We start from the raw sequence: 57063 nt of genomic DNA on the forward strand, positions 1-57063 counted from the left end.
GCTGTTACAGAAACATGAACGGTGGTAGCTCCGGTTGCGTTCAGCGTTATCGGTGCTGATGCATTGCCGCTCAACACCAGATTGCCCTCAACCCTTATTACCGCGTTTGGATCTGCACTTGCAGCCGTAACACTTATGCTGGATGTTGAGGCCAGTACCGAAGTTTGATAATTTACCGCGCTGCTGCCTGTTATTGCTGTCAGCATAGAAGCTGGACTCAGGCTTAGTGAGCTCAAATTCCCATTGGTAGACAACCCAGCATTCGAACGGTTAACCGTTAGCGTATAGGTGCTGGTGGTACTGCCGTCCTGCGCCGTAACCACTATCGGGATAATGTTGGCGCCCGGAGTTAATGCTACCGTTGATGTGCCGGCAACATTGGTTGGCAAGCCATTAACGGTTATTGTTGCATTTTGGTCTGTAGCGGCCGGGGTTATGGTTAAAGAGTTGACCGACGATCCTACAGGGACGGTATAGGTCAGATTACTGGCATTAAATACCGGGCTTAATGTCCCAGTACTTAAGTTCAAGCTGGCAAGCGTGGCATCCGAAGATGTAGCTGCCCTGGTTATTGTTACACTGTATGTTTGGGTAACAGTTCCGCCAGCGGCATCGCCGGCCGTTACAACTATAGCAAAACTGTTGTCGCCTGCAATTAAAGGCACGGTTGCTGATGCGCCTATTAACGAACCATTAATGGTTATTACGGCGCCTGGATCTATTGCGGTTGGCGTGATTAAAACGCTGCCAACATTACCGCCTACCGAAGCGGTATACGTTGTGGTTGCACTGTTAAAGGCCGGGCTAAGCGTACCACTGCCAAGTGTTAGCGAAGCAAGTGTAGCATCGGGGGCCAAACGGGTTACATTTATGGCATAATTTTGAGTATTTACACCATCTGCGGCGGTTACCGTTACTCTTATACGGTTTGGCAGCCCCACGTTAAGCGGAACACTTGCACTTGGTGCACCGGCGCTAATAGTTGCGGCCCCTACGGTAACTGTTGCATCGACAGCATTGGCAACCGGAGTTACGTTTAAATTGCTAACGCTATAAGGCACCGACGCAGAATAGGTAAGTGTAGTGCCAACAAAAGCAGGGTTCAAGGTGCCGGCATTTAAAACCAATGAGGCGAGGCTGATATCAGCAAACGGCAACCTGTTCATGTGCAGCGTCGTTGTTGTTTGATGAACACCATCCGCTGCGGTTACAACCACATCAAAAGTGTTATCGCCTACATTTAACGGTAACAGATTTGTACTGGCATCATAAGCTAATGCAACGCCGTTAACAGTAGCTGTTGCACCATCGGCAGGGATTACAGGATGAATCCTCACCCCGGTTACTTTATTTGCGACAGTAAGCGGAGTAAGCGCATCAAAAGCAAAATTAAAGTTGTGACTATAGCCGGTAGCCGAAACAGACATTGCAGCTAAAGTAGCATTAGGCGACAGTAGCGGCGGTGGCGTACCTGCGCGTGTAAGCACCAGCGTATACGTTTTTGCAGTGCTGTTATCCTGCGGCGTAACTACTATATTAAAGGTATTTGCGCCGCCATGTAAAGTCATGGTGTAATTGGCAAACCTGGCTACCGCGGTTCCATTTATTTTCATGGTAGCATTCGGATCGTAAGAGTAAGCTGTAAGCGGCAAACCGGTGATGGTCGAATCTGCCAGGTCGGCAGTGTAATTTAATACGGCTGGATCAAACTGTTCATTTATGGTAGTAACGAACGGAATGGAAAGTGTCGACAGGTTATTATCTGACGATAGCGTACGGGTTACTGTTATGGTATAGGTATGTGTTGCAGTACCATCTTCAGATGTAACTACAATATTGTAAGTGTTAACGCCATAGTTAATTGTCGGCGTAACACCTAAATAATTTACAGGGTTACCGTTAAATGTAATAACAGCAGCGTTGTTTGTGCCGACAGGCACAAAGTTAAACTGTGATACATTGTTGGCTACTGTTGCTGTATAGTTATACGTGGTACTGCTAAATGGCTCATTAAACGTTAATACTGTAGTATTAAGCGACGATAAACTGGCATCTGACGATGGTGCCCTGGTTATGGTGATGTTATAATGTTTGATATCGCCGTTTTGAGCCACCCCGTCAACACTGATGGGATTGTCGCCAACGTTTAATGGAAAATGATAAGAGGTGGTTGCTGTTATTTTGATGGGACCTATTTGTGCATTGGCATCAACATCAGCAGCGGTTGCTGTAATATCTGTGCTGGTAACAAGATTACTTACGGCAGCCGTATACGTTGTTGTATTAGGATCAAACGACGGATTAAATGTAACACCACTTGTGATGATGCTACTTAGCAGCGTGTTTGTAGAAAGCGCCCTGTTTACAGTTACCAGGTAACTTTGTGTAGTTGTGCCGTCCTGGGCAGTTACAACCGTGGTAAAGTAATTGTCACCGCCATTTAAAGGCAAAGTAATTGCATAACCTGAGGTAAGCGCCATACCGTTTACAAGCATAGTGGCATTGCCCTGATGAACCACCGCCGTAAAATCAATTGATGTAGTGTTATGATCTACATTTACCGAATATTGATATGTTGCGGCATCAAAAGAGGTGTTTAACGTTCCCTGTGAGACCGATATGTTGGATAAAGCTGCATCAGAAGATAAAACTACTGTTAATGCCGAACCATTTGCGGGCGATTGTACAAAGCTATAATTATTGGCGCTTAAACCCGAGCCGTTAATAGGATAGCTTCCCTGCGGACTTGAGCCTGTTGCTGTTGATGTAAAGCTTAATGTACCGGTTGTGGCCGTAGCTTGTGTATCACCGTTGATAAAACCTGTTACGGTACCGGTAAAGGTTGGATTGGGCGCCAGGTAAGTTTTTGTTGCCGGGGTTGCTACGTAACTTAATAAGGCTTGACCAATGGTTAAGTTGTTCCCTGTATAATTTACTGTATAGTTATTATTTAATGCCAGGCTGCCCTGGTTAATATTATAGCTGCCCGCTGCCTCGCCTGCATCGCGTGTTAACGAGCCGCTAAAGGTTTCACCGTTTAGTAAAGCATCAGCGGTGTAGGTTAAAGCAGGATCTGTATCGCCATAAGTTTTACTTTTTGCAGCTGCCGTTACATTGATAGTTTTTTTGCTGATAGTAAGGTTACTGCCGGTATAATTTAAGGTGTAGTTGTTGCTTAAAGCAAGGCTACCCTGGCTAATAGCATAAATGCCCGATACTTCACCGGCTGCACGGGTTAATGTACCGCTGAAGGTATCGCCGTTGGCCAATGCATCGGCAGTGTAAGTTAAGGTTGGGTCGGTATCGCCGTAGGTTTTGCTTTTCGCATCGGCGCTAACGTTAATTATTTTTTTGCCTATAGTTAAATTTGAGCCTGTAAAATTCAGGTTATAGTTGGTAGTATTTAAAGCAAGCGTGCCCTGGCTAATAGCGTAAGTACCATTACTTTCGCCGGCAACGCGGGTAAGTGCGCCACTGAACGTATCACTAAAACCAAGGGCATCGGCGCTGTAAGTTAAGGCAGGATCAACATCACCAAAGGTTTTACTTTGCGCATTTGCGCTTACATTAACCGTTTTTTTGGTAATGGTAAGATTATCAGATATAATTGATATGGTGTAATACTGATCGGTAAATACTCCAGTTGTTGCATTTACCGGCCTTTTTGTACCAATGGTTAACGCGTAAACGCCAACATCCTCTCCTGCCGGCCTGCCAAATGTACCTGTCATACCTTCGCCAGGCGCAAGTGAGCCTACGGTAAACTGGTAAGGAAATCCGGGATCGGCACTGCCGTAAACTTTGGTAGCAGGTACAGGGTGCAGCGTTATAACTCTTTTGGTGATGGTTAAATATTCTGGTATATAAGTGATAACATAGTTATTGGTCTGATCGACACCGGTTGTGGCATTTACGGGGTGTTTGGTTCCTATGCTTAACGCGTATGTACCTGGGGTTTCGCCCGGATCGCGTACATATGAGCCTGCCATTCCGTCGCCACTTGCTAACGAGCCCACCCTATAATAATAAGGATAGTTGGGATCGACATCACCGTAAGATTTACTTGCAGGTGCAGGCTGAATACTGATGGCCCGCTTATTAACGGTTAAAACACCGGTCGCAAAAGAGAGTGTGTATTTGCTGGTGCTTAAAGCCAGCGTTCCCTGGGTGATATTATAGGTGCCAACATTTGTACCCGCATCGCGCGTTAACGCACCGGTGAAAGTATCACTGCCCACTAATGCACCCGAAGTTATCGCATAAGTTAACGATGGGTCGGCATCGCCATAAATTTTACTTGCAGCATTTGCAGTTACCGTTATTGAAGCTTTATTTACGGTTAAGGCCTGTACTACGCTGGTTGCCGCCAGGTTACTGGCATCGCCCGCTTGCGAGGCTGTAATATTGGCGGTACCTGGTGCAATAATGTGAATCTTACCACTCACTATAGTTGCCACAGCTGCATTATCGCTGCTATAGCTAACAGTTAAACCGCTGCTGGCTGTTGCGCCCGGCGCATAATCGGCATCGCCATATGTTTTTGAGGCTGTTGAAGCAAAAGTAATGGTTTGTGCAGTTTTAGCCCGGTTTACGGTTACTGTATAAGTCTTGGTAGAACCATCTTGCGCGGTTACCACAACCTGTTCGGTATTATCGCCTATATTTAAGTTGAAATTGGCAGATGCCGAGCCTGATGATACAATGGTGAGGTTAACTTTGATAGTAGCGTTGGCCTGGTTGCGTGTTGGTGTAATGGCAATTGTTGTTGTGCCGTTTGGTACCGAGGCTGTATAAGTAGTAGTACCCGAAGCAAATGTTGGGTTTAATGAACCACTACTTAAACTAAGCCCCGAAAGTGTGGCATCATTTGATAGTGTAGCAAAAGAAACCACCGAACCATAAGAAGTTCCGGCACCACTGGTTGCATAAGATCTTACATAATATGTTGTTGAAGCAGTAAGACCGGATATGCTTTGGGAAAAAGTTCCTGTACCTCCTGTACCAATTATTGTTTTAGTAACGCCAGTGCCACCAATAACCGGTGTTGTATTACTGCTGCTGTAAACAACACCATGTTCGGTTACGCTTGCATCACTACGCGTGGCATTACCACCTAACGTAGCAGAAGCAGATGAGAACGTTGAAATTGCGGCAGTGGCAATAATAGGACGCGCCGGAGTAAATAGTGCATAAACCCTAAGATAATTAGGTGTATTTTGTAAATTAGCATGGCTAAGCACCAGGCTTGTTGCACCTGACGTAAGATCAACGCCATATATACCTGTATCATCTAACCTGATGGTGGTAGAAGAACCATAATATCCCTCGTACACAAATGCACGATTGTTACCTGCATCTAATGTCATATACTGAGGGCATTTAACCACCGAAGATTTAATAACAATCTCGCCGCCGGTGCCACCCGGATGTATTTTTCTTAATGCATCGTTAGCAGATACATTTAATGGATCATTGTCGGACGTTATATAATAGATGTAATCCGTAATTGGATCGTAAGCAATGGCGTTTGCTATGTTAGATACAGGGGCATTGCCTGTTACTGTATTAGTCCCTAGGTCGAACGTTAATATTTTACGCGCACTAAAAAGTCCCTCATATATAAAAGCCCTGTTGTTAGGTATATCAAGCGCGAGCCATTGTGGCAGCGTAGCAAATCCAGACGCTAATGTGGTATTTTGAGTACCATCCGGCTTAGACCTATATATAGCATTTAGGGCAGCGGCACCGCCATTGCTATTTGTTACATAATATACCCAATCATTTACGGGATCATATTTAATTGCTGTTACTGACGGGCCGGACACCTGGATACCTGAAGGCAAGCTAATGGTGTTGATAACTGCGCCAGTACCCATATTCACCACGTTTATAATTCGGTTACCTAAAAAGCCATTATAGGTAAATATGCGGTTGTTGGGCGCGTCAACCTCCGCTAAAATAGGGTTAGGTATCGAACTGGTAACAACACCATCATTGCTCCCGCTGTAATCAACTTTCTTCAATACGTTTGCCGCATTAGTTGTATTACCCGTAGTACTATTTATAAGGTAATAAACCTGCGCCTGAGCACTTGAGATTATCCCAGACAATACCAACAATGATACAACAGTTAATAACAACCGGCTGCATCTGGTTATTGCTTTTCTAATGTAAGGTAAAGGTTTTTTCATGATTAGTTGTTAATTGTTCGTTTATATGTACGGGTCTCGTTATAATTTAATACTAAATGTTTGCCCTGTTTTTAAACCATAAAAACCTGCATGCCGGGCCGGGATACAAGTAGCACTTATATTGAAAAAGTTAATGCTTAGCGCTTTGTTATTTAGACAAGCTACATTAAACTTGTTATTAGCTATGGTAATTGTTCCTGGTTTAATATTTGCTGCTGCCAAAGTTATTTCGGCATCTAATATTTTCAGTTCGTACCCGTTTATCAAGGTGCTTGCCCCGTTATTCCACGACGAACAAGCTTTGATAACATTAAGGATTTCACTTGCCTCCATCACATCCCAGTTTATTATTACATCAGCCAGCTGGGGCCTTTTGTAATACCTGGCTTTGGTTTCGTCCTGTGTTTTTTTATCCGGCGTTTGCTTCCTATTTAGCTTAGCGAGTATTTGCGCTACCCCCCTCACCTGCAGCTGGCTAAATGCTTGGTTTATATAATTATAGGTATGGTATTCTTCATTCTTAATACTTTGTTCCCAAATAACTGCGCCGCTGTCCAGTTTATCGATTAGTTGGTGTATGCATAAACCTAATTCCGGTTCGCCATTTTTTAACTGCCAAAAAACCGGCGAAGGCCCCCTGTATTGCGGTAGTTTACCAAAATGTATATTGTATATTCCCTTTGGAACGCCACTTAATTCCCTTACATCAATTTTATGGCCGTACCCTGTTATGAAAATTATATCAGGTTCGTTTAGTTGTTGCCAGTTATAAAGCTCTTTTTTATCATCTTCTGCATAGAAAGATATATAGTTCATCCTGCAAAAACCGGCCATGTCATTTACGCTGATATCAGCATGTGCAGATTTCCCGAAGTATAATATAACCCCTGCTTTGATACTGCTTAGGTACGAAAGCAGGGGTATACATATTTTTGAATTTGATACAATACCAACTTTCATTGGGATGCATTAAATTTCATCAAAATTCCGTTCATTATTATGGTCTTGAAGGCCAGATACCTTGCCAGGCAATAATGAAATTGACAGCTAAATAAGGTGTTACTACATTTACGGGTTGGTTGCCACCCGTTGGCGATACTGTTGCAGGACTTAAGGTTGAATCAGGTGTTGCGTTCGACCAATTGTTTGTGCCTTCGCCGGTTGTAAGATCTACCGGAAGACCTGCAATAGAGTTACCATTAGGTTGTGGCAGGTTTCCAAGGGTTACAGTGTTAATTACGTGCGAGTGCGCCGGCATTTGTTGCGCAGATAAGGTAACGCTTTCGTTGCCTCCCAGTTGGCCGAGTTCATAACGTGATACATTTTTTCCTTGCCCGTTACCGGAGTGTATAGGCGCACGGCCACGAAGATCTGGTATTTGAAAAGTGCTCATACCATCACCACCGTAAGTAGTGCCTAATAAAGAAAAAAATGCACTGTACTGCGAAATTGGCAATGTTGAGCCATCGCAAAAAAACCACCCTTGGGGTGCAAAATTGCCGGCGAACATGCGGATTTCGCCAATGTAAGGTTCCATAGTGTTTGAATTTTAGGTTTTAGTTATAAGTAATTTTAGGTTTAGAATTGGTTAATTCTATTTAATTATCGGTAAATATATATTATTAAAATTTAATAAAAGCTTAATTCGTATTTGATAATCACAATAAAAAAATTATCGAATACCAACTTAAAAATCAATCACTTACAGTAAATTTACTATAAGCTAATTTACCTATCGAATAAAGCACAACATCGGTATTACAAAGCATTATTATTGCATATAAGTTACATTTAACTAAGAGTTTGAATTAACTAAAAAGAACGAACGTAATGTGTTTTGTATTTGCATCACTTCACAAATGTCTATTATAGTTAAAGGACAACATAGGGTATAATCAGCTTTTTTAAAGGTGTTTTTAGGGGTAAAAAAAGGTTTGATATAGATGTTGTGTTTCTACACATAATTAAGCACTTTCGATAAACTCAAATGAACAATATCATGAACCTAAAAATCACCCTAATTACATTTGCTTTTGCCGCTATTGGCTTTAGCGCATGTCAGCAAAAGCAGGCCACTACAACGGCAGCCGATTCCAACATACAGGCTAATCTTGATACCGTAGGGTATAAATTAGCTTTAGCCTATGTAAAAAACTATGAAAAACATGCCGGCAAGGCCGACTCAATTATTAAGCTTGATCAGAAACCCGACACCGTGAAAGTGCCTAATACCCGGGCTATCTGGTTCGATATTAAACGACTGAAAGCTTTAGTTGCAAAAATAGACACCGAACATGGCGATGGCATTCGTTTTTACCTCGCAACTTATCATAATGACTATCCAGGCACTTTTGTTGACGGCCACATTCCGGATAAAATGTATTGGGGTCGTAATACATTAATAATGGTATCAACCACACCGGTAATAAAAGACGGCAAAACGCTGCACTGGGACTACTACAACGGAAAACCGGCACCAGGGCAAAACAGTGGCTCGGGTGGTTTTATAGTAGGTACCCCACCAGAAAACCGCGGCGAGCAATGCCCACCTCCAAGCACCTGCAGCAGCATAGGTGCAACATTGGTACAATAATATTTAACCGCATGATTTTTATCACAATAAATACTGTTGCCGAATTTATTTGCTTCCTGGCCGCCCTTATTTTTCTATCAAACGAAAAAATAGCGGCCTGGAAGCTATTTATAGCTTACCTGCTATTAACCTGCATTGTAGAGTTTACAGGCATTTATATGAACAGGATAGCGCATATCTTCAATCATAATTTATATAATGTGTTCTTGTTATTTGAGTGTGGCATGGTAAGCTACACTTTATATAATTTATACAAACCGTATAAAGACACGCGTAAATGGCTGATTGCCTGGTACAGTATTTTTATGATAATATTTATTGCCGAGCTATTTGCTACCCATTTTAAGAGCTTTGTCTCAAATACGGCAACGGTAATGTCGGTAGTTTTTGTATTTGCATGCCTGTATTATTACTATCTTAAATTAAAAGATGAGCAGTTTGAACAGCTTGCTTTTTCGGCGCCTTTTTGGTGGGTAAGCGGCGCCTTGTTCTTTTACTTTGGCAGTACTACCTGCAATGTTTTTTTTGATTACATGTCAAAATCAAGTACCGTAGTTTATGGGCACTCCATCAGGTACTATATTTTTAATTTACTAAATATTATATTATACGCATTTTGGTCATACGCTTTTTTATGCAGGTATCTTCACAGGAAATCGTATTCCTCATAGGCCTTACTTCCCTCATTTTTTTAATTGCTCCGCTGTTTTTAATCATTTACGTAGTATCGTACAACCGTAAAAAGAAAAAACACCAGGAGGAGAAGCTACTGCTGCAAAAGACTTTTGAGAATGAGTTGCTTAAAACGCAGATGGAAGTACAGGAACAAACCCTTAAAACCATCGCCTATGACCTGCATGACAACATTGGTCAGTTATTAAGCATCACTACCATAACCCTAAGTTCTATCGACCTTAACAATACCAATAAAGCTGCGGAAAAACTGGCTTTTATTGAAGACCTGACAAGCCGCTCCATCAAAGAAGTAAAAGCCTTATCCCGCCTGTTACATGGCGAAGAGCTGGTAAACCGCGGACTGGCCGCTGCCATTGAATTTGAGCTGGAATGGCTGCAACGATCAGAGAAGTTTAAGATCAATTTTGAAAAACAAAACTTTAGCACATTTAATGCCGATAGCGGCAAGGAAACAATCCTTTTCCGCCTGTTCCAGGAGATTATCAATAACATTATACAACATGCCAAAGCAACCGAAATATTTATAACTTTAGAGCAGATTGAAAATTCATTTCAGTTAACAATCCGCGATAACGGGAAAGGTTTTGATGTAGAAGAAACATTGAAACGTAAAAACGGGATGGGCCTGCACAACATCACCAAACGGGCGGCGATGATAAATGGTAGTGCCTCAATCAACTCGGCTCCGGGAAGCGGATCAGAAATTATTATAAATATACCCTACTAAATATTAATGAACGCTGATAAAATAGATATAGTCATTGTTGACGATCATACCCTTTTTCGCCAGGGGCTGGTAAGCCTGCTTAGCGATTCGGGCAAAATAAATGTAATTTTTGATGCTGAGAACGGCCAGGACATGATCCAGAAGCTATCCCGTAACCCTTTGCCGGAAGTGATCCTGATGGATATTACCATGCCGCTGATGGATGGCTATGAAAGCACTAAATGGATTAAAGAAAACCATCCTGAAATAAAAGTACTGGCATTAAGTATGTTTGAAGAAGATAAGCCAATTATAGGCATGCTTAAAAGTGGTGCCGGCGGTTATATGCTCAAACAATCCCGGGCATCCGATTTAATTGATGCTATCACCGGTATTGCTAAACAATCATTTTATATTAATGAATTGGTGAGTGGCAAACTATTACGCAATATTCAAAACAATCAGCCTGTAAAAACCCAACAGGTTGAAGTAAATGCTAACGAATTAAAATTCCTTGAGCTTTGCTGCAGCGACCTCACCTACAAGCAAATAGCAGACATGATGAACCTGAGTCCGCACACTATCGACAATTACCGCGAAGCGTTGTTCCAAAAGTTTGAAACCAAATCACGTACAGGACTGGTAATTGCCGCGCTGAAGCAGGAGTTGATAAAGATATAAGGGGCCTCACCCTGCCCTCTCCCTTCTTGATTTTAAAGCTTCTTTTAAAGTCCTCTCGTTTGGAGAGGATTTAGGTGAGGCTGCTTGTCTCCTACTCAATAAAGCTTCCGTCCCCTCTCCTCTTCATTCGTTGCCCGTGGCGCATAGGCGAGCCTGTCCATTTCTGGAGGTTTAGCTTGGCGCTAAACATGAAATAACGGCTTTGAGCGTTGCTGAGGGTATTGGTTACCGAATTTTCGGTTGTTACCTGGTTGATAAAATTGTTTTGTTTTAAAATATCAAACACCTGGAACGTAAGCGTAAGGTTACGGCGCTTAAAAAACTGCTGTTCAATGTAAGCGTTAATTACCAATGGGTTACGTGTAAGATTTTGCGAAATCCCTTTTACGAAATTTTTGTTGGCGCTGTACCCAAAAGTAGCCGTGCGCCCGGTAAGGAAATAAAATTTGCCATCAATGGCTAAAGCCGTTGTGCTGATATTGGTATTTACCGAATGCGGCAATGTAAAATATGATTTTGCCACATCGTAGGAAACATATGGGTTAATTTCTACCGATTCACTTGGGTTTATTTGGGGGCCTAAGCGCTCATTAAAATGCCAGGTAGTGGTAAAGTTTTGCACGTTATTACTCATGGATATGCCATGCCCGTAATTAATTGTACCATTGAGCGATAAGTTATACTTACGATCGGCCAGTTGTTTTGAGATATTGTAGTTACCGCCAATGTTGTAACTGCCATTTAAGTTTATATAATGTGTTTCATTTTTTAAAGCACCAAGGGTATCAGCTATCTGCACTGTATTGGTAACAATCTGGTTTTTAATAAAGCTCACGTTAGCATTGGCCGATAGATTAAACTTTGAATCAATTATGTAATTATTGTATTGCAGGTTAATAGAGTTCCTGAATGATGGCTTCAAATCGGGGTTACCCACAACCGGGTTTTGCGGATTAGACTCATCGCGCACAGGCTGAATCTGGTTAAATGATGGCTCCTGTGGGCTGCCCGAGTAGTTCACCGAAAAACGCTCCTGCTTTGACCATACATACTGAAAACGCGCTATCGGGATTAAGTTAAAATTAGTGCGATGCGTACTTACTACCCCTCCGGTTATTTTTGTACCGTCTAAAACTGTTGGCACACCGGTAACGCCTAACGAAATATTGTATTTTTTTTGATTGATACGGTAGTTAAGTGCCAGTCGCGTCTCGGTAAACGAATATTTAAAAACATTGCTCAATGAATCAACCAGATTGCGACTGCCCAGCGAATCTATGTTATAGGTATAGGCCTGGTTATCATAACTGCGCGAATTTACCTGCGCATTAAACTCCAGTTGCGACACATCGGTTAGGGGCTCAACATAGGTAAAACTCGTCCTGAAGTTTTTACTCAGGTTACTCCGGCTAATGTGGCGGTTAACCAGTGAATCTTTTAAAACATGATTGGTAGAATCCTGGTAGTAAATAATATTATTATCCTGTTCGTTAACAGTTTCATTATCTGAGCGGTTGTAACTTACCTGAAACGACAGGTTGCGCTTTGGCTTTTTAAATAAATGCTGATAAAACACAATGGCACCCCAACTGGGTACAGTATTATTGCTACCGGTTAAACCTAAAATATCTTGGTGAATAAGGCCGGTTTTAAAACTTTGAGATGTGTTTGTTGAATTTACACCCGAGTAACTGAAACTGGGTGTCACTTTTAGGTAGTTAGCACTATCAATATTATACTCCAGTTCCAGGTTCACATTATGAGTTTTGTTATTATTTTGCGAGTTGGAGTTCCTGATAAAATTAGTGGTACCCAATGTGCTAAACTGTTGGCCATCGCTATGGTTAATAGAATTAACATCCCTGAAATTATAATTATAGCTGGTATTTATCTGAATCTTTTTGGTTAGATAGCTGCGGTAGCTGATATTAGGGCCGCCTGTTTTGGTAGTACCGCCGCTGCCGCCGCCGGTTCCGCCCGAAACGCCATTTACGGTGTTTACAAAACTGCCTATCAACCCTATCTGTTCGTTGCCGTTTATCCGCTGAAAAAACAAACGGTTATCATAACGATCGTCACTACCTGCACCCGCGCTTAACCGACCAACATTGCCTACCGATTTATCGGCCCTTGTAGTAATATTCAACACTTTTTGTGGGTCGCCATCTTTAATCCCTGTCCGGGCCGCCTGATCGCCATAATCATCAACAATCTGGATTTTATCTACAATGTCTGCAGGCAAATTTTTAATCGCTTGCGCTACATCGCCACCTATATAATCTTTACCATTCAGCCTGGCTTTTACTACTGCCTGCCCCTGGTGAGTAACCGTTCCGTCTTTGGCAACTTCTACACCCTCCATTTTCTTAATCAGCTCGTCAACAGTAGCATTCGGGCGAACTTTATAATCACTGGCGCGATACTCAACAGTATCAGTTTTGTAAGTAACACTTGGCTCACCGTTTATCACTACCTCGCCCAACATATGTTGCTGTGGTTTCAAAACAAAGGCATCCAGCTCCAGGCTGCGCGATTCGTCGTTGTTCAGCATCTTCCTTACTATCGTTTGAAATCCTACGCTGGTAACGGTGATGACAAACGTAGCCGATTTAACCTTCCCAAACCTGAACTTACCTGTTGGGCCGGTGCTGGTAACCATACTATCTGTAGCCGATACCAGCTTAATAGTTGCCCCTTCCAATTTTTTATCAGCAGTATCCTTAACTATCCCATAAACTTCCCTAAAAGGCAAAGGACCTTTTTGATCTTTCGTACCGCGTTGCCTTCCGAAGTTACCGGCGCCATTGTTCCCATTACCGTTACCACCTCCCCGGCGGTTTTGGGCATAGCCAATGGCAGCAAACGTCAATATAAATAAACAGAGTAAAGTTTTTTTCATGGTAAGGCAGATGTAGCTGGGTTAAGCCCGGAGTTAAAAAGTCTTAAGCGAGAAAGTTATTCGTTGCAAAACGATTTATAACTTAAGGCTATCGATTTAAACTTGTAAAACTGACAGGAATTAACTTGGCTAAAAATACAAGGCTGCAACGGTTTATTTTAAACTGTTGCAGCCTTGTTACATAACATCCTTGTTACCTGCTTTCTTCAAGCTGCAAAACAACACTTGTTCTGCCGCTGTTAACATCGGGGTTGATGCCTACGGTCATTAAAAAATCGCCTGTTAAAACCAGGTTATTTTCGATGGATGAGTTGGAGCCTGCATAAAGGTTAATTTCTTTAACCAGGTATTTTTTTTGCGGATCGAGACCTTTCAAACGAATAGGCACTTTTGTTCCGGCGTTGTAACGGTTATTAACCAAATAATTAAATACTACCGCTTTTGACTTGCTATCATTAACGTACATAATAGATGCGGCATCGTTATCCCACGGCGATTGCAGGCGATATTGATCGCCGTGCCAAATGGCATCTTTCAGGTATTCGTAATTTTTAAGCGCGTCATGCACATAGGCAAGGTCTTGCTCGCTTAATTTACTTACTACAATATCAAACCCAAGTTTACCCATCATCGCCACATCCGTGCGGAATTTTAAAGGCTGTTTACCCCAATCGGTAACGTGGTTTGAACTGGTCATAGCCGGGTAAAAGTAGGAATACTCCCATTGGATAAACACCCTTTCCAGCGGTTCGGTGTTATCACTTGGCCAAAACTCGGTAAAGTATTTGAGCGCACCATAATCAACACGGCCACCGCCGCCCGAACATAGCATCAAAGGTACTTTGGGATATTTTGCTCTAACACGTTCCAATACTTTGTACAAACCGAAAACATAGTCGGTATACAGATGCGATTGGTCTTTTTTCAGATAAGCCGAGTATGCATTATAGATCACCGCGTTGCAATCCCATTTAATATAGGCCAGGGTTGGATTTTTGGTAAACAGATCATCCACTATGCCAAATACAAAATCCTGAACTTTAGGATTTGCAAGATCGAGCACCAACTGGTTGCGGAAATATTTTTCGGGGCGGTTTGGTTGTTTTATCACCCAATCCGGATGTTTGCTGTAAAGTTCACTTTTCGGGTTAACCATTTCGGGCTCTATCCAGATGCCAAATTTTACGCCATCGGCAGTTGCCTCTTTTACCAACGATCCGATACCGTTAGGCAATTTTAGCTTATTCTCCTGCCAATCGCCCAACCCTGCATGGTCGCCGTTACGTGGAAATTTATTGCCAAACCAGCCATCATCCAGTAAAAACAAATCGACGCCTAATTTTTTGGTATCTTTTAATAAACCAAACAGTTTGCTTTCGTTAAAATCAAAATAGGTCGATTCCCAGTTGTTCAACAAGGTTAGTCTATCTCCTTGCCCGTCAACAATTTTATATTTGCGTGCCCAACGTTGCAGCTTACGGCTGGCATCTCCTTTACCATGATCGGAGTAAGTATACACAAATGCCGGCGTGGTAAATTCCTGCGCAGGTTTAAGGTGGTATTCGGCCGCGGCATTATTAATCCCGGCAATAACCCTTAAATTATTGGATACATCCAGCTCCAGGTCTATTTTAAAATTACCCGACCATTCCAGCGCACCAAGCATTACTTTGCCTTCATCGTCGGTAGCCGGTTTATCCATAGATACCATGAACATAGATGGCTCATACAAATTAGCGCGGGTGCCCAGTTTGCTGTCAATAGTTTTAATGCCGTGGGTTAATTTGGCTTCTTCTGGTTGCATCTCTAATGCCCAGTTACCGTGATACTGTTTTAGCCAAAAGCCGTTACCTTTTAAATTAAGGTTGGCCGATGCATATTTGTTCAAGGTTACTTCACCCTTTTCGTTATGTTTTATTACCGACCATTGTTCGGTAACGTCCTCTTTAAAATAGGTTTTATAATATAGTGTTACTTCAAACGGGTAAACAGGGTCTTTCAGGTTAACAGTCAGCAGGCTCACATCCTCGTCAACTTTTGTAACGGTGTGGCTTACATAAACCAGGTTGAGGGATTTATTACCATCGGTGTGTGTAACAGTTATTGCCGGCTCGGCCAGGCTTTGTGAGCCCGAAGCCATGTATGCTTCAGTTAACACACCTGAATCATCGGCCTGGCGGTACATTTTACTAATTTGTTCGTACTCTTTGGCATTACCCAACTTGCTGCCGAAATAAACCATTTTAAGCGTTTTATCGCCATCGGTTTGCAGCACCAGGGCATTATTTTGTGTTTCCACCGGAATAGTAACAGTTTGAGCGTGGCTTCCCATAGCCATCGCAACCGAACTTACAAGCACCACGCCAAATGGCAGTACTTTGTTTATTAACTTCTTTTTCAATTTTTTATAGGTTATTTATCAGGTACAAATAAGGTTAAATTTATTGACTATTGGTTCTTGAACTCAAATTTATATAATGCGGCATCGGCAGCAGGAAGCTTTACATTCAAATCTATATCAGTACCTTTTAATATTTCGGTAACTTTATATTTTTGCGGAGGGAGGCCCAATCTTTTAAAATCCAACGCAAACTCCTTAGGCTTATCCGAGTAATTAAATACAGCCACATAATACGCGTTTCCAATTTTTTGAACAAATAGCTCAGACGCGTTTTGGCCGGTGTTACCTTCAACAGGTTTAAAAGATTTACCATGTTTTATCACTGCTAATATTTCCGGGTTTTGATACCACTGTATAGCCCTTGCACTCCACTGCCCGTGTACCGAAAAATCGTCGCCGGTAATGAATGTACCCGTAACCACGGCCGAAAGCATCCTGGCGCGATTGGCCCCCTCACTTTCGTTGTTTAACACCACGTGGTCGGCATCAACAAAATTGTACAAATAGGTTTGCCACCAACCGTAGCTTACGCTATTTAAAGTGTACTGGGTATTATCGATACTTTTAAAAGCATCGCAGGCAATACGGCGTGTATGCACGTAGCGGCCCGAGGCCAAACTTGGCGATATGGCAGCGTAAATAAGCATCTGATCGCCCAGTTTGCTCACCAGGTATTCCATCCCTTTACGGTAGGCCTGCATTCCTGTAGTTATAGCAGGATCATAAAAATGGGTAGACTCGGCCGTAGCGTGGCCCAGGAAATCTATTTTAATCATTTTAAAGCCGCATTCTTTCAGCTTGCCAATCACCAAATCAATATGTTTCAGCGTTGCGGGATGTGTAGGGTCAACAGCTCTTGCGCCATCAATATCGTGGTAGCCTTTGCCAACTTTTGTCCAGGTTTCGCCATAGGTATAATTGGTGCCGGCAACTTTTCTGTCGGGACCATCTTTCCAGCCCCAATCGGTAAAGGGCGCCCAGTATACTCCTGGTTGCAGGCCTTTGCTTTTACAATAATTGGCAAACTCCTTCAGCTTGCTGTAATCGCCCTCTAAGCCGCCCTTTAACATAAAATCCCAATAGGAATCCAGATCGATAAAAGCGGTGTTACCTATCCGGAAGGCTGATAAGCTGTCGGCAAAAAAATCGGCAACTTTGGTAGCTTTATCGTAGTTGAGCTTTTCCTGCATTACACCCCAGCTATTCCATCCAACGGGTGTAGGTTTTGTCCAGTTAAAAACAAACGGAGGTTCGGCAATACGGTTAGCTTTGGCATATTCTTCCATCCCGTTACGCCAATCGTTATAGTAACCAATAAATATCTTTGGCGACTGCACTATATCGCCTTTAACATCGCCATGCTCAATATTATCACGGGTTACACTTTCTTCCGTGTAGCCACTCCAAACAACCATTCGGTTACCATCTGTTGGTGTAGCACTGCTACGCACCCCGGCTTTCCAAACCTCGTGCTCAACAGATCCGGCTATATAACCGTTGCGGCTGGTGTTATCATATACAACACCAACTTCAGCGCTGGTATTGCTGAACGGTGCTTTAAACTCTTTAGCATTGTACCGGATAAACGTATCGTTATCAAATGGTACAAAAACGCTGCGGGCGTCGCCCGTAACAGCGGGAATGTTACCCGAAAACGGAATTATGGAATTACTCGAGAGTTTTTTTCCTGTTAATACAACCTGGGTCAGAAAAAATTCCCGGCCCGGATAAACGTAAAATACCTGTTCAATTTTTGGCAGGCCGCTGCCGGTAAGTGTTACTACGTATTTTTCGCCTTTGCCAAAACCATCATTTATGGGTGTTGAGGCATACTTACGATATAAATTATCAGTTGTAGCTACGGCTGCATCTTTTATTTTGAAAGTGGATGTTACATTAGAAAACAAGGTTGTTTTGCCATGATAAACATTATAGATACCGGTTTTAAGATCATAAACAATGCTGTTGCCTTTACCGTATGGAATTGTTACCGTAGTTGTTTGCTTGGCGGATGCAATACTGAACAGGGTTTGTATGACTAACGAAAAGGTAAAAATTATTTTGAAGCTTATTTTCATTGACTAGTATTTTTAATAATAAAGGTCATTGCTTCGTACCTCGCAATGACGGTAGTTTAGCACATTGATTTAATTACACCTTTTGCGCCATCACCTCTTTTATTACCCCGTTAACTTTTATTTTCACTTTACGCGGTGTGGTTGAAGTAACGCGGTAGCTAATAACTTTACCGTCTTTCCATTTAAAATCGACGGTGAAATTACCCCGGGCGCGTAATCCTTTCACATCGCCGGATGCTTTCCAGCTATCAGGAATAGCCGGTATCAGGTTGATGTAGCCTTCATGGCTCTGGATCAGCATTTCGGCAATACCTGCAGTGGTGCCAAAGTTTCCATCAATTTGAAACGGCGGGCCGGCCGATAACAGGTTTGGATAAATACCACCCCCGGCACCATAGTTAATGCCTGTGCTTGTAGTCGGTTTCATGATCTCGGTAAATAGTTTATAGGCCCGGTTACCATCGTGCAGCCTTGCCCAGAATAAGAGTTTGTAGGCAATAGACCAGCTTGGCCCATCGTCACCACGTACATCCAGGGTTTTCTTAGCTGCGGCTGCCAGGTCGGGCGTGCCATCTGCTGTAATTTCGGATGCCGGATAGATGCCATACAGATGCGAAATATGTCTGTGCTGTGGCTCGGTTTCCTTATAATCTTCCAGCCATTCCTGTATGCGGCCGTCTTTACTGATAATACCTGCGGGCGGAATTTCTGTTAACCGTTTTTTCAATTGGGCACGGAAAGCGGCATCAATACCTAAAGTTTCAGAAGCGGTAATTACATTGGCAAACAACTCGCGCATTATCTGGTTATCGATAGTGGCACCGATGCAGATACTGGCGTGATTGCCGCTGCCATCGGGCATCATAAAGCTATTTTCGGGCGATGATGACGGCGCGGTTACCATATAACCGCTTTTAGGGTCTTTTACCAATATGCTGTTGTAAAATTGTGCCGATCCTTTCAAAATGGGATAGATGCTTTTCAGGTAGTTTTTGTCATTTGTAAAAGCATAATGATCCCAGATATTGCTGCATAACCAACCCGAACCAGCTTTGGTTACTCCCCATGAAGCACTTTCGCCGGGCTCAGTCCATCCCCAAACATTGGTAATTACGTGGGCAACCCAGCCATCGGCATTGTAATAGGCTTTGGCTGTACGCTCACCATTTTTTACCAGACCGCGCACCAGTTCAACCAATGGCAGGTTTAACTCAGACAAGTTAGAAACCTCAACGGGGAAGTGATTCATTTGAACGTTTACGTCCAGGTGGTAATCGCCGTTCCATGGGGTATGTACTTCGTTGGCCCAAAGCCCTTGCAGGTTGGGTGGCAACAAGCCTACCCTTGTGCTGCAAATACTTAAATAGCGACCAAACTGATAAAACAATACCGGCAAGCCTTTATCATCGGCGGGCGCTTTATGAAAGCTGATGAGCCGCTGATCGGTAGTCTCTGTCGAGTTATCTTCACCTAATTTGATGCTTACCCGGTTAAACAGTTTCTGAAATTTCCTGGTATGCTCCTGCTTTTCTAAAACGTACGGCTTTAGCATAGCATCAGCTAAATTCTTAGCCATTTTAGCCTTAAAACCGGGGCTCTTAAAGTCGGTAGTTGCCGAAACGTAGATAATAACCTCGGTGGCGTTTTTTATAACCAGGCTATTGTTAATAGCAGTTAGCGTACCACCGGTTAGCCTGGCTTTAACATTGGCTATATATTGCATGCCGTTACCATCGGTACCGTTATCTAACCGACCTTCCATTTGCAGCGTATTACCAACTGTGGTGGTTTTCGAGCGCTCGGGGCGGCTAATGCCAATACTAAAACTCAGCTGACCGGGCTTATCGGCAGTAAGTTTGATAACATCAACATCATTGCCAAAACTGGTAAAATACTCCCGTTTATAGGTAACGCCGTTAATAGTATAGATACTTTTCGCTAAAGCATTATCCAGCGATAATTCCCGCTGATAGTTGGTAAATTTTGAAGCGTCGGCGCCATTGTAGTCAAACTTCAGGTTTAAATCGCCCAGGGTTTGAAAACAGCCCCATTGTTTGCCTCCAGATCCGGGGCCTTTGCACACAAAATCTTTATCAATGAGGGCCTGTGCCTCCACGTTTTTACCAGCCAGCAACAATGCCTTTATTTCGGGCAGTTTTTTGTAGGCTTCATAATTATTGGCATCCTGTACCGATCCCGACCAAAGCGTAATGTCATTAAGTACAATTTTTTCGTCGCTCACTCCCCCATCAGGCATCATGCCTAAACGGCCATTACCCAAAGCAAGGGTCTCTTCCCAGCGCGATGCGGGCTTATCATAATGTAAAGTAAGCTCCTTTTTTTGGGCGATTGAAACCGTCGACAGTAACAAAAGAGCTGCTGCAACGGGTATGTTTTTTTTAAAATTCATCAGTACAGATTATGATTTTATTACAGGGATATCCATGGCGTTCACATCAAGCTCCAGCACAATTACCGAACAGTTTTCATCAGGTAAAGTGGCCGGCAACTCTATCTTATAGCCTTTACTATCCGATCGGATTGCTACCGCGCTGCCATTCAAAAAATACGATTTTAGGATTTTAGCATTGGGCAGCAATGGAATATTCAATGTGCTGTCCTTTTTTTGAAAAACGTTGATGTAAATCTTATTGCCCATGCGCGTTGCACCATATTCGGCAGTTGGTACGTAGGGGCCGCCCTTTGTGCCATAAATTGCTTCACCATTTTGCCGTAACCAGGCTCCCATTTCTTTTAAGCGGGCTACTTGCCGGGCTTCCATGTGGCCATCCATCGCCGGGCCAACGTTAAATAGCAAGTTACCATTACCCGATGCCGATGTTACCAAAGTTTGGATGCATTGCTTTAATGATTTCATCCCATCGTTTGGTTTCCAGGCCCATTGGTTGCAAATGGTAATGCAACTTTCCCACGGCTCATCCATATTAAGTTTGCCTATGGTTTGTTCCGGTGTTAAAAAATCGCCAACCGCATCACCGCCCAATTTTTCGCTTATTTTGCCCAGGCGATTATTGGTAATTACGTTAACATCAACGCTTTTGATATAGTTGTAAATTTCCTGGCCATCGGCAGTTGTCCACGGTGTTTCCCAATAGCCATCAAACCAAAGCATAAAGGGGTGATATTTGGTTATCACTTCTTTAAGCTCGTTTTTCATACGGGTTTTAAAGGCAGTCATATCGCCTTTGCGGGCATTTATTTCGGGATGGTGCGGGTTATCTATAGGGTAGTCCTTATCGTGCCAGTCTAAAACGGTGCAATAAATACAAAAAGTGAGGCCTTGTTTTTTACAGGCTTTTTCCAGTTCGCCAACAATATCTCTTTTAAATGGCGATTTTGAGATATTATAATCCGAGAAGGCACTTGGCCATAACAGGAACCCATCGTGATGCTTGGCTGTAATAACCAGGTATTTCATACCGGCATCTTTTGCAGCTTTCACCCATTCATCAGCATTAAATAATTTAGGGTTAAACTCATGATACAAATTATCGTAATCCTCTTCGGACACCTGGTCGTTACGGCTCCAGCCAATTTCGGTACCGCGTTGGGTTACCGGGCCAAAATGAATAAACATGCCAAAACGCTTAGCCATAAATTGATCCATAACCGCTTTCGGAGTTTTAACCGGAATTGGACTTGCTGCCTGCTGTGCAATAGCTAAACAGGTACTTAATAAAAGGACTCCCAATAGTCCTGCTTTTCTTTTCATAGTATAGTTTAATTAATCAGGTTTCTTTTAGTTAGATTCAGTTGGTTTGGCTAATGAAATTTCATTGAACAGCTTTTTATAATTATTCACTCGTTCAATCTGGTCAACTACTCACTTATTCAACCTAATCAACCACTCATTTATTTATTTACAAAAAAGTTAACAATGCGGCATGCATGGCCTTTACTCAAATTGTTCTTTTTGTCGCTTATTTTAATTTTTAAAGTGTGGCTGCCACCATTCAGGTTGTCGCCCAGCATGTGGTAAACGCCCAGGTGAATCCAGCTATAAAACTCCGTCAACAAGTCCAAGTCTTTATAAGCGCCACCATCAATTGAGTAGGATATAATGCCCGCGTCGGGCCCGGCCACTACTGCAATACCAACAGCTGTGCCTTTAAATGGCAGGGTTAATTCGCTACCCGGTTCTGTAGCCTGTAGCATGGGCACATCAACAAACCCCGGACGGGTTGACAAGCCATCCCCTGGGTTCCATTTAGTATCTATAGCCCAGCCTCTGTCCAGCCTGGCGTTAGTAATGTTATAATAGCTGCCATTATTATAGCTGGCCTTATCAATAGGTTTAGGTAAAACAGCTTTAACAGGCTGCTTGTAATTTGCAGCAACGCTGGCCTGCAACAATGCTTTAATTGTTTCAAAGTAAAGCTCCTGCCCATGGTACCAGGGGTGGATATCTTTAAAATCATCGGCCCAGGTTAGTTCCCTGTTTTTTATTTTATCGTTAACCTCCAGTGCAAGGTTTACATAGGGTAAATTGTAGTGGGTGGCTACTAACTGATGGTTTAGCAGTTCGGGCGATATTTTGCCTTTGGCGTAGTTTTCTATTTTTTGAGGATCGACAAAAGCCATCATAATAACATTCATCATCGGGTTGTTCATTTTTGCATGCCTTACAATGCCTTCTAAAGCCCGAACCTGCGTAGTACTATCGGTGCCCCTGTCGTTCACCGCGGCCTCTACAAACAGCAAGTCGGTTTTACCTGAGTCAAGAATATCCCTTTGCAACCTGAATGCGTGCGGTAAACTGCCTAATGATGGTATGCCGGCAGCTATAAAATGAAAATCCGTTTGGGGATAAGTTTCCCGGAGATATTTGCAAACCTTATCGCGCCAGCCGGGATTAAAAGTGATCGATCCGCCTAAAAAGGAAACGGTAGCTTTTTTATTTACTGTAGCAGCGTAGTAAAAATTATTTAAGCCGCCCGCGGTTTTGATATAATCTGTATACGGCAGTATTTTTTGTACAGGATATGAGTTATTGTAAATAAATTCGGCATAATAACCCGGGCGATCTACCGTAAAATGATGTCCTTGTAACTCGATGGGCCCCTGCGTAACAGGATGGATGCTAATGGGGCCACCTAAAGCAATATAGCGTTTGGCCAGCACATCGCTATTCTCGGCTGGCGGGGCAAGCTTATCGTCGAGCCCTATTGTGTGTAAAATGGGTACCCGGAATGATGCCAGGCCTTCCAGGTTATCAATTGGGTTATCGTTATAGGCAATAGCCTGTTCTTCAGTAAAATGATAAACCTGTTTTAACTCGTTCCAGGCACCCGCATCTCCGGGGCCCTTCAACTTTCCACCCGGCCAGCTTTTTATATCACAAACTGGCGTTTCTGCATAAATACAAGTTACCTTATCGGGATTACGTTTGGCCCAGGCATAAGCATAAAGGCCTCCCCTGCTTACCGCTTCGAGCGCTACCTTTGGTGCAAATGCAAGTTGCTTGGTTAAATAGGTATAAAACACGTCGTAAGAACTCATTGCCGATGGTGCACCATACTGGTTATTTACATTGATAAAGGTTATATAAAACCCTTTTGCAAGCAAAATGCTGTCAATTTCGGTATGCCAGTCGGGAAAAGATGTGCGCCAAACCCAGGGATTGCCAGGCAGCGGGTGCGCTGGTTTAACGTAGTAAGCATCCCGGTCGGCAATTTGTAGTTCTACTTTCTCAAAGCCTTTCCACAAGCTGGCCTTGCTTTGTGCATGGGCACCAATAAAAGTAGTTAGTAACAACAATAATATAACAGCGTGTTTAAATTTCGACATTGGCTTTAACATTTCAATTTCGGGCAAAGGTGTTTGTGAGCCTTGCTATTTTAGTGAATAAAGTATTTTTAAATAGGCCGTATTACGGCAATGTACATGTATTAAAAAATGCAGCATCTACCCGATCTTGTTATTATTGGTTAGGGTAAATGTATCAGCTAATTACTTTTTAAAAAATGGATAAACCTTTTAAAACGATGGACAATCCACTGAAATCATGGAGTTAGATATACGTATTACTCCAAAATCTTCCAACAGCGCTTTATCAACAGGTACGCCATAAAAAACAACTACAAATGACTAAACCTAAAGGCATTTGTATCAATTTTGTTATCCAGACATGGAGAAAACACCTATATGTTTCTACAGTTCTTTATCGGTTATAAATTTTATTATGCAATACCAAYGTATTTGTGCAATCCTGAAATTTTACCAGGCCTGCTTCGGTAACAGGCGCACCGTTAACTTTGAAGCTGTTGTTTACTACCCTGATATTAGCAGCGCTTTTTGCATAAACCGCATCGCCTGAGAGTAAAATAAATTCGTTACCCGTCACCAAAATATTGTTGTGGACTTTTGTTGTGTTATTTTGGGTATTTTCGGGCGAAACCAACACGACGGGCCCGCCACATAAATTAAATTTATTGTTCCTGATAACCAGATTTTTAACCATCCCCGATTCGTACCAACTTGCCGCATCGTCGGCTACGGCTATGGCGCTATTGTTGGTACGTTGAAAAACGTTATTTTCAATTACCACCTTGCCACGCGTGGTAACCAAAACGCCCCTTGTGGGGATGCGTTCGATGGTATTATCACCTATATATACACTGGGCGTCCAGGTAATATTTTCTACTACATCATTTGGCATTATAGTATCGGTCAGGGACATTTTAAGGGTTAACAATATATCTTTATCATTTACCCTTACAACCTTTGATACAATGCTTACCCCATACTGCAAAAGGCTATTTGAATGTACTAAAGCGACACTATCCCCCTTAACAAAAGCTTCGAAACCAAAAGTTTGGTTGTGCATAAACCGGACAAGGAGCTGATTAGGTTGAAGTTGCTGAATTATGCGCAAATAGGTGCCGTGTACGTTAACAGCATCGTCATTGGCCCCCGATAACCAGGAATTAATAACCGATATTTTACCCCCGCAGCCCGAAAAATGCAAGATATCGGCCCAGGCGGCACAAGTACGCCCCGAGTTTGCGGCCGATTTCACAAAAACAGAATCGATGCCAATATTCCGGCAAAACTGGCTTACCACCCCCATGCCGTGCATAAAATTGATGTGAATATTTTTTAGCGACAAATTGTTGCTTCGCACCAAAAAAATCCCCGCACAATCCCGCGTAATATCCCGGCTTTGATAAATAAGGCCAGTTTTAAATCCGGGATTACTTTTAAAATAAACCCGTACGCTATTCAGGCCTGTTGCCGCATACCTCAACCCATCCAAATTAATATCGACGCGTTGCAGATGGCCTGTTGCAGGGTCGAGCACCTGCCACAAGGATATTGGATTATACCTCCAGCCTTCCCCTTCCCAGGTAAGCAGGCTATCTTTAATGCTATATTTTGAATCGGGATGGATCTTCAAATCGACGAAATTATCAGCTATTTTCATCACCTCCAACTCCGATACTGTTGGCCGGTAATAATCATACGTAGCGCCATGTATTTTGATATCATGGCTATGATCGATACAGGTTTCAATCATCTTCCCGCGCATCAGCATTTTTGCGCCTAATGCATCGATATCTACATAACTTGAGCTATCAATATAAATAGCAATGGCTTTGGGCGTGTAAGCATCATCATTAGTATTAGATATAAAGAACTTCCTTTTAAAGCTTGTTTCCGGGTAAAAATTATAGGTACCTTTTTCAAATACCACCTTAACGTGTTTTTTATTGCTGCCACGCGCTACCAGGAACAGCGATTCCCTGAAATCTGCAGGGCCTGTAATCACTATCTTGTCTCCTGCCGAAAAGATTCGCCGGTTAATCTGGTTAAAAGTTTTCCAGGGATGTTTTTTATCAACTCCTGAGTTATCATCATTTCCTTTTTCAGTATCGATATAATACATGGTATAACCCGGCGATACTTTACGACTACTGATATCGGGATATTTGACTACTGCATACGATGGTAGGCCGATATGAATAGCTACAAATGCTAACAAAATAGTAAAACACCGAAAACCGAACCGCTTGCTATTAATTACCCGCATTGAAAATATAGGTTTTACCGGCAACTGAATTAAACTGGTATTTAAAGTCGTTGTTTACTATAGTTCCGGGGATCTTTGTCCCTTCGGCTATTAATTTATTTGGCGACCGGAGGTTACACACTCCGCCAGCTAACGATTTAACAACAATCCGGGTAATTTTACCACCTTTCCATACCATATCTGTTATCTCGAAATCGCCGCGGGTTTTAAGGCCTTGCACACTGCCGTTTAACCATGCTTTTGGTAATGCGGGTAAAAGCTGAATTTCATCGGTTTGGCTTTGGAGCAGCATTTCGGTAACGCCAGCTGTATAGCCAAAATTTCCATCTATCTGGAACGGCGGATGCGCGCATAGCAAATTGGAATAAACGCCGCCGCCGTTATTATAATCAACACCCGATCCCCCAGCCAGGGTAATAAAATTATTCAGAATTTTGTAAGCATGATCGCCATCCTGCAGGCGTGCCCAAAAATTCATTTTCCAGGCCATTGACCATCCGGTTGACACATCGCCACGTGCCAATAAACTTACTTTGGCCGCCTGCGCCAGTTGGGGTGTTTTTATAGTGCTTATTCGTTTTCCCGGGTGCAGGCCAAACAAATTTGATGAGTGACGGTGTGTATCTTTCGGGTCATCACGATCAGTTTCCCATTCCTGTAGCTGCCCCCACTTGCCAATTTTAGGTTTCAACAAATGCTCGCGCATATCGGCAACATGATCGCGATAAGTTTTATCTGCACCTAAAACATCCGCCGCCGATATATAATTTGTAAATAGGTCATATACAATCTCCTGGTCATAAGTTACCCCATCTTCGGTTGGCCCATGCTCGGGCGACCAGCCCAGTGGCGAAACCAGGGTGCCATCCGGGCGGCGTTTTAAATGATCATCCCAAAACTCCACAATCTCTTTCAGTATAGGGTAGGCAAAAGTTTGCAAATAGCTTTTATCTTTAGTAAACGCATAATGTTCCCAAATACCCTGGGCATACCATGCGCTGCCGGGCGTGTTCCACAAAAAGCTGCCGCCACCGTACACACCATTTTCGGTTTTAACTGTCCAGCCGCGTACACCAGGATATTCTTTTTGCGTGCTTACCTTTTTTACCTCACGCATACTGTTGATATAATCAAGATACGGTATATGACATTCCGAAAGATTAGTAGGTTCGGCCAGCCAATAATTCATCTGGATGTTGATATTAGAATGATAATCACTTCGCCATGGCGGATTATTGCTCTCGTTCCAAAGCCCCTGCAGATTTGCAGGCAAGCCACCTTTGCGCGAAGAATTGATTAATAAATATCGTCCGTATTGATAAAGCAACGCTTCCAGTTGCGGGTCGGCCTGTTTTTTATAACCAATCAAACGTTTATAGGTTGGCTCGGCGGCATCCGATGGTGGTGTTGTACCCAAGTTTATTGCAACCCGGCCGAAAAGTGCCGAATATTCAGCTATATGATTGTCCAATAATTGCTGGTAAGTTTTGGCCGATGCCGCATCCAGGCTTTGCTTCACCCTTACACCTGGTGCTTCGCCACGCCAGTGTTGCTCGCGCTTGTTGCTGTAGTTAGTAGCAGCCGAGAGCAAGATTGTAAAACTATCCGCATTGCTGATACTCAGTTGTGAACCGCCTTTTTCGTCATCCAAAACCACAGCAGTTCCACCGATTAGCTTTATATCAATACTCGCGCTATAGGCTAAACCATTATCAAGTTTACCTTCAAACTCCAATGTATTGCCACTGCCGGTTATTTTTGCCCCATGTGCATCTTTGAGGCTGATGATAGCCGAATAAGCCTCCTTTTTATCGGCAGTATAATGCAACACCATCACTTTATCCGGGAAACTGCAAAAATACTCGCGTTTAAACGCTACGCCATTATCAGTATAAGTAACCTGCTGTACCGCTTTGCTGATATCCAATTGCCTGCGATAATTGGCAGGTATAGCCTGTGCAGTGTCTTTATTTTTAAAATTGATGAACATATCGCCAAAAGCCTGGTAGGCACCGGTTTCGTTTTCATCCCCTGTCCATAGGCTAATCTCATTAAACTGGATATGCTCTTGTGCGGGGCCACCAAAAACCATCCCGCCGAAGCGGCCATTTCCCATAGGATAGGCTTCTGTCATCCAGGCTTTCGCGGGTTTGTTGTCCCATATTGCCAGCGGGCTTACGCCATGGCCTGTTTGGTTTTGTGCATTTGCAGCTTTTAAGAATACACTGCCAATGGTTATTACAGCAATATAAATTATCTTTTTGGTCATGTTTGGTTTAAAGTAGGATGAGCTAAATATCCATATAAAACAACCGTTTATAAACATCGATATTAGCAAATGATTGCGTTTTTAGAACATTAACAGTATTGTTACCAGCAGTAAAAATTTGTCAAAAAAGAACCTCCCGAACAGATGTGGCCGGGAGGTTCTTCTTTTATTATATTAAACAAACAATTATTGTTTATTCCAAAAGGTTATTTCGCTCATGTTGCTATAACCAGATCCTGTTACGGTATGCAACACTCTTATGCGTATATACCTGACAGGAGGAGGATTACTTAACAAATCGACTTTCAAAGCCGCCTGCCCGTCATCTGTCCTGGTAACCGATTTAAGTAATATCCATCCTTTGGCAATAGCTTCTGCTTTCCAGCCACTGTTATCGGCCCTTAAAGTTGTGGTAGCTCCGGTTAAACTATTTATCCCCCAAACTTCAAACTGATCTGGGTTGTTACAACAGTTCCTTCCAACTTCTTCCATCTGCCCCAAATTGCTGTATGACTGACCCATATCAAACGTAAGCACATGTGGAATATATGAGCCATCGCTGTGGAAAATATTAGGATAGCCTTGCGGACCGTCGCTGTTATCCCACAGTTTACTGATCGTAGTTTCGCCAGAATAAGTACTAACATCCTGTGGCAGGTGAACTTCCGAAAATTTAGATTTATCGCATTTTACATAAATATAGATTGTAGGAAATGTATCAAATTGCGCGACAGCAAATGTGTCGATTGACGTACGCTCCGGTATGTAGTACGATTTGTACGTAATGGGCGTACCTGCTTTGTAAGTGGGCAGCGTTATTGAATTTACATTTGGAGCAAGCGAAAGCTGCGATGCCACACCGGCCGCGTTGGTGTAATTAATAACAGTTTTAATGTTAATGGTATCGGGAGTAATAAAGTTTAATTTCACCGATCCATCGCCGTTAACAACGTAGGGAGTGGTTGCATCATAGCCTCGGTTTAATAAGTTAGACGCGTACACCGGTCCGTAAGCTTTAGCATTATTTAATTCATATGGAATGGATTTATTTCCTTTTGCATCATAAGAGTAGATGGTAAACGAATAAGTGTACTCTTGCAGGTTTTTAATCACGGTTCTTATTGTATCTACCTTAGTGGTAACATTAACAACCTGCGAATCGGCACCGTTGTTGTAGTATACAATATACTTTACAATGCTCGGGTCAGAACTTGCTTTCCACTTCAGGCCTATCTCTAAGTTACCGGGCTGTATAATTGCCTGTGCTACTGCACCTGTGTATGTTAGTTCATGACCATCGTAGAATTTTTTATAATCGGTTGCAAGGCCATCTTTCTTACAACCGTACCATGCTGCTGCTACAAAACAGGCAAGCAGTATATATATCAGTTTTTTCATGTTTATATTTTTATAAAAATTAACTACTCTGGTTTACCGTATAGCGAAATTTCCATTGCATGCGCAAAGTTACCGCCAGACCATGTTAGGGCAACAGCAAGCCGGATAAAGTGAACCGGCGGCGCAGCCAACGATATGTTAAAGTTTACACCAGCCTTTACAAAAGCATTGTCGGCCGAGTTAACGGCTGTAGGCGGTAAGCCAGAAGGTGGATCCGGATAATGATAGTTGCCAAGATTTGTCCAATCGCCTATAACAGTACCAACTGCGGCTGATACCGGCAACTGCGAATCTTTTGGCGAGGAAACGTTGGAGCCCCACAAAGAGAAAATTCTTGGATTACCATGACCATAAGCATATTGATCTGGCCGTTCCCATAAAATAAACCGGCTTAGTTTGTAGCTTAAACCAACATTAAATGTACAAACAAAGGGAGGATTATGCCCCGGGTTGGTGTGCCAGCCTGAGCTGTTTCCATCCGTTTTGCCATCCCATAAATTGGGGAGCACCCAACCATATCCTATTTCGGTGTCTGAAGTTAAATTGTACGGGCTGAATTTGCTTTTGTCCAGCAATTGCTCAAACAATGGCGAAATAGGTTTTTTAATGGTATCTGATATATTGCCGAATTTGTCGGTTATATAAACGCCAAAATCTCTGTTATCAGTATTAAAACCACGTACCGAGTAATCAATGGTATCGGATTTTGTATAATGCTGATCCTGGATCTCCATGGCGTTAGTTGATTTATCAAAGGCAGTGACGATAACACCAATTTCCTTCTTCAGCGGGTTTAGCGCTTTAACGTTAACACCGCCAAAATCGGCGTCGATACTTGTTGTAGCTTTAATGGAGATATAGGGTGGCGTTTGCGGGTGCACTGTAACCTTAACCGGGTCTGATTGTACATTTGCCCTGCTCACTGTATATAATGTAACATCATAATCAGCCTCTTTAGCAAAACCTTCAACATTCACGGTATCAGTATAGTAACTTGATTTTGTATCTCGTGATACGCCATTCCTTATCTGGTATTTAGCCTGTACATAAAGTATATTATCGGAGTTTGGCAGCGTATAAGTAATATAGGCTCCTCCCGGGTAGTTATCAACCTTCACATTTGTAATTATACCTGGCTTTGATTTATCTGTTGATATTGGCTCCCTGTCCCCGTCATTCCTTTTACACGATGTTATGCCGGCAACCATCAGGCCTACAAAAAGCAGGACTAAATAATTTTTAATATTTTTCATTTTTTTCATATTTAATGATATGATTATTAAACACTTAACTTACCAGTTTAAATTCTGAACCAGGTTATTATTAACAACCAGATCGTCATTCAGTATAGGCCACAAATAATTCCTGACATTAAATATTGGAATAACCATGGTGGCGGGGCGGTAATAATTTGTTGCCGATGATTCGTAAATATTCCAACCTTGCAAAGGTTTGCTTAGGGCCAACGGCAATTCTTTCCAGCGGCGAAGATCCCAGCCCGGTGTACATTCAAACGCAAGTTCGATACGCGATTCCTGGTGAATGATCTGGCGAAGACCAGCCTGTGTGGTATATTTTGAAGGATCTTTTGAGTAGGTTGTCCATGATTCGGTAACACCTTTTAATCCGGCCCTTGCCCTAACTTTGTCAACCCATGGCAACACTTCTGCGGTGGTTTTTCCCTGCTCGTTCAACGCCTCGGCATAAAGCAAATACATGCCTGCCAACCTTATTACAGGCAGGCGATAATCAGCAATGGTATAACCATCGTCATAGACAGTTAAATAGTTCACCAGTTTTTTAGGCCAGTAGCCGGTAATATTTAACCTTACCCTATCTGTTGGCCCTGCCAATGCACCGCTGCCTCGTGCTTGGACGTAGTATTGCGAATTTTGACTCAATTGGCCGTTACCAAACCACGTACCGCCGTCAAAAGCAATGTCGGCATAAAACCTTGGTTCGCGGTCAAAGTGGGCTTTAACTGTAGTATAGCCATTTCCTATATAAAACCTGTTGGCATCATCACCTGTGCGGGTGTCATAACGGTTCAGGTAGTCCCAGGTTTTATCCTCATTAATGGGTACGCCATTGTGGGTATAAAACAGCTCTTGTTCCTGTATTGGCACAGCGAAAGTACCCTGAAACGAAGGGTTAGCCGCGGCTTTTGAGGTAAGTCTTGGCATACAATAGCTCTGATCTGGAAACACAGGATTTAAAGCCCATATTGTCTCGGTATTAAGCTCCCATTTTTCGGTAATTGTTGTTTGCAGGTCTAAAACTGTTTTTAATGAGTCGTTAATGCCGTTAACACTTGCTGTAGCTGTAAACTTGTGTAATGCAGCGCCATTTGCTTCGGCATTGGTAATTGCAGCCAAACAAGCGGCAGCTGCCTTATCCCACTTGGTAACATCATAAGCCGCAGGGAAAAGTGCCTTACCATCCTTATTTTTTATACTGATATAATCCGGGTTACCGTTAAAAAGCGGGCTTGCGGCTGTGGCCAATATTTGTGCTTTAACTGCCAGTGCAATAGGCTGTGTAATACGGCCAAGTTCCTTTGTGGGGTTAAGTATTACAGGCGGCAAATCTACAGCAGCCTGGTCGAGCAACCTTACCATATAATTTACTACCGAATCAACCGGTGCCCTTTTAACCCTCACTTCGTCGGTTGAGCTGTTAATAGGCAGGTTTACATCAACAATCGGAATGGGGCCATATAGCCTGAAAAGCACAAAATGATAATAGGCTTTCAAAAACTTAACCTCAGCTATCCATCTTTTCTTTTCATCAGCACCAAGGTCAATTGGCTTGTCTATATTCTCCAGCATGGTATTGCACCTTCTGATAGCTTTCCAGGTTGCCTGGCCGCCGTTGTAACCATCCCAATAGTTAAGTCCGGGATTGCCCGCATTTTGCGTACCCCTGATCAGGTTAAATCCGGTTGGATCAATTCCCTGGAAATCTGTCAGGTTGTTTGGGAATATGATCTCGCCCGAGGTGGTAAAACCAGGGTTGTTTTGCACATAAGTTAATTGCTGAATAGTAGCATAGCAGGTAAACAGGTAGTTTTCTGCTTCATTCCGGTTCCTGAACGCATAATCTATGGTACCAACATTATCAGGCGTAACATCCAGGTACTTTTTACATGACACGCAAGAGATTGCGAAAACTGCCATGACCAAATATTTATAATATGATTTCATATTTATTTAATGTTATAAATTGACATTTAAACCTATGTTAAACACCTTTTGAATAGGGTATGCAAATCCGTTGCCGCCCAATTCCGGATCCCATAATCTGAAGGGGCTCCAGGTAAACATGTTTAAGCCGTTAAAATAGATCCGCGCATTTTTTACCAGTAAGGCTTTTGATATCCTTAGCGGCAAAGTATAGCCAACCTCAATAGATTTAAGCCTCAGGAAACTACCATCGCGCAGCCACCAGGTGCTGTTTTGCCTGTTGTTTTCAATAGACGCGCCATCAGGGCCAAGCCTTGGATATAACGCATACAGGTTTTGGTTGTCTTCGCTCCAATGATCATTAGCGTATGCCTGCAACACTTGTGTATTACCGGTGTAGTATGACTCGGGGCTTTTTATAAATGGCGCTGTTGTAGCCGGGTTAATAAAGAAAGACACTTTTGCCTGTCCCTGGAAAAACCCGGAAAGATCAAAGTTTTTATAACTGGCCGATAGACCAAAACCATAAACAATTTGTGGCACCGTTGGATTACCAATAAAAGTTTGATCGGCGCCATCAATTTTACCATCGCCATTTAAATCGCGGTATTTAATATCACCACCCTTTGGAGGGAAGCCGCCTGTACTAAATATTTGCGAAGGTGAGTTGGCCGCTTCGTTATCGTCAACAAACAACCTTTCGGCAACGTAACCAAATTGGCGGTTAATAGGCTGGCCCACCTGGTGCCTGTAAGACTCGGCATAATCAGGAGCCTCAAACTGTGTGTATTTATTGGTTGAATAAGTAAAGTTTCCTCTCATTTGCAAAGAAAAATCCTTACCAATGTTTTCTTTACCATCTACCGATATATCGATACCTTTTGATTCGGCCTTACCAATATTGGCGGAAATACCCGATTCAAGACCCATAGTTGATGGGATTGAAGACCGATCCTGAAGGATATTGTATTTGTTATTTTTATAAACCTCGGCTATTACATTAATCTTTTTAAGCAAGGTAAACTCAATGCCTAAGTTGGTTTGTTTAGATGTTTCCCAGGTTACATCATCATTTTCGTAATTATTGATACTCACACCATTGCGATAGTAACCATTGTTTTGACCAAAGCTGGCAAAGTTACCTCCATTAAGGTTCACATCAGATAAATAGAAAAACCTCCTGTCACTGATGGCATCGTTACCCACCAGGCCATAACTGCCGCGCAGTTTAAACCTATCAAACACGTTATACAAATCGCCCCAGAATTTTTCGTCTGATACAATCCAGGATGCTCCAATGGTTGGGAAAAACCCGTAACGATGGGCTGCTGAGAAACGCTCCGATCCATTTAAACCAAAGTTAAATTCAAGATAATATCTCCCTTTGTATGAATACGTTGCCCTACCTGCTAAAGTTTGGTTACGGAAAGGCAATGAATTGAATAGTGAATTTGCTGGTCCGTTAAGTGTTTGCTGCTCGGTACCAATTAAAGCTGCGCTCACACTGTGGTCGGCGGCAAAAGTGTGGGCATAATCCAACACCCCTTGCAAATACAGGAACGAACTTGCATTGTTACCGAATGAATTATATTGCAAATATTCCCTCGCTACGTTATTACCGGTAGGCAGGTTATTTATCCAGTTTAGCTGGTAGGTATTGGTGGCTTTATCGTAGTTGATAGCATTATAATAAAAAGGGCTGTAACTTAAATACGATTGGAAGAATGAGTGCCTGTTGGTGCTCATAATTGCATGAAAATTTAAACCCGATGTCAAAAAATCCAGGTTCTGGTTTAATTCCAGCTGCGCAAGCATTCTCGATTCCGACGAGTTCTGGTGCCCCTTTAATAACTCAGCGTATGGATTTATGTATTGGCTGCCACCATCTGTATTGGATGTTGCCGGCGAATTACCAAATAAGATGTGCTGCGTGCGCAAGTTGGCAGAATCTGCCGGGTAATAAGCCGGAAAATCAACCGGGCTGGTGTGCGATGCCAGGTTATAAAGCTGTGTTTGCTGGGTTCCATCGCTAGTAAGCGGGCCATTGTAATCGGCAAAAGTACCTGATAAGCGGATAATTAACTCCGTTTTACTGGTTACGTTAATGTTTACGTTCGACCGTAACTGGTATGTTTTATAATTAACGTTGTTGTTGTTATTGTTCCTGATATCGGTGCGTAAAATACCGTTATCGTTTGTGAATGCACCTGCAACATAGTAGCGGGCAACCCCACCCCCACCTTGTAAACTTAAATTGGCGCGCTGCGTATTGGCGCGTTTTTTAAACAACATATTAAGCCAATCGGTAGCCGGGTAAACGTATTGGTTACTGCCGGGAGCATGATTAATAGTGGCCTGTGTGTTAATGATTTTATTTTCATCATATGGCAGCGGGTCCAGGGGGTAACGGGTGCGCGTAGCTTCGTTAAAAAGCCTCATATAGGTAATGGGGTCTGCAAGTGCAATGGTTTTTGCCGATTGTGATTGTGAGTTTTCAACCCGCACATTAATCTGGGCTTTGCCTGCTTTACCTTCTTTGGTTTTAACCAAAATTACGCCATTACCACCTCTGGCACCGTAAAGCGCGGTGGCGCTTGCATCCTTCAGTACCGAAAAACTTTCGATATCATCCACATTTAAACGGGCAAGATCATTAGTAGTTAGTTCAACGTTATCTATCAAAATCAGCGGGTCTTGCTTATAACCAAATGTAGTTACACCCCTGATAAAGAATTTGGCATTATCCTGTCCGGGTTGGCCGCTTGGGGTAAATGCTATAACACCAGCAACCTGACCCGCCAAGGCATTGGTTAGGTTACTTGCAGGTATTTTTAAATTGCCGGGCTTTACAGTGGTAACCGAGCCTACAATGGCTTCCTTTAACTGTTTGCGGCCGTAAGCTGTTACAACTACCGTTTCGGCTGCAGTAACGTCTTCAACCATTATAACATTGTAAACCTTTTTGCCAGCTGTAACCGTAATTGTTTGGGTTTTGTAACCGATATAAGAAATTTTAATTTCCGTACCATCTTTTACATCCAAAACAAACTTTCCGTTGTTATCAGTTAGTGTACCAGATTTTTTGTCGCCGGCAGCGGCGATGGTAACCCCAACCAGGGCCTCGCCTTTTTCATTTTTAACGGTACCTGTTATGGTGATATCGGCAACGGCTTCAATGGGTGTGGCGGTATTTACAACCGGCGGATCTTTAATAATAACCGATTTGCCTTCAATTAAATAAGTTAGCTGAAAGTCTTTTAAACAAGTAGCAAGCACCTGGTCAATAGACGCATCTTTAAAAGCGGCATCTATTTTATGATTGCTGTTAATGGTTTTGGGCGACCAGAATATATTGTACCCGGTTTGCTTATTAATTTGTTTAAATACTTGCTTTAGCGTAGCATCCTTATTTACATAAGTGATTTTTTGTGAAAAAACCGCTGCGCTCACCTGCATAAAAGCAAGCATGAGCATAAAGCTTGTCATCTTCATTATGAGCAGAAATTTCTTGATGTAGCCCGAAGGCATACAAATGTTTGTAGTAAAATTTTTATACATTTGTTAAGGCTGTTAAAGTTAAAAGTGGAGTCACATTAGCATTTTAGCTTATAAGCTTTTAGATCGGGAACATCGCGAGTGTTCCTGATCTTACTTATATCATAAGCTATCTTTTACTCTTCAGGTAGTGTTTTTCTTCATAATGCTGTTTTAATTTAGGGTTGATAATTGGTTATATATTGGTTTTGGCAGTTTACTTTTTTGCCTTTTTGGTTATAATAATCTTTGATCCTTCAATACTAAAACTAACATCACCCGTTTGTTCCATTATTTTAAGCAGTGTTGATATATTGGCAAAGCGGGTGGTTACAGCGGCAAACAAATCGTCTTTAACATCATTATCCCGATAAACAACATCTACATTGTACCAGCGGGACACTTTGCGCATAACGGTTTCCAAACGCTCATCATCAAACCTGAAATAGCCGTTCTTCCAGGCAACAGCTTCTTCAGTATCCACATCAGATACCTTAAGGTGGTCTATAAGGCTTGCTTCCTGACCGGGCTTTAACATGGCGCTTTTATCGCCGCTGCTGACTTTCACCGAACCCTCAAGCAATGTGGTTTTGGTATTTGGTTCGTCGTTATAAGCATTTACGTTGAAATGGGTGCCCAAAACTTCAACTACCTGCCTGTTGGTTATTACCCGGAACGGCCTGTCTTTATTATGGGCTACCTCAAAATAGGCCTCGCCACTTAATTCAACCCGGCGGTCGCCGGCTGATCCAAAATCTACCGGATATTTTAATGAGGATGCTGCATTAAGCCATACCCTGGTGCCATCGGGTAAAAACAATTGGAATTGGCCTCCCCTTGGTGTTTCCATGGTGTTATATTGCGCTACAGCAACTCCATTTAAACCTCCATTACTATCATCCGCTGCTGTATAAACCAGTTGGCCATCGGCAGTTTTTGATATCTGAACTCCCCTCTGCTGAGTAATTTGCCCTTTTTGCGCGTCTGTAAGCGATATTTTTTGACCATTGGCCAAAGTTAGGATGGCTTTGTTGCCGCCTGGTGCTATGATCGTATTATGAACTAAGCCTGGCTGCTGAACATTCCCATTTTTTTTTATAAAAAAAATGGTTCCTGCAGAAAGCAAAAAAAGTATAGATGCTGCAACTGACCAGCGCTTCAAAAAAAAGCGATGCGATTTTTGAGGTTTAGTTTGCTGATTCAGGCGCAAAAGCATTTCCTCCTCAACGCTGTCTTCGTCGTCGGGAAATTCGGCATCCTGGTTGGCTACATTACGGTACCATTCGGTTAAAGTTTCCTTTTCCGATTCGGTCGCAGTATTATCTTTATACTTACGTATTAACTTATAAATGGCTTGGCGGTTCAATTGGTATTGCGCTTTAGTATACAGATGTACCGCGAAAACAACGGTACCCTACATGGTTATTAAAAAAAGTTTATTTAATTAAAGAAGGCAGGAATCGCACTTCTCTTTTTATTTGAAAAGCCGGTGGATATGAATAGCTACTATAAGTATCCAGCCGTGATTTTTAAGTTCGCCCCTGATAATACGGAGCGCGCGGGTAAGGTTTGCTTCAACCCCTTTCTCGGTAATTTGTATTTTGGTAGCTATCTCTGAATTTTTCATCCCCAGGTTACGGCTGTAGCCAAATACCAGGCGGCATTTTTCGGGCATTTTTTCAACAATTCCGTTTACATACTCCTGTAAAAAAATCGCGTCCAGCTTATGTTCATCGTTTACGGTAGCTTCATACTCGTAATTTTTTAACGCCAGCTCGTTTCTGCGCTGCTCTTTTTGATAGTACTTGTAAACGGTAAACTTTACCRATGTTGCCAGGAAAGCGGAAAGATTATTGATCTCAACCTCGGGATATCTTTCCCACAACGATATAAATACATCGTGTACAATATCCTTCGCAGCAAGCTCATCTTTACTGTGATTCCAGGCTATTAACAACAATTTTTTCCAGTACCGGCGGTAAATTTCGGTATAAGCAGCATGATCCCCCTCTTTTAAAAGGGCGGTAAGCTGCTCATCTGTGTATGTGCCGTAACTAGACATAACCACCCACCTTTTTCATTTAGCGGGCCTGATTTGTATAACCAGCAAAGGGCATCGCATTTATTACCAACGTACTAAACGGATGCAGTTCAAAAAAGATAACGTTTTTGTTAAAGGGTAAAATTTTCCTCATATTTTAAATTAACAGGTAATTATCAAATTATTTAGGTTTTTATTTATAATTTTTAAAAAGCTAATCCGTTACAATACCTACCTGCATTATTCCCTCTTGGTAAAATGTTATAAGCACGCAATTAAAACTCAAAAAAACACGTCAGGTTTATAACGCAACAGTCGCCATTGGTGATCCGACAGTTTAAAAATCAAAACTAAATAAAATCCATTAAAGTTAAACATTACGTTTTTCACTAACAATGGAATATTCGCTGTTAAAACACCACTTTATTTTTACGATACCACTTCAATTTTAACCAATTAACAAAACAGGATGTTTTTTTTACGATTTAAATTAAACAAAGGTTTTATTCCGTATGAAACACCTCTTCCATTGTTTGCCATTGCTGCTTGTGGGCAGCGGCCTCGGGTAGGGGCATTTGCGTTGGATCGGTTTCTTTCCACCAGCGTCTGGTGGTGGTATCAGCCGCCATTTTGGCCATATCGCCCTTAAAATCAGCGCCCACATATTCAAAGTAACTAAACAAAAAATATTTATCTCCTATTTTTTGAATATAGATGGAATAATTGCGAATGTTACACTCTTTTATCTTTTTCAAAACATCCGGCCAGGCATGCGCATGCAATTGTTTATAGTAGGCCATTTTTTCGGGCTTTAAGCCTGTTACCATACCAAAACGCTGTACATTCGTGGACCGCACTGCTTTTCTTGATGCAGTATCCTGTGGTAGGGCTATTTTCTTGCCGCCGCTTTTACAGGCAAATATGCCGATGCTGCAAGTGATGAGTATAATTGCAAACTGTTTAATTTGATGGAGAACTTTGTTCATGATGCCATTACCTGAAAATGTAAAACAATACGGCCATTATGCCAATTAACAAAACCGAAAGTACTTTATAACTGCCTAAACCTCTCCAGGCTACACCGCGTAAAGGTTCCCAGGGCGATTTCCAATACAGGGTAGCACTTTCTTTGGTATGCTGAACGGGGTACATATACGATAATACGATCTGTAAACACAGGCACACAACAAAAAGATAAAAAGCCATCATCATAAAAGGAATTGAGCCAATTGCGCTTGCAGGGTAAACCTTACCGATGATGAACACAGCTACCCCTATTGCCGAGCCTATCCATAAAGTATATTTGGCCGAAACAGCCGATGCCTTTTCCCAAAATACGCCTAACAAAAACACACAGGTTATTGGCGGCGCTATGTGGGCTATAATGTCATTTAAACCATTAAATATGCTTTCGTAATTATTGAGTAGCGGCAACAACATTAACGACAAAACGAGCGCTACACCGGCTGCCATTTTACCAATGTTCACCAGTTTTTTGTCTGTTGCTTCGGGTTTGTATCTCTTATAAATATCGTAGCTTACAATGGTTGATATTGAATTTAACGCCCCCGATATCTGGCTCATTAAACCGGATAATAGCGCGGCAACAAGCACGCCTATCAGCCCCGGAGGAATTAACTGGGTAATCATCAACGTATAAATCCCTTTGCTATTTACCACTTCTTTCCCATCAATCACACTTTTTAATGCCGAAATGTCCAGGTGCCCGCTTTGCGCCAGCGTGTAGGCAAACAGGCCCGGCATCACAAAAATAAAAACAGGTAATATTTTGATAAAGCCGCAAAACAGCGGACCAACCCTGGCATGGTTTTCATCTTTGGCGCCTAAAACGCGCTGCACAATGGTTTGGTCGGCACACCAGTACCAGATGCCCAATACAGGATAACCTAAGAAAACAGCATACCAGGGCATGCCACTGGCATCGCCATGAGGGCGAAGCATAGATAGTTTATTAAGCTGCCCGGTATGTTTTAATACTTCAACCATTGGCTCCCAACCGCCCATTTTGGTATAAGCCGCAATGCTCATGATAATAGCACCACCTAAAAGCACCACCGTTTGGATAGATTCGGTAACTACTACGGCTGTTAAACCGCCAACTACAGTATATATAGTAGTAATAATAGAGATGATGATAACACTGGTATACATATCAACCCCAAACAGCGTGTGCAATACTATACCGCCGGCCAGTAACGAAAAAGCGATATGAATTAGCACCGCCGATACTACCGATATAATAGCCAGCCAGTCGCGGCTGGCCCTGTCATAACGTTTTTCTAAAAAATCGGGCAGTGTTGATACGCCTGATTTGATATAAAAAGGTGCAAAAAACAAAGCCAATAGTATTAGGGTAAATGCTGCCATCCACTCAAAGTCGCCATTTAGCAAGCCTGTATCAAACCCACTTTGAGCAAGGCTCACCAGGTGCACACATGATATATTGGTGGCAAATAGCGCCAGGCCGATCATTGGCCAGCGCAGTTTTTTACCTGCAAGAAAATATTCGCCGGCCTCGTTATTGTTATTTTTTGTTTTTTGCTGATGACGAATACCCGACCATAACCCGATAATAAATATCGCCGCTATGTACAAGCCACTAATGATCAGATCTGGTGTGTGTATCATATTTTTTTGAGATTCAAGAGTCAAGACAACCCAACGAATTTTGTTGCCACAACTATGCAACTTCTTTCTTGATTCTTGACTCTTAATTCTTGATTCTTATTTTAAAACTTTCAAATCGCAGCTGCTCCCTGGTTCCTGTGGTGTTTGGTATACGCCGCCGGTTATATTCACAGGGTTTACAAAATGCTTTTGCAGGTGTGGGATGTGTTCTAAAAATAAAGCCTCGTGACCAATTGCTATGTGGTTAAACAAAACCAGGTGCTGGTGCAGCTGGCCCATATCGCCCACGTGTGGCACAACCGGTACCCCGTATTTTTTGCATAGCAGGCTCACGGTTATAAATTCACTTACGCCCCCTACCCTTACCGCATCAACCTGGATAAATGAAGCCGAGCGGGTTTGCAGGTAATTTTTAAAAATGATTTTGTTGGGCACATGCTCTCCTAAAGCCAGTTTCAGCGGCGAAATAGCATCTGCCAGAGTTTTATGGGCTAATACATCATCCGGGTGAGTTGGCTCCTCTATCCAGTAAGGATTCATGCTTTTAAGTTTATTGCATATCGATATCGCCTGTGGCAGGTTCCATTGCTGGTTTGCATCAAGCATTACCTTTACGCTATCGCCGGCAACTTCCCTCACAATATGCGCACGGCGAATATCCCTTTCAGGGTCGGCCGAGCCCACTTTAAGCTTCATGGCGGTAAAACCTTCGGCCAATGCAATTTTGCAGTTTTCGCGTACCTTCTCATCAGAGTAATTGAACCAGCCTATAGATGTATCATAACCGGGATAACCTTTTTGCAAAATGCTTTCGCGGACTGCTTTGGTAGTTTGTTGCTCTTTGAGCATGGCGACTGCCTGAGTATGAGTCAACTCATCTTCAAGGTACGACAGATCTAAAGTGGATACAATCTGTTCAGGAGTTAAGTCTGTTAACAGTTTCCATAATGGTAGCCCTCGCTTTTTGGCCCACAGATCGTAACAGGCATTAGTAACCGAAGCAAGGGCCAAATGCACGACTCCCTTATGTGGCCCCAGCCAGCGAAATTGCTGATCGTTAGACAAGCTTCTGAACAAATCGCCAAAATTGGACATAGTATCTTCAATGTCCCTGCCTTTAATTTTATCGGCATAATATTGCGCAGCTTTACAAACCAAATCGTTACCCTCGCCCAAAGTAAATGCAAAGCCAACTCCTGTATGGCCGCTATCGTCAAATAAACGGGTTACCGCGTATGAGTAAACAGGGTCGGTATGGATGGCATCGCTACCGGCCGCGCCATCAAGCTTATAACGAATATCATCAACCTGAATATTTTTAATCATATTGTATATAGTTTTTTTGGGGATTGATTAAGTAACTTGATTTAACACGCGGCGATAACCTAATTCGGCGCCGCCGGAAACAGGTAAAATACAACCGGTTACGAAACGGGCCTGGTCTGATACCAGGAACAAACAGGCATCGGCCACCACATCACCTTCGGGGCAATATCCCAGGGCGTGAATGTTATCCAGGTAATTTTCAATTGAATTGGTATCGGGCTGCTGCTGGCTCCAGGCCCGTAGCATGGGTGTCCAAACACCCGCGGGAGCCACCGCGTTAACGCGAATGCCGTAAGGTGCATAATCAAGCGCCATTGATTTGGTTAAAGCGTTTACAGCGCCTTTGGTTGCGCTGTATGCGGCATGTATCTCCTGGCCCATATCGCCAACCAGGCTGCTGGTGTTCAGAATATTGCCGCGCGTTTTTTTAAGTTCATCAATGCCATACCGGGTAGTGTTAAATATGCTCTTCACATTTACATCAAAAAGGGCATCCCACTCATCAGCAGTGGTTTCATGAACAGCTTTTGAAGGGTTGCTGATGCCCGCGTTATTATGAATTACATCAATTTTGCCAAAATAATCTACAGCTTTGGCAATAGCCTGCCTTATCGCTGCAGCTACTGAAACATCAGCCTTAAGGTACAGGACATCCAGCGATTGTAACTTTAACCGGGCCTCATCAATGCTCCGCTCCGAATTAGAAACAATAGCCAGCTTGGCGCCAGCTGTGTGGTATATTTTGGCGCACTCAAAGCCTATGCCTTCGGTGCCACCAGTTAAAAAAATTACTTTATTTTTTAATAGCATATAAATGTTGTAGTGTAGCCAGAGCAAAACCGGGCGTGCACACGTTTAATATTTAATCTGTAATGCTTTCACCATATAAAGGCTTGAAGCAGACCATTTATAGTTTACCGCCGTTAACCGGCAATAGGGCAAACTTTAAAAGCAAGATCGACAGCGCTGGTTATATTGGTTGTTGCGAACAAACCAAAAGTAAACCGATGTTTGTGAGTTTATAATAGCCAAAACATTTTTTTTAATGGATTATTCAATTAAACCACCAGCAAAATTGTGGTTTATTGGCATAATGTTGTGGCAGGTTTGCAATACGGGTTAAATGATTGTAATTTATAGAATGTTTTATCTATAATAGCATTCAAATACCGGATGCTATGTTTCTGCTGATGTAATATCCCACTGTAACACCAATTATTCCTTAATATTATATTTGATGAGTAACAGCTTTAAAAGGCGGCAAGGTTTTGAGGGTGAAAAATTCATCAGCATTCCTCAAAAAGTATTACGCGATGCCAAACAACGTCATCCCGAACTTTTCCATATCTATATTACGCATATAGGCTATTTTCCTAAGGCGGCATTTCATTATCGCGAACGCCGAAAAGGCTGCGAAGACAACATACTTATTTACTGTTTGCAGGGAAAAGGTTATTATATTGTGGATAACAAGCGTTTTGAGGTACGCAGCAACCAGTTTATACTGATACCGGCTACCGATAAATATATGAGGTATTGGGCCGATAATGACGACCCATGGACCATTTACTGGGTACATTTTACCGGTGATAAAATAGACAGCTTTAACAAATCGCTCAACTTAAGCATCGGCCGCGGCCCGGTGAACATCCCTTTTAATGAAAACGCGATAGCGATATGGCAAAACATTTACCAGACCCTTGAAATGGGCTACAGCCTTGAAAATATTAACAGCGCGTGCTTTTGCCTGTATCATATTATAGCTACTTTTTTGATGCCCGAGCGGCACATTCAGCATGATACGGATGATGAAGGTGACATCATCACCAAAACTGTCCACTTTATGCGTAATAACCTAAACAAAAAACTGAGTGTGGAAGATATGTCCGGCAAGCATAGTTTATCGGTATCACATTTTTCTAACCTGTTTCGTAAAGCCACCGGCATGCCCCCTATTGATTATTTTATTCACTTAAAAATGCAAAAGGCTTGTCAGCTGCTATATGCCAATAGCGATAAAATAAAAGCCGTAGCTACCGAATTGGGTTACGAAGACCCCTACTATTTCTCGCGCATTTTTAAAAAATACATTGGCTCATCTCCCGAGCAATACCGTATTACGGCGAAGAATACGGGATAACACACCCGTGCTACAAGTAAATTATCCATTCAATTTAGCATATTGTCTATTTAGTACTTGCCAGGATAACTATATTTTTAGCAAGTTCAATTCCCTTGCCATGGGGTAAAAAATCATCAACCTAAAACATGATCAATTTTTATAAAAATGCCTGTTGTCTTGGCGCACTGTTAGCTATTGGATTTGTAGCACATACTCAAACTATCAGGAAACTAACCCCTTATGTAAACCCTTTTATTGGTACAGGCGCAGTTAAAGGTAGTTTATCTGGTAATAACTATCCAGGCGCTACAGTTCCGTTTGGTATGGTACAACTAAGCCCGGATACCCGTGATGAACCAGAATGGGATGCTGCCTGCGGGTACGACCATAACGATAACTTTATAGCCGGTTTTAGCCATACCCATTTAAGCGGCACAGGAGCGCCCGATTTGTTTGATATTTTATTTATGCCCTATACCGGCGACGAAAAAACAAGAGCTGGCAATGCACAACAGGCCGGCAGCGGCTACGGTTCAAGGTTTTCGCACGATCAAGAATCGGCAAGGGCTGGTTATTACCAGGTTAAGCTGGATGACTATGGCGTAAATGTCGAGCTTACCGCTACAGAACATGCAGGGTTTCACAAATATAGCTTCCCCAAAAACAGTAAAGGCAGTGTGATAATCGATCTAAATCATTCGCTTAAAAAGCCAAATTTTGGCTGCCATGTTATCGCCGCCCAATTTCACATGGTAAATGATCACGCAATTGAAGGTTTTAGGGTGATTACCGGCTGGGCCAAATTGCGTAAGGTTTATTTTTTTGCCGAATTTAACAAAGCCATCAAAAGCAACGATCTTGTTGACGGCGGAACCCAGTATTTTGACCAACAGTTATTAAACGGTACCGATTTACGCGCGGTGCTGAATTTTGATACCGCCGATGGTACACCGCTAATGGCCAAAGTAGGCCTATCTACCGTAAGCACAAAAAATGCAAAGCTGAACCTGATTACCGAGATACCAGGTTGGGATTTTGCTAAAACAGTAGCCCAGGCTGATGCCAAATGGGAAAAAGAACTGGATAAAATAAGGGTTGACGGCACAGAGCAACAAAAACAGATTTTTTATACGGCATTGTACCACACTTTCATTCAACCAAACAACTATGCAGATGTAAACGGCGATTATACAGGCATCGATTACACCATACACAACACAAAAGGGGGTTTCTATAGCACTTTCTCCTTATGGGATACTTATCGTGCCGCCCATCCGCTTTATACGCTTGTGCAGCCAGAACGGAGCGCCGGGTTTGTTAACAGCATGATAAGCCAATACAAAGCTTATGGCTACTTGCCCATCTGGCAACTGTGGGGGCAGGAAAATTATTGCATGATTGGCAACCATGCCATACCTGTAATAGTCGACGCCATTTTAAAGGGCATTCCTGGTATAGATATTAACCAGGCTTATGAGGCAGTAAAAAACTCGTCGGTGACAAATCATCCCGGCTCGCCGTTTAAGGCCTGGGAAAAATATGGCTACATACCCGAGAATGTTTTATCACAATCGGTATCTGTTACGCTCGAGATGGGCTATGACGATTGGTGCGTTGCACAACTGGCTAAAAAACTTCACAAAACTGCCGACTATACCCGTTTTATAAAACGATCACAATATTTTAGAAACCTGTATGACGCGCAGACCGGATTTTTCAGGGCAAAAAACACAGATGGCAAATGGCTTTCACCATTCAATCCACTGCAATATGGCGGCAATGGCGGTAACCCGTATACTGAGGGCAACGCCTGGCAATATGATTGGTATGTACCACACGATGTTAAAGGAATTATAGCTTTATTTGGCGGGGAGCAGAAATTCACAGCCAAACTTGATACGTTTTTCACCCTTAACAGCAAACCCGGCGAGGTAAACGGCAATGCTTCCGGCTTTATTGGCCAGTATGCGCATGGCAATGAGCCAAGTCATCATATTACCTACCTGTACAATTATGCCGGCCAGCCATGGAAAACACAAATGTATGTGGCCAAAATCTGCGGCGAACTTTATAACACTTCATCATCAGGATATGCAGGAAATGAAGATTGCGGGCAAATGTCGGCGTGGTACGTTTTTAGTGCCATGGGGTTTTACCCGATAAACCCGGCAAGTGGCGTTTATGTGATAGGCACGCCGGTGATGCGCAAATCTGTAATGCGGCTTCCGCTGAATAAGCAGTTTACAGTGCTCGCTCCAAACACCTCGGCTAAAAACATTTATATCCAGTCGGCCAGGCTTAACGGCAAGCCATACACCCATACATTTATCACACAGCAAGATATCATGAAAGGCGGTACCCTTGAATTTGTAATGGGACCAAAAGCCAACGAGCATTGGGGTATCAGCTTAGCTGACAGGCCAACGAATTAATAGCTGAGTGCACAGACTTACGAAGTTTTAAAAACTTCGTAAGTCTATCGCCATGTTATCAACGATTTTTACTCCCTATGCCTTTTATGCTTTTTCTTCTTGCTTGATTTAGAAGAACTTTTCTTTTCAGATTTTTTGGTTATTGGCTTATCGTCTTGTTTCTTTGGTGCGGCATTAGCCGTACCCGCCTTTGGAGCTACATCAACAGAATCTTTGCTTAGCTGCTTTACAGTAAATTCGTTGCGGCTTAACCCATATTCCAACTGGCGTTTTGCGCCTGTTGAAGCAGCATCTTTACCACTGCCTTTATAAATTGGGAATTCCCGGATAAGTTTGCCATCGCGAATGTAAAAATTGTCGTCGCCCCGGTAACCTTTACGCTGCGAGTTGTTCAGTTTAGGAAAATCGAGTTTGTTGGCTTTACCATTATCGTTGCTAAACTCAAATGCATAAATGCTGGTGCGGTTAATGGTATCTTTTGATTTTGCAGCTATTAATATTTCGGGGTTGCCATCTACATCCATATCAGAATTATATACATCAATAATCTGGCCTTCCAAATCGCCGGTTGTGGTGGTATATTTTATCGCTGACGAATCGGAGTGCAGGATCATAAAGGCACCCGCCTCCTGCGATCCCCTGCCCCAGCTAAATACATCATAGTTTTGCCCTGGCGAAACCTCAATCATTTTATGGTACCTGAACGGTTTCATTAGTTCTGGCATTTTAGGCTTTACAGGCGGGTCGACAGTTTTAGGTTGATTACCGCCACAGCCGGCTATAGCTAACGCGGCCATAAAAAAAGCTATATAATAAAATCTCCTGACCATTATAAGTTTTATCCTTCTGTTAATTTTTCAGCACATCAGCTGTCAACTCGGCCTTGGTTTTGCCTGGCGCCGATATAAAAACCTTCAACGTGTTGTTGCCACCGGCGTCTACATATTTCAATGTAAACTTGTGGTAACCTTTTAATAAAGGCGCGGCGCCAAATTGCTCGTTGGCTATATGCTTGCCATCATTATCAACCACAACCTGGTCATCTATCAATAAAACCGAGCCATTGGCCGATAATGTTGAGAAGCCATAGTTGCCATCAGCCTCAATATTAATAAATCCGTTGTAAATTACACCAAACTTACCTTTACTTTTCCTGAAATCTGTTGTACTAAAGTTTTTTACCGCTCCGCTATCAGTTGGCAAGCCTATTAATTGACTGGTGCTGCCAAAAGTGCCGGTAAATAATTGGTATTTAAGGCCACTTGCGTTGCCTGTATAGTTAACGGCAGCAAAAGGTGCTTTATTGTAAACCAATGTACGGGTAACGTTACTACGCTTGCCCGATGGGGTAATTACAATAGTTTGTAATTCGCGGTACTGGTCGGTTGGTACATCGTAGTTCATGGGAATATGATACTCCAAATCGGTTTCGCGCGGCGTGTACCCATCAATAGTATAGTAAATTTTTGCGCCATCAACGGGTGATTTCAGGTTCACGCTTACCTGCGAACCAATCATTACGGTATCTTTTGCCCCAATAGCAACCGGTACATGGTAATCCAGGTTGTTTTTATCCAACCAGGCTAAGTGCGATGGCAAGCGGGTTTCGCTAAAATCTTTAAAATTTTTGTTAGCCAGCGGGCTCCAGGCAATTTCAGATAAGGCCATTAAGCGTGGCAGCAGCATAAACTCCACCTTAGCTTCGGTGGCTACATACTCGGTCCAAAGGTTGGCCTGTACCCCCATAATGTAAGTTTTTTGTTCGGGTGTTAAAGCTTCGGGAGTTGGATCGTAGCTATAAATTTTTGACAATGGCTCGTTGCCGCCAATGCTTAGTGGCTCCTGGCTTGGCTTGCCTTGGCCGTGGTCTATATAAAGCCCGTGGCTGCCAGGTGTCATAATCACATTATGTTTTTGCTGGGCGGCTGCAATACCGCCTTCTTCGCCGCGCCAGCTCATTACAGCAGCGTTAGGTGCAAGTCCACCCTCTAAAATTTCGTCCCAGCCAATGATGTTGCGCCCTTTAGAGTTTACAAATTTCTCAACCCGTTGTATAAAATAGCTTTGCAGCTCATTTTCATCCTTTAGTTTTAGTTTTTTAATCAACTGCTGGCAAAATGCCGATTGTTTCCAGGCATCCTTAGGGGCTTCGTCGCCACCAATGTGAATGTATTTGCCGGGGAAAAGTTCCATCACTTCGGTTAAAACATCCTGTATAAAGGCAAATGTTTTATCGCTCGGGCAGTAGATATCTTTAAATACGCCCCAGGTTTCGGCAGCTTTGTAAGTTTTGGTCGGGTCGCAACTTAGCTCGGGATAAGCGGCCAGTGCGGCTTGCGAGTGGCCGGGCATTTCAATTTCGGGTACGATGTTGATGTACCTGGCGGCGGCATATTTTACCACATCACGAATCTGATCCTGGGTGTAAAAGCCTCCGTAAGGGGTACCATCAAATTGTTGTGGTGTTTTATCGCGGTAGCCACCAATGAGTGTTTGCGCACGCATACTGCTGATTTGGGTAAGCTTTGGATATTTTTTTATCTCGATGCGCCAGCCCTGGTCTTCGGTAAGGTGCCAGTGAAAGTTGTTTAGCTTGTAGGCTGCCAGCAGGTCGATATATTTTTTAACCATCTCTACGCCAAAAAAGTGCCGGCCTACATCAAGCATGGCACCACGGTAGCCAAAACGAGGATAATCCTCAATTTTCACACAAGGCAATTTAGCTGTGGCAGCCCTATTGGCTGGGAATAACTGAATAAGCGTTTGAATGCCGTAAAACAAACCGGCCCCCTTACCGGCAACAGTAATTTGCTGTGGGGTAATGGTTAGGCGGTAACCTTCGGCTGGCAGGTTATCGGTACCGGCTGATGTTAATGTGATAACATTGGAGGCTGCTCCTGCGTTTTTCACAACAATGGCCGTGTTGTACGCCTGGTTACCGGCTAGGTAATCTTTAAAAAACACCACCGCTTTGTTCGAAGGCGAATCGGCCTGCACCTTTGTTTCCTGGCTGAACAGGAAAGTTCCGGGAGCTTTTGTGAGCGACACTGGCGCCGGGATAATCCCCGCATACGGATCGGTATCCTGGGCTTTAACAATAGTAAACACGGTTAACAATGCGCTTAGCATCACGACAGACTTTTTGAGCATAGTAGTATGAGATTGGTACTGAGCCGTGAATATATAACTTTTTAAAAAATTACAAGAAGTTTTCTATTGTAACAAAAGCATGTTTTTGAATCTATGCTGTATAGGATGGTGGTTAAAATTAACAAACGCTGCTTCAGCCAAATTAAAGCGAATTCGACAAATACAATACCGTGCAAAACAACACGGAAACTGTTATATTTTATTGGTAACCAATACAAATTTACCTGCTTCTTTTCATATTTCAACGCTGCCTGCTGTCCGTTCATAAATAGTTAAAAATAAGGCAATTAATTTCAAATTTTACACAAAAAATCGACAATTTATTTCAAAAAAAACACAAAAAACTTCAAAAAAAATAAAGTCGTTTTTTTTAGAAAAATTCAGAAAAAAAAGTCTGAAAGACAGGCAGGCTTTGCTATTGATTTAGTCCCCCGGCTGAAGGATATATTTAGCTAAACCGATAAACCAATTAAAAATGTTTACCATAAAACCCGGCATGGAACCGTTGTTTTAACAACCAATACAAAAAACACCCAATAAAAAAAGCCACCCGTTTCCAGATGGCTTGCAAATATTTTCACAAAGCCCTCTCCCTTTAAGGGAGGGTTGGGTGGAGCTTTTACGCCGTTACCACATGCGCTTTACCGGCAAGGTAACGCTCGGCATCAATGGCAGCCATACAGCCGGTGCCTGCCGCTGTTACGGCCTGACGGTATATATGGTCCTGGGCATCGCCGCAGCAAAATACGCCCTCTACATTGGTTTCTGTTGATCCGGGGCGGGTAATGATATAACCAGTCTCATCCATATTTAACCAGCCTTTAAAAATATCGGTGTTGGGGTGATGACCTATCGCCACAAAAAAACCGGTAACGTCAAGGTCGGTTTCAATATTGGTAACGTTGTTAATTACCTTAACCGCGGTTACACTTTGGCCATCGCCAAGAATCTCTTTGGTTTCGGTATTATACAGTATCTCGATGTTTGGTGTATTTTTCACGCGGTGTACCATTGCTTTTGAGGCGCGGAATTCATCGCGGCGAACAATCATGTAAACCTTGCGGCATAATTTGGCAAGGTAGGTAGCTTCTTCGGCAGCGGTATCGCCGGCGCCTACAATGGCTACATCCTGGCCTTTAAAAAAGAAACCATCGCATACAGCACAGGCCGAAACGCCAAAGCCGCTGTATTTTTGCTCAGATGGCAACCCCAGCCATTTGGCCGATGCTCCTGTAGAAACAATAACGGTATCGGCAAGAATGGTTTTTACTTCATCAACCACCACTTTATGCGGCAGGCTGGTAAAGTCGACCGAGCTTACGTAGCCAAAACGGATGTCGGTACCCAGGCGTTCGGCCTGTTTCCTGAAATCTTCCATCATTTCGGGGCCCATGATGCCTTCCGGATAACCAGGGAAGTTCTCTACGTCGGTTGTTTGTGTTAGTTGCCCGCCGGCTAATAAACCAGTATACATTACCGGTTTAAGATCGGCTCTTGAGGCATATATGGCAGCAGTATATCCTGCCGGGCCCGATCCGATGATCAGGCATTTTACGTGTTCTAATTCTTCAGACATTTGTTATAAATGAGGCACAAATTTACGGTTTAATAGGTTATTTGACAAACGGAATATAGTCAGCGCTTTGCCATCATTTCCCTGTATTTGCCTTTAAAACCCGCATCACATTGCCGCCTAAAATTTTATCGATATCTTTTTCGGTGTAGTTTAGTTTCAGCAGTTCTCCGGTAATTTTTGGATAATCGCTCACGCTATCCAGGCCCAGCGGATAGGATTCGGCACCATCAAAGTCCGAGCCGATGCCTACATGATCTACCCCTATTAGCTTCACTATGTAATCAATATGATGGATGAGCAAACTCAGCGGCGGGCGAATTTTGTCCGATTCGGCTTTATACATCGCATTCAGCCTGATGTTGGCCAGGTCGCCATCATTGTAAATTTTGGTGAGCGAATCCAGCTCGGCTTTATGCTGATGTAAAAACACGGCCACTTTTGGCGAATAGGCGCTATCCACAAATCCGCTGTAAAAATTAAGGCAGATCACTCCCCCGTTTTTGGCCAGGGCTTTCAGCTGATCGTCTTTCATATTGCGCCTGCTTGGGTCAATACTCCAGGCACAACTATGCGATGCAATAACCGGTTTGGTGGTGGTAGCCAGCACATCGTAAAAGGTACGTTCGCCTACGTGCGATACATCAACCATAACACCCAATTGGTTCAGGTGCTTAACAATTTGCTTACCATAGTCGGTGAGGCCTAAAAATTTCAGGCTGTCTTTTTTGGTCACCTCATCGCGGGCCGAAGTTGCCCATGAGGTGCTGTTGTTCCAGGTGAGGGTTAAATAATTCATGCCGCGTTTGGCCAGGCTGTCAATATAATCCATGCGGTCTTCAATCATATGCCCGCCTTCAACCCCTATCAGTGCGGCCAGCTTTTTCTGGTCTATCACTTTTTTCAGTTCGGCGCTGTTGTGTACCAGCGTAATTTTATCCGGATAGCGTTTAATAAGGGCGTACAAAGAATCAATTTCGCGGTTGGCAAAAGCAAAGGCGGTACCTTTGCCATAGTTTTCGCCACACCAGATAGAGAAAATCTGTGCATCCAACCCTCCCTCTCTGGCGCGTACCAAATCAAAATCGCCCTCGGTTTGCCGTTTACCCAAATCAAACTTCGTAATCAGTTGGTTAGATAATACATCGTTATGAGTATCTATTAAAATTGCTTTCTGGTGAATTTTAGCGGCATCCTGCGCGCAAAGCTTTAAAGAAAAGAAAAGTAAAGGCAACAGCAGTTTTTTCATAGCGTCAAGATAAAAATTTCGGGGATATTATATGCTTTTTTTATAAAAAATGAAGCCACCATCACAACACGAGCAAGGGAAATCGCCTTTAAAAGTTGATCATGGAGGGAGGTAGCTCCTAAGGAGCAAAAAGGGTTAACTGTTTGTTTTCTACAAACGGGTAGCCCCTACGAGGCAGCGTAAAAGTGTATTATCTTTTAAAGGTTAACCGTTTTTAAAGCGATTTTTCTGCAATAGTAGCACCGCTTGTCGCTTTTAAGTAACCCCTTACTTCTTCTGAAAATTATTAAAAATGAAATTATGGTTATCCATATAAAACACAAAATCAGAACAATAATGAGAAGATATTTTTATTTTTTCCTGAATGGGCGGGCCCTTTTAGTTTTAACCTGTAACTTGGCGGTTTTTAAATCATATAAATTATGAAGCATACTATCATCGCCGCGTTTATTATATTGACCTCGCTTGCCGCAAGTGCGCAAACCGCACCTGCAACCGGCACTGTCAATACAGTTGTCTTTGTTAATTCAGATTCGCTTATTAACAATTATGAATATTATAAAGCTGTGAAATTTAAATTGCAGGATCTTTCGCAAAGAGCCCAAGCCGAAATTACTGCAAAAGGCACAGCATTTCAAAAGGAAGTAGCCACTTATCAAAAAACCGCAGCTTCACTTAGCCTGGTACAGCGTACCGCTACAGAAAAACGCCTGGCAGCAAAACAACAGGCATTACAAGCCCTATCGCAAAATACAGGCAAGCAATTGCAGGATGAAGAAGCTGAGCAAAACACAAAGCTTTACGACCGTATAACCGCATACTTAAAAACTTATACTAAAACAAAAGGCTATAAAATAGTACTTACTTACTCAAAATCAAACCCATCATTGCTTTACGGTGATGAAAGCCTTGATGTGACCAAAGAAGTACTTGCTGGCCTAAATGAGGAATATAAAAAGGAAACCGCTCCTGCTCCGGTGAAGTAACTCCCCATGGCATATCCATGTTACTGTCAGCCTGGGTGGTAAAATTTCGTTAAATTCTGAAAGGGGAATGACATTGTGAAAAGGACTGTCATGGTGAGCTTGTCGAACCATAGCGGGCAAAGGCCTCTACGCGCGACCCTTCGACGGGCTCAGGGTGACAGGCCTACCTGCTTCAAAAATAGAACATGTCATGGGTAGGTACTCAGGACGACAGTCTTTTTATTTTTGGATGTCATTCCGCCTTCACAACCGGCAGATTAAGATTGACAATCATCCGTTAATTTGAAGAATATTGGTTTAATATATAGTAAATTAATACACCTGCTAATATCGCCACCCCTATCAAGGCAAGTACCCATCCGAAAATTTTAGTTGAAAAGTTATCAATTATAAAATGCTTTTGATCTGCAGGGTCATATATTATTTTGACAATGTCCCCTTCTTTATATACAGAAGGATTAGAACCAACACCATATTCTTCGGTTATCCAATTTTTATCTAAAGTAACATACCTAATTACCGGATAGTATAAAAGCATCCGGTCTGTTCCGCTGCTTAAGCGCTCTTCTAATCTAAAAACAACACCATCAACCTTAATTCCGGATTTCAGTAATTTACGACGTTCATTTATTTTCCCTATCCCCCAAACTATAAGAAAGGTTCCACCAGCCAATAATATTAATTCGTCAATTGTTGCATTCATAACACGATTTAAGGATTTAGCAAGATTAACCGGATTTTTTTCTGAACCGCGATTAAGCAGATTGATCAGATTTTTTGGATTTTTTATTATCTTGTTGGCTATTTTATTCAGACCTCAGACCTCAGACCTCAGACCTCAGACCTCAGACCTCAGAACTCAGAACTCAGACCTCAGAACTCACAACTCAGACCTCACAACTCACAACTCAGACCTCACAACTCACAACTACTCACTACTCACTACTCACTACTCACTACTCACTACTCACTACTAAGTCTGTATCACCCCCACATTAAACGCTTTTTCAATAGGCGCATGGTTAGCAGCCTCTATACCCATGGATATTACTTTACGGGTTTCTAATGGATCGATTATGCCATCAACCCAAAGCCGTGCAGCTGCATAGTATGGCGTGGTTTGGCTGTTATACCTGTCGGTGGTTTGTTTTAACAGTTCCTGCTCCTTCACCTCATCTACCAACTCCCCTTTTGCTTTTAGCCCTGCCGACTGCATTTGCACCAGCACTTTGGCAGCCTGCGCGCCGCCCATAACGGCTATTTTTGCCGATGGCCAGGCATATATCAACCGAGGATCATAGGCCTTGCCGCACATGGCGTAGTTACCCGCACCGTAGGAGTTACCTATAACTATGGTAAACTTGGGCACTACCGAATTGGCTACCGCATTTACCATTTTGGCCCCATCTTTTATAATGCCTCCCTGTTCGCTGCGGCTGCCTACCATAAAACCGGTAACATCCTGCAAAAACACCAGTGGAATTTTCTTTTGGTTGCAGTTCATAATAAAACGGGTTGCCTTATCGGCCGAGTCGGAATAGATGACGCCGCCAAACTGCATTTCGCCTTTTTTTGATTTGATCACCTTGCGCTGGTTAGCCACAATGCCTACCGCCCAGCCATCAACCCGGCCCAGGCCGCAAATGATAGATTGGCCATAACCTTCCTTATATTCTTCAAAAGCCGAGTCGTCCAGTAACCGTAAAATAATCTCGCGCATATCGTAAGCCTTCTCGCGGTTATCGGGCAAAATGCCGTAAATATCTTTGGGATCTAACTTGGGCGCGAGGGGTTTTATCCTGTCGAACCCGGCCTTGTTATAGTCGCCTACCATGCTCATAATGTTACGGATAGAATCGAGGCAGGCTTGGTCGTTAGGTTGTTTATAATCGGTAACGCCCGAAATTTCGCAATGCGTGGTAGCGCCGCCCAGGGTTTCGTTATCCACATCCTCGCCTATGGCCGATTTTACAAGGTATGATCCTGCCAGGAAAACCGATCCGGTGCCCTCTACAATCATAGCCTCATCGCTCATGATAGGTAAGTACGCCCCACCCGCCACGCATGAGCCCATGATGGCCGAAATCTGGACGATACCCATACTGCTCATCATGGCATTATTCCTGAAAATGCGGCCGAAATGTTCTTTATCCGGGAATATCTCGTCCTGCAAAGGCAAATACACCCCCGCCGAATCTACCAGGTAAATGATAGGCAGCCGGTTTTCCATGGCTATTTCCTGGGCTCTCAAATTTTTCTTAGCCGTTATCGGGAACCAGGCGCCGGCCTTTACCGTGGCATCATTGGCCACAATTACACATTGCCTGCCCGATACATAGGCAATGCCGCAAACTACACCACCAGACGGGCAGCCGCCATGCTCGGCATACATGCCATCGGCAGTAAAAGCACCAACCTCCAGCCAGGGCTTATCTTTATCTATCAAATAGGCCACCCGCTCGCGCGCCAGCATTTTGCCTTTTTCTTTTTGTTTCAAAGCAGCTTTTTCGCCGCCGCCCAGGTAAACTTTTTTTAACCGGGTTTTAAGCTCATAAACAAGCTGCTTGTTTATATCTTCATTTATATTGAATGACAGATCCATAATTGGTATATAATAGAAAACGTAATTTAGGGATAATTACCGTTGTAAAGGTAATTTTTAGTTTTCAATTGGTCAGGGTTCATTGGTCATTGGTCATTGGTCATTGGTCATTGGTTCATTGGTCATTGGTCATTGGTCATTGGTCATTGGTCATTGGTCATTGGTCATTGGTCATTGGTCATTGGTCATTGGTCATTGGTCATTGGTCATTGGTCATTGGTCATTGGTCATTGGTCATTGGTCATTGGTCATTGG

General features: G+C 42.8%; 34 protein-coding genes. 7 read left to right on the forward strand and 27 right to left on the reverse strand.

Translation table 11 applies throughout. From position 1 onward, the window contains the following. From AC1DU2_RS26880 to AC1DU2_RS26890, 3 genes are all read right to left on the reverse strand, one after another. A partial coding sequence (locus tag AC1DU2_RS26880) for a beta strand repeat-containing protein (RefSeq protein WP_477388272.1) occupies positions 1–6191 on the reverse strand: 6191 nt, incomplete at its 3' end. 39 nt (positions 6192–6230) lie between these two features. After that, positions 6231–7151 (reverse strand): methionyl-tRNA formyltransferase, encoded by a 921-nt coding sequence (locus tag AC1DU2_RS26885; RefSeq protein ID WP_477388274.1) that lies wholly within the window; start codon positions 7149–7151, stop codon positions 6231–6233. A gap of 37 nt (positions 7152–7188) precedes the next feature. Further along, on the reverse strand, positions 7189–7728 hold the full coding sequence (locus tag AC1DU2_RS26890) for a phage tail protein (protein ID WP_477388276.1): 540 nt from the start codon (positions 7726–7728) through the stop codon (positions 7189–7191). Positions 7729–8190: 462 nt separating this feature from the next. Here AC1DU2_RS26890 and AC1DU2_RS26895 point away from each other — a divergent pair, with 462 nt between their 5' ends. Genes AC1DU2_RS26895 through AC1DU2_RS26910 form a run of 4 tightly spaced genes read left to right on the forward strand, consistent with a single transcriptional unit; the run spans position 8191 to position 10867 of the window. Further along, complete coding sequence (locus AC1DU2_RS26895; RefSeq protein WP_477365359.1) at positions 8191–8784, forward strand: hypothetical protein; 594 nt, start codon at positions 8191–8193, stop codon at positions 8782–8784. Between the two features lie 11 nt (positions 8785–8795). Continuing rightward, positions 8796–9455 carry a hypothetical protein gene (locus tag AC1DU2_RS26900; RefSeq protein WP_477388278.1) on the forward strand — a complete coding sequence of 220 codons (660 nt, stop codon included), beginning with the start codon at positions 8796–8798 and terminating at the stop codon, positions 9453–9455. Beyond that, on the forward strand, positions 9419–10207 hold the full coding sequence (locus AC1DU2_RS26905; RefSeq protein WP_477365353.1) for a sensor histidine kinase: 789 nt from the start codon (positions 9419–9421) through the stop codon (positions 10205–10207). Before AC1DU2_RS26900 ends, AC1DU2_RS26905 begins: the two co-directional genes overlap by 37 nt. Before the next feature lie 6 nt (positions 10208–10213). Further along, entirely contained in the window at positions 10214–10867 is a 654-nt protein-coding gene (locus AC1DU2_RS26910; RefSeq protein WP_477388280.1) for a response regulator, read from the forward strand. A 91-nt stretch (positions 10868–10958) separates the two neighbouring features. On the opposite strand, the gene AC1DU2_RS26915 is transcribed toward AC1DU2_RS26910, so the two are convergent. The 18 genes from AC1DU2_RS26915 to AC1DU2_RS27000 all read right to left on the reverse strand — a co-directional run bounded on the left by AC1DU2_RS26915 (position 10959) and on the right by AC1DU2_RS27000 (position 43504). Continuing rightward, positions 10959–13766: an outer membrane beta-barrel family protein gene (locus AC1DU2_RS26915; protein WP_477388282.1), complete on the reverse strand. Its 2808-nt coding sequence runs from the start codon at positions 13764–13766 to the stop codon at positions 10959–10961. 193 nt (positions 13767–13959) lie between these two features. Further along, positions 13960–16167 carry an alpha-galactosidase gene (locus AC1DU2_RS26920; protein ID WP_477388284.1) on the reverse strand — a complete coding sequence of 736 codons (2208 nt, stop codon included), beginning with the start codon at positions 16165–16167 and terminating at the stop codon, positions 13960–13962. Positions 16168–16214: 47 nt separating this feature from the next. Beyond that, positions 16215–18245 (reverse strand): alpha-galactosidase, encoded by a 2031-nt coding sequence (locus tag AC1DU2_RS26925; RefSeq protein WP_477388286.1) that lies wholly within the window; start codon positions 18243–18245, stop codon positions 16215–16217. Positions 18246–18318: 73 nt separating this feature from the next. Beyond that, positions 18319–20655 (reverse strand): glycoside hydrolase family 95 protein, encoded by a 2337-nt coding sequence (locus tag AC1DU2_RS26930; RefSeq protein ID WP_477388288.1) that lies wholly within the window; start codon positions 20653–20655, stop codon positions 18319–18321. Positions 20656–20664: 9 nt separating this feature from the next. Beyond that, the gene (locus AC1DU2_RS26935) at positions 20665–21978 is read right to left on the reverse strand and encodes an alpha-L-fucosidase (RefSeq protein ID WP_477388290.1); all 1314 of its coding nucleotides are present in this window, start codon (positions 21976–21978) and stop codon (positions 20665–20667) included. Between the two features lie 140 nt (positions 21979–22118). After that, complete coding sequence (locus AC1DU2_RS26940; protein ID WP_477388292.1) at positions 22119–24053, reverse strand: SGNH/GDSL hydrolase family protein; 1935 nt, start codon at positions 24051–24053, stop codon at positions 22119–22121. A gap of 373 nt (positions 24054–24426) precedes the next feature. After that, complete coding sequence (locus AC1DU2_RS26945; RefSeq protein WP_477388294.1) at positions 24427–26247, reverse strand: right-handed parallel beta-helix repeat-containing protein; 1821 nt, start codon at positions 26245–26247, stop codon at positions 24427–24429. Between the two features lie 34 nt (positions 26248–26281). Further along, a complete protein-coding gene (locus AC1DU2_RS26950; RefSeq protein WP_477388296.1) occupies positions 26282–28564 on the reverse strand; it encodes a glycoside hydrolase family 95 protein in 2283 nt (760 codons plus the stop codon). 186 nt (positions 28565–28750) lie between these two features. Continuing rightward, complete coding sequence (locus tag AC1DU2_RS26955) at positions 28751–29962, reverse strand: DUF4998 domain-containing protein (protein WP_477365322.1); 1212 nt, start codon at positions 29960–29962, stop codon at positions 28751–28753. Between the two features lie 23 nt (positions 29963–29985). Continuing rightward, on the reverse strand, positions 29986–31215 hold the full coding sequence (locus AC1DU2_RS26960) for a DUF4959 domain-containing protein (RefSeq protein ID WP_477388298.1): 1230 nt from the start codon (positions 31213–31215) through the stop codon (positions 29986–29988). A 39-nt stretch (positions 31216–31254) separates the two neighbouring features. After that, positions 31255–33138, reverse strand: a complete 1884-nt coding sequence (locus tag AC1DU2_RS26965; RefSeq protein ID WP_477388300.1) for a RagB/SusD family nutrient uptake outer membrane protein — start codon at positions 33136–33138, stop codon at positions 31255–31257. Between the two features lie 39 nt (positions 33139–33177). Then, the gene (locus tag AC1DU2_RS26970; RefSeq protein ID WP_477388302.1) at positions 33178–36702 is read right to left on the reverse strand and encodes a TonB-dependent receptor; all 3525 of its coding nucleotides are present in this window, start codon (positions 36700–36702) and stop codon (positions 33178–33180) included. Positions 36703–36895: 193 nt separating this feature from the next. After that, positions 36896–38044, reverse strand: a complete 1149-nt coding sequence (locus tag AC1DU2_RS26975) for a FecR family protein (RefSeq protein WP_477388304.1) — start codon at positions 38042–38044, stop codon at positions 36896–36898. A 108-nt stretch (positions 38045–38152) separates the two neighbouring features. Next, positions 38153–38740: a sigma-70 family RNA polymerase sigma factor gene (locus AC1DU2_RS26980; RefSeq protein WP_477388306.1), complete on the reverse strand. Its 588-nt coding sequence runs from the start codon at positions 38738–38740 to the stop codon at positions 38153–38155. A gap of 482 nt (positions 38741–39222) precedes the next feature. Beyond that, positions 39223–39705, reverse strand: a complete 483-nt coding sequence (locus tag AC1DU2_RS26985; protein WP_477388308.1) for an L-rhamnose mutarotase — start codon at positions 39703–39705, stop codon at positions 39223–39225. Between the two features lie 7 nt (positions 39706–39712). Beyond that, entirely contained in the window at positions 39713–41368 is a 1656-nt protein-coding gene (locus AC1DU2_RS26990) for a sodium:solute symporter (RefSeq protein WP_477388310.1), read from the reverse strand. Positions 41369–41464: 96 nt separating this feature from the next. After that, positions 41465–42694: an enolase C-terminal domain-like protein gene (locus tag AC1DU2_RS26995; RefSeq protein ID WP_477365298.1), complete on the reverse strand. Its 1230-nt coding sequence runs from the start codon at positions 42692–42694 to the stop codon at positions 41465–41467. A 27-nt stretch (positions 42695–42721) separates the two neighbouring features. Next, a complete protein-coding gene (locus tag AC1DU2_RS27000) occupies positions 42722–43504 on the reverse strand; it encodes an SDR family NAD(P)-dependent oxidoreductase (RefSeq protein WP_477388312.1) in 783 nt (260 codons plus the stop codon). A gap of 427 nt (positions 43505–43931) precedes the next feature. Between AC1DU2_RS27000 and AC1DU2_RS27005 the strand changes: the two genes are divergently transcribed. Beyond that, positions 43932–44834, forward strand: coding sequence for an AraC family transcriptional regulator (locus AC1DU2_RS27005; RefSeq protein ID WP_477388314.1), 903 nt, complete (start codon positions 43932–43934; stop codon positions 44832–44834). 128 nt (positions 44835–44962) lie between these two features. Continuing rightward, positions 44963–47248, forward strand: a complete 2286-nt coding sequence (locus tag AC1DU2_RS27010; protein ID WP_477388316.1) for a GH92 family glycosyl hydrolase — start codon at positions 44963–44965, stop codon at positions 47246–47248. 68 nt (positions 47249–47316) lie between these two features. Here the strand turns inward: AC1DU2_RS27010 and AC1DU2_RS27015 are convergent, their stop codons facing one another. The 4 genes from AC1DU2_RS27015 to AC1DU2_RS27030 form a co-directional block, all read right to left on the reverse strand. After that, positions 47317–48078, reverse strand: a complete 762-nt coding sequence (locus AC1DU2_RS27015) for a hypothetical protein (protein WP_477388318.1) — start codon at positions 48076–48078, stop codon at positions 47317–47319. A 19-nt stretch (positions 48079–48097) separates the two neighbouring features. Beyond that, positions 48098–50398: a family 20 glycosylhydrolase gene (locus AC1DU2_RS27020; protein WP_477388320.1), complete on the reverse strand. Its 2301-nt coding sequence runs from the start codon at positions 50396–50398 to the stop codon at positions 48098–48100. A 619-nt stretch (positions 50399–51017) separates the two neighbouring features. Then, on the reverse strand, positions 51018–51974 hold the full coding sequence (trxB, locus tag AC1DU2_RS27025) for a thioredoxin-disulfide reductase (RefSeq protein ID WP_477388322.1): 957 nt from the start codon (positions 51972–51974) through the stop codon (positions 51018–51020). Positions 51975–52047: 73 nt separating this feature from the next. Further along, on the reverse strand, positions 52048–53220 hold the full coding sequence (locus tag AC1DU2_RS27030; protein WP_477388324.1) for a dipeptidase: 1173 nt from the start codon (positions 53218–53220) through the stop codon (positions 52048–52050). A gap of 422 nt (positions 53221–53642) precedes the next feature. Between AC1DU2_RS27030 and AC1DU2_RS27035 the strand changes: the two genes are divergently transcribed. Further along, positions 53643–54206 carry an OmpH/Skp family outer membrane protein gene (locus AC1DU2_RS27035; RefSeq protein WP_477365270.1) on the forward strand — a complete coding sequence of 188 codons (564 nt, stop codon included), beginning with the start codon at positions 53643–53645 and terminating at the stop codon, positions 54204–54206. A 277-nt stretch (positions 54207–54483) separates the two neighbouring features. On the opposite strand, the gene AC1DU2_RS27040 is transcribed toward AC1DU2_RS27035, so the two are convergent. Next, positions 54484–54909: a DUF3592 domain-containing protein gene (locus tag AC1DU2_RS27040; RefSeq protein WP_477365266.1), complete on the reverse strand. Its 426-nt coding sequence runs from the start codon at positions 54907–54909 to the stop codon at positions 54484–54486. A gap of 270 nt (positions 54910–55179) precedes the next feature. Beyond that, positions 55180–56808: an acyl-CoA carboxylase subunit beta gene (locus AC1DU2_RS27045; RefSeq protein ID WP_477368720.1), complete on the reverse strand. Its 1629-nt coding sequence runs from the start codon at positions 56806–56808 to the stop codon at positions 55180–55182. Positions 56809–57063 lie beyond the last annotated feature (255 nt).

This window comes from Mucilaginibacter sp. P4_C11, assembly GCF_056402115.1.

Bases quoted from the DNA above. Each gene is read 5' to 3' on its own strand.
- AC1DU2_RS26985 (WP_477388308.1), bottom strand. From the start codon at position 39,705: ATGAACAAAGTTCTCCATCAAATTAAACAGTTTGCAATTATACTCATC.
- AC1DU2_RS26890 (WP_477388276.1), bottom strand. From the start codon at position 7,728: ATGGAACCTTACATTGGCGAAATCCGCATGTTCGCCGGCAATTTTGCA.
- AC1DU2_RS26995 (WP_477365298.1), bottom strand. From the start codon at position 42,694: ATGATTAAAAATATTCAGGTTGATGATATTCGTTATAAGCTTGATGGC.
- AC1DU2_RS26925 (WP_477388286.1), bottom strand. From the start codon at position 18,245: ATGAAAATAAGCTTCAAAATAATTTTTACCTTTTCGTTAGTCATACAA.
- AC1DU2_RS26950 (WP_477388296.1), bottom strand. From the start codon at position 28,564: ATGACCAAAAAGATAATTTATATTGCTGTAATAACCATTGGCAGTGTA.
- AC1DU2_RS27035 (WP_477365270.1), top strand. From the start codon at position 53,643: ATGAAGCATACTATCATCGCCGCGTTTATTATATTGACCTCGCTTGCC.
- AC1DU2_RS27030 (WP_477388324.1), bottom strand. From the start codon at position 53,220: ATGAAAAAACTGCTGTTGCCTTTACTTTTCTTTTCTTTAAAGCTTTGC.
- trxB (WP_477388322.1), bottom strand. From the start codon at position 51,974: ATGTCTGAAGAATTAGAACACGTAAAATGCCTGATCATCGGATCGGGC.
- AC1DU2_RS26960 (WP_477388298.1), bottom strand. From the start codon at position 31,215: ATGAAAAATATTAAAAATTATTTAGTCCTGCTTTTTGTAGGCCTGATG.
- AC1DU2_RS26910 (WP_477388280.1), top strand. From the start codon at position 10,214: ATGAACGCTGATAAAATAGATATAGTCATTGTTGACGATCATACCCTT.
- AC1DU2_RS27045 (WP_477368720.1), bottom strand. From the start codon at position 56,808: ATGGATCTGTCATTCAATATAAATGAAGATATAAACAAGCAGCTTGTT.
- AC1DU2_RS27010 (WP_477388316.1), top strand. From the start codon at position 44,963: ATGATCAATTTTTATAAAAATGCCTGTTGTCTTGGCGCACTGTTAGCT.
- AC1DU2_RS27005 (WP_477388314.1), top strand. From the start codon at position 43,932: ATGAGTAACAGCTTTAAAAGGCGGCAAGGTTTTGAGGGTGAAAAATTC.
- AC1DU2_RS26965 (WP_477388300.1), bottom strand. From the start codon at position 33,138: ATGGCAGTTTTCGCAATCTCTTGCGTGTCATGTAAAAAGTACCTGGAT.
- AC1DU2_RS26970 (WP_477388302.1), bottom strand. From the start codon at position 36,702: ATGTATAAAAATTTTACTACAAACATTTGTATGCCTTCGGGCTACATC.
- AC1DU2_RS27040 (WP_477365266.1), bottom strand. From the start codon at position 54,909: ATGAATGCAACAATTGACGAATTAATATTATTGGCTGGTGGAACCTTT.
- AC1DU2_RS27000 (WP_477388312.1), bottom strand. From the start codon at position 43,504: ATGCTATTAAAAAATAAAGTAATTTTTTTAACTGGTGGCACCGAAGGC.
- AC1DU2_RS26915 (WP_477388282.1), bottom strand. From the start codon at position 13,766: ATGAAAAAAACTTTACTCTGTTTATTTATATTGACGTTTGCTGCCATT.
- AC1DU2_RS26900 (WP_477388278.1), top strand. From the start codon at position 8,796: ATGATTTTTATCACAATAAATACTGTTGCCGAATTTATTTGCTTCCTG.
- AC1DU2_RS26895 (WP_477365359.1), top strand. From the start codon at position 8,191: ATGAACCTAAAAATCACCCTAATTACATTTGCTTTTGCCGCTATTGGC.
- AC1DU2_RS26905 (WP_477365353.1), top strand. From the start codon at position 9,419: ATGCAGGTATCTTCACAGGAAATCGTATTCCTCATAGGCCTTACTTCC.
- AC1DU2_RS27020 (WP_477388320.1), bottom strand. From the start codon at position 50,398: ATGCTCAAAAAGTCTGTCGTGATGCTAAGCGCATTGTTAACCGTGTTT.
- AC1DU2_RS27015 (WP_477388318.1), bottom strand. From the start codon at position 48,078: ATGGTCAGGAGATTTTATTATATAGCTTTTTTTATGGCCGCGTTAGCT.
- AC1DU2_RS26930 (WP_477388288.1), bottom strand. From the start codon at position 20,655: ATGAATTTTAAAAAAAACATACCCGTTGCAGCAGCTCTTTTGTTACTG.
- AC1DU2_RS26935 (WP_477388290.1), bottom strand. From the start codon at position 21,978: ATGAAAAGAAAAGCAGGACTATTGGGAGTCCTTTTATTAAGTACCTGT.
- AC1DU2_RS26955 (WP_477365322.1), bottom strand. From the start codon at position 29,962: ATGAAAAAACTGATATATATACTGCTTGCCTGTTTTGTAGCAGCAGCA.
- AC1DU2_RS26990 (WP_477388310.1), bottom strand. From the start codon at position 41,368: ATGATACACACACCAGATCTGATCATTAGTGGCTTGTACATAGCGGCG.
- AC1DU2_RS26940 (WP_477388292.1), bottom strand. From the start codon at position 24,053: ATGTCGAAATTTAAACACGCTGTTATATTATTGTTGTTACTAACTACT.
- AC1DU2_RS26885 (WP_477388274.1), bottom strand. From the start codon at position 7,151: ATGAAAGTTGGTATTGTATCAAATTCAAAAATATGTATACCCCTGCTT.